At 60.1% G+C, this 54376-nt stretch carries 61 protein-coding genes and 2 tRNA genes (2 of these 63 only partly in view); 34 read left to right on the top strand and 29 right to left on the bottom strand.

Features of this window, described 5'->3' with window-relative positions; translation table 11 throughout:
* Window positions 1-369 carry the 5' portion of a chloramphenicol phosphotransferase CPT family protein gene (locus tag PH552_RS22860; RefSeq protein WP_112341194.1) on the bottom strand. 282 nt of this gene lie to the left of the window's left edge, so only the first 369 of its 651 coding nucleotides appear in the window; the start codon lies at window positions 367-369; its stop codon lies beyond the left edge, outside the window.
* A 149-nt stretch (window positions 370-518) separates the two neighbouring features.
* Here PH552_RS22860 and PH552_RS22855 point away from each other — a divergent pair, with 149 nt between their 5' ends.
* The 5 genes from PH552_RS22855 to rnhA all read left to right on the top strand — a co-directional run bounded on the left by PH552_RS22855 (window position 519) and on the right by rnhA (window position 4297).
* On the top strand, window positions 519-938 hold the full coding sequence (locus PH552_RS22855; protein WP_112341195.1) for a DUF983 domain-containing protein: 420 nt from the start codon (window positions 519-521) through the stop codon (window positions 936-938).
* Window positions 931-1692: an SURF1 family protein gene (locus PH552_RS22850; RefSeq protein WP_181592299.1), complete on the top strand. Its 762-nt coding sequence runs from the start codon at window positions 931-933 to the stop codon at window positions 1690-1692. Before PH552_RS22855 ends, PH552_RS22850 begins: the two co-directional genes overlap by 8 nt.
* Window positions 1693-1853: 161 nt before the next feature.
* Complete coding sequence (gene ispH / locus PH552_RS22845) at window positions 1854-2861, top strand: 4-hydroxy-3-methylbut-2-enyl diphosphate reductase (protein WP_112341249.1); 1008 nt, start codon at window positions 1854-1856, stop codon at window positions 2859-2861.
* A 33-nt stretch (window positions 2862-2894) separates the two neighbouring features.
* Window positions 2895-3860: a homoserine kinase gene (locus tag PH552_RS22840; RefSeq protein ID WP_113250070.1), complete on the top strand. Its 966-nt coding sequence runs from the start codon at window positions 2895-2897 to the stop codon at window positions 3858-3860.
* Entirely contained in the window at window positions 3857-4297 is a 441-nt protein-coding gene (rnhA, locus tag PH552_RS22835; RefSeq protein WP_112341197.1) for a ribonuclease HI, read from the top strand. Before PH552_RS22840 ends, rnhA begins: the two co-directional genes overlap by 4 nt.
* A gap of 86 nt (window positions 4298-4383) precedes the next feature.
* Here rnhA and PH552_RS22830 read toward each other — a convergent pair whose 3' ends face one another.
* The 3 genes from PH552_RS22830 to PH552_RS22820 all read right to left on the bottom strand — a co-directional run bounded on the left by PH552_RS22830 (window position 4384) and on the right by PH552_RS22820 (window position 6825).
* Window positions 4384-5049: a YiiX/YebB-like N1pC/P60 family cysteine hydrolase gene (locus tag PH552_RS22830; RefSeq protein ID WP_112341198.1), complete on the bottom strand. Its 666-nt coding sequence runs from the start codon at window positions 5047-5049 to the stop codon at window positions 4384-4386.
* 195 nt (window positions 5050-5244) lie between these two features.
* Window positions 5245-6135 (bottom strand): dihydrodipicolinate synthase family protein, encoded by an 891-nt coding sequence (locus PH552_RS22825; protein WP_113250076.1) that lies wholly within the window; start codon window positions 6133-6135, stop codon window positions 5245-5247.
* Window positions 6136-6216: 81 nt separating this feature from the next.
* Entirely contained in the window at window positions 6217-6825 is a 609-nt protein-coding gene (locus tag PH552_RS22820) for a LysE/ArgO family amino acid transporter (RefSeq protein WP_112341199.1), read from the bottom strand.
* Between the two features lie 163 nt (window positions 6826-6988).
* On the opposite strand from PH552_RS22820, the gene PH552_RS22815 reads away from it, so the two are divergent.
* On the top strand, window positions 6989-7888 hold the full coding sequence (locus PH552_RS22815) for a LysR family transcriptional regulator ArgP (protein ID WP_113250069.1): 900 nt from the start codon (window positions 6989-6991) through the stop codon (window positions 7886-7888).
* Between the two features lie 125 nt (window positions 7889-8013).
* Window positions 8014-8322, top strand: coding sequence for a Dabb family protein (locus PH552_RS22810; RefSeq protein ID WP_112341201.1), 309 nt, complete (start codon window positions 8014-8016; stop codon window positions 8320-8322).
* A gap of 34 nt (window positions 8323-8356) precedes the next feature.
* On the opposite strand, the gene PH552_RS22805 is transcribed toward PH552_RS22810, so the two are convergent.
* The 6 genes from PH552_RS22805 to PH552_RS22780 form a co-directional block, all read right to left on the bottom strand.
* Window positions 8357-9043 (bottom strand): GNAT family N-acetyltransferase, encoded by a 687-nt coding sequence (locus PH552_RS22805; protein WP_112341202.1) that lies wholly within the window; start codon window positions 9041-9043, stop codon window positions 8357-8359.
* The gene (locus tag PH552_RS22800; protein WP_112341203.1) at window positions 9040-9534 is read right to left on the bottom strand and encodes a MarR family winged helix-turn-helix transcriptional regulator; all 495 of its coding nucleotides are present in this window, start codon (window positions 9532-9534) and stop codon (window positions 9040-9042) included. The genes PH552_RS22805 and PH552_RS22800 overlap by 4 nt, the downstream gene beginning before the upstream one ends.
* Window positions 9535-9682: 148 nt before the next feature.
* Complete coding sequence (locus PH552_RS22795; RefSeq protein ID WP_113250068.1) at window positions 9683-10585, bottom strand: metal ABC transporter solute-binding protein, Zn/Mn family; 903 nt, start codon at window positions 10583-10585, stop codon at window positions 9683-9685.
* A gap of 19 nt (window positions 10586-10604) precedes the next feature.
* A complete protein-coding gene (locus PH552_RS22790; RefSeq protein WP_112341205.1) occupies window positions 10605-11477 on the bottom strand; it encodes a metal ABC transporter permease in 873 nt (290 codons plus the stop codon).
* Window positions 11474-12256, bottom strand: coding sequence for a metal ABC transporter ATP-binding protein (locus tag PH552_RS22785; RefSeq protein ID WP_112341206.1), 783 nt, complete (start codon window positions 12254-12256; stop codon window positions 11474-11476). Before PH552_RS22785 ends, PH552_RS22790 begins: the two co-directional genes overlap by 4 nt.
* Complete coding sequence (locus PH552_RS22780; RefSeq protein ID WP_281023982.1) at window positions 12253-12381, bottom strand: hypothetical protein; 129 nt, start codon at window positions 12379-12381, stop codon at window positions 12253-12255. Before PH552_RS22780 ends, PH552_RS22785 begins: the two co-directional genes overlap by 4 nt.
* A 178-nt stretch (window positions 12382-12559) precedes the next feature.
* Here PH552_RS22780 and PH552_RS22775 point away from each other — a divergent pair, with 178 nt between their 5' ends.
* The gene (locus tag PH552_RS22775; RefSeq protein ID WP_112341207.1) at window positions 12560-12805 is read left to right on the top strand and encodes a type II toxin-antitoxin system ParD family antitoxin; all 246 of its coding nucleotides are present in this window, start codon (window positions 12560-12562) and stop codon (window positions 12803-12805) included.
* Window positions 12806-13114 (top strand): type II toxin-antitoxin system RelE/ParE family toxin, encoded by a 309-nt coding sequence (locus tag PH552_RS22770; RefSeq protein ID WP_112341208.1) that lies wholly within the window; start codon window positions 12806-12808, stop codon window positions 13112-13114.
* Window positions 13115-13160: 46 nt separating this feature from the next.
* Here PH552_RS22770 and PH552_RS22765 read toward each other — a convergent pair whose 3' ends face one another.
* Window positions 13161-13646 carry a peroxiredoxin gene (locus tag PH552_RS22765; protein WP_112341209.1) on the bottom strand — a complete coding sequence of 162 codons (486 nt, stop codon included), beginning with the start codon at window positions 13644-13646 and terminating at the stop codon, window positions 13161-13163.
* 144 nt (window positions 13647-13790) lie between these two features.
* A complete protein-coding gene (locus PH552_RS22760; RefSeq protein ID WP_112341251.1) occupies window positions 13791-14618 on the bottom strand; it encodes a protein-disulfide reductase DsbD domain-containing protein in 828 nt (275 codons plus the stop codon).
* Between the two features lie 140 nt (window positions 14619-14758).
* On the opposite strand from PH552_RS22760, the gene PH552_RS22755 reads away from it, so the two are divergent.
* The 3 genes from PH552_RS22755 to PH552_RS22745 all read left to right on the top strand — a co-directional run bounded on the left by PH552_RS22755 (window position 14759) and on the right by PH552_RS22745 (window position 16844).
* A complete protein-coding gene (locus PH552_RS22755; RefSeq protein ID WP_112341210.1) occupies window positions 14759-15364 on the top strand; it encodes a YqgE/AlgH family protein in 606 nt (201 codons plus the stop codon).
* 95 nt (window positions 15365-15459) lie between these two features.
* The gene (locus PH552_RS22750; RefSeq protein ID WP_112341211.1) at window positions 15460-15651 is read left to right on the top strand and encodes a CsbD family protein; all 192 of its coding nucleotides are present in this window, start codon (window positions 15460-15462) and stop codon (window positions 15649-15651) included.
* 137 nt (window positions 15652-15788) lie between these two features.
* Window positions 15789-16844 (top strand): zinc-binding metallopeptidase family protein, encoded by a 1056-nt coding sequence (locus tag PH552_RS22745; protein WP_112341212.1) that lies wholly within the window; start codon window positions 15789-15791, stop codon window positions 16842-16844.
* A 39-nt stretch (window positions 16845-16883) separates the two neighbouring features.
* Here PH552_RS22745 and PH552_RS22740 read toward each other — a convergent pair whose 3' ends face one another.
* The 4 genes from PH552_RS22740 to thrC are packed head-to-tail and all read right to left on the bottom strand — an operon-like array spanning window position 16884 to window position 23174.
* The gene (locus PH552_RS22740; RefSeq protein WP_112341213.1) at window positions 16884-19796 is read right to left on the bottom strand and encodes an EAL domain-containing protein; all 2913 of its coding nucleotides are present in this window, start codon (window positions 19794-19796) and stop codon (window positions 16884-16886) included.
* On the bottom strand, window positions 19793-20407 hold the full coding sequence (locus PH552_RS22735) for a GNAT family N-acetyltransferase (RefSeq protein WP_112341214.1): 615 nt from the start codon (window positions 20405-20407) through the stop codon (window positions 19793-19795). Before PH552_RS22735 ends, PH552_RS22740 begins: the two co-directional genes overlap by 4 nt.
* Window positions 20408-20457: 50 nt before the next feature.
* Window positions 20458-21756, bottom strand: a complete 1299-nt coding sequence (locus PH552_RS22730) for a M16 family metallopeptidase (protein WP_112341215.1) — start codon at window positions 21754-21756, stop codon at window positions 20458-20460.
* 20 nt (window positions 21757-21776) lie between these two features.
* On the bottom strand, window positions 21777-23174 hold the full coding sequence (gene thrC / locus PH552_RS22725) for a threonine synthase (protein ID WP_112341216.1): 1398 nt from the start codon (window positions 23172-23174) through the stop codon (window positions 21777-21779).
* 314 nt (window positions 23175-23488) lie between these two features.
* On the opposite strand from thrC, the gene PH552_RS22720 reads away from it, so the two are divergent.
* Window positions 23489-24109 (top strand): hypothetical protein, encoded by a 621-nt coding sequence (locus PH552_RS22720; RefSeq protein ID WP_112341217.1) that lies wholly within the window; start codon window positions 23489-23491, stop codon window positions 24107-24109.
* A 131-nt stretch (window positions 24110-24240) separates the two neighbouring features.
* Here the strand turns inward: PH552_RS22720 and PH552_RS22715 are convergent, their stop codons facing one another.
* Window positions 24241-24933 (bottom strand): HAD family hydrolase, encoded by a 693-nt coding sequence (locus PH552_RS22715; RefSeq protein WP_112341218.1) that lies wholly within the window; start codon window positions 24931-24933, stop codon window positions 24241-24243.
* Between the two features lie 260 nt (window positions 24934-25193).
* Here PH552_RS22715 and PH552_RS22710 point away from each other — a divergent pair, with 260 nt between their 5' ends.
* The 3 genes from PH552_RS22710 (at window position 25194) to PH552_RS22700 (ending at window position 27138) form a co-directional block, all read left to right on the top strand.
* Window positions 25194-25862: a GntR family transcriptional regulator gene (locus PH552_RS22710; RefSeq protein ID WP_112341219.1), complete on the top strand. Its 669-nt coding sequence runs from the start codon at window positions 25194-25196 to the stop codon at window positions 25860-25862.
* Window positions 25863-26125: 263 nt separating this feature from the next.
* Window positions 26126-26716 (top strand): biotin transporter BioY, encoded by a 591-nt coding sequence (locus PH552_RS22705; RefSeq protein WP_113250066.1) that lies wholly within the window; start codon window positions 26126-26128, stop codon window positions 26714-26716.
* Window positions 26713-27138 (top strand): DUF1284 domain-containing protein, encoded by a 426-nt coding sequence (locus tag PH552_RS22700; protein ID WP_112341221.1) that lies wholly within the window; start codon window positions 26713-26715, stop codon window positions 27136-27138. The genes PH552_RS22705 and PH552_RS22700 overlap by 4 nt, the downstream gene beginning before the upstream one ends.
* On the opposite strand, the gene PH552_RS22695 is transcribed toward PH552_RS22700, so the two are convergent.
* Window positions 27135-27875: an ArsR/SmtB family transcription factor gene (locus PH552_RS22695; protein WP_112341222.1), complete on the bottom strand. Its 741-nt coding sequence runs from the start codon at window positions 27873-27875 to the stop codon at window positions 27135-27137. The two genes, PH552_RS22700 and PH552_RS22695, sit on opposite strands and share 4 nt — an antisense overlap.
* A gap of 72 nt (window positions 27876-27947) precedes the next feature.
* Between PH552_RS22695 and PH552_RS22690 the strand changes: the two genes are divergently transcribed.
* From PH552_RS22690 to PH552_RS22680, 3 genes are all read left to right on the top strand, one after another.
* Window positions 27948-28277 carry an NIPSNAP family protein gene (locus PH552_RS22690; RefSeq protein WP_112341223.1) on the top strand — a complete coding sequence of 110 codons (330 nt, stop codon included), beginning with the start codon at window positions 27948-27950 and terminating at the stop codon, window positions 28275-28277.
* Window positions 28274-28621 (top strand): antibiotic biosynthesis monooxygenase family protein, encoded by a 348-nt coding sequence (locus PH552_RS22685; protein ID WP_112341224.1) that lies wholly within the window; start codon window positions 28274-28276, stop codon window positions 28619-28621. The genes PH552_RS22690 and PH552_RS22685 overlap by 4 nt, the downstream gene beginning before the upstream one ends.
* Window positions 28622-28778: 157 nt before the next feature.
* A complete protein-coding gene (locus tag PH552_RS22680) occupies window positions 28779-29909 on the top strand; it encodes a site-specific DNA-methyltransferase (protein ID WP_112341225.1) in 1131 nt (376 codons plus the stop codon).
* Window positions 29910-30040: 131 nt separating this feature from the next.
* Here PH552_RS22680 and PH552_RS22675 read toward each other — a convergent pair whose 3' ends face one another.
* Genes PH552_RS22675 through mutY form a run of 3 tightly spaced genes read right to left on the bottom strand, consistent with a single transcriptional unit; the run spans window position 30041 to window position 32135 of the window.
* The gene (locus PH552_RS22675) at window positions 30041-30406 is read right to left on the bottom strand and encodes a nuclear transport factor 2 family protein (RefSeq protein ID WP_112341226.1); all 366 of its coding nucleotides are present in this window, start codon (window positions 30404-30406) and stop codon (window positions 30041-30043) included.
* Between the two features lie 4 nt (window positions 30407-30410).
* On the bottom strand, window positions 30411-31025 hold the full coding sequence (locus PH552_RS22670) for an HAD family hydrolase (protein ID WP_112341227.1): 615 nt from the start codon (window positions 31023-31025) through the stop codon (window positions 30411-30413).
* Window positions 31026-31046: 21 nt separating this feature from the next.
* The gene (gene mutY / locus PH552_RS22665) at window positions 31047-32135 is read right to left on the bottom strand and encodes an A/G-specific adenine glycosylase (RefSeq protein ID WP_113250065.1); all 1089 of its coding nucleotides are present in this window, start codon (window positions 32133-32135) and stop codon (window positions 31047-31049) included.
* Window positions 32136-32230: 95 nt separating this feature from the next.
* Between mutY and PH552_RS22660 the strand changes: the two genes are divergently transcribed.
* The 7 genes from PH552_RS22660 to ppdK all read left to right on the top strand — a co-directional run bounded on the left by PH552_RS22660 (window position 32231) and on the right by ppdK (window position 42168).
* The gene (locus tag PH552_RS22660; RefSeq protein ID WP_113250064.1) at window positions 32231-32725 is read left to right on the top strand and encodes a DUF721 domain-containing protein; all 495 of its coding nucleotides are present in this window, start codon (window positions 32231-32233) and stop codon (window positions 32723-32725) included.
* 73 nt (window positions 32726-32798) lie between these two features.
* Complete coding sequence (locus PH552_RS22655; protein ID WP_112341230.1) at window positions 32799-33074, top strand: type II toxin-antitoxin system ParD family antitoxin; 276 nt, start codon at window positions 32799-32801, stop codon at window positions 33072-33074.
* Window positions 33064-33369, top strand: coding sequence for a type II toxin-antitoxin system RelE/ParE family toxin (locus PH552_RS22650; protein ID WP_112341231.1), 306 nt, complete (start codon window positions 33064-33066; stop codon window positions 33367-33369). Before PH552_RS22655 ends, PH552_RS22650 begins: the two co-directional genes overlap by 11 nt.
* 161 nt (window positions 33370-33530) lie before the next feature.
* Entirely contained in the window at window positions 33531-34220 is a 690-nt protein-coding gene (locus PH552_RS22645; protein WP_112341232.1) for a DsbA family protein, read from the top strand.
* A 186-nt stretch (window positions 34221-34406) separates the two neighbouring features.
* Window positions 34407-37868 carry a chromosome segregation SMC family protein gene (locus tag PH552_RS22640; protein WP_113250063.1) on the top strand — a complete coding sequence of 1154 codons (3462 nt, stop codon included), beginning with the start codon at window positions 34407-34409 and terminating at the stop codon, window positions 37866-37868.
* A 139-nt stretch (window positions 37869-38007) separates the two neighbouring features.
* The gene (locus tag PH552_RS22635; RefSeq protein WP_113250062.1) at window positions 38008-39333 is read left to right on the top strand and encodes a hemolysin family protein; all 1326 of its coding nucleotides are present in this window, start codon (window positions 38008-38010) and stop codon (window positions 39331-39333) included.
* Window positions 39334-39501: 168 nt separating this feature from the next.
* On the top strand, window positions 39502-42168 hold the full coding sequence (ppdK, locus tag PH552_RS22630; protein ID WP_113250061.1) for a pyruvate, phosphate dikinase: 2667 nt from the start codon (window positions 39502-39504) through the stop codon (window positions 42166-42168).
* A gap of 11 nt (window positions 42169-42179) precedes the next feature.
* Here the strand turns inward: ppdK and PH552_RS22625 are convergent, their stop codons facing one another.
* Together PH552_RS22625 and PH552_RS22620 are read right to left on the bottom strand one after the other, a co-directional pair.
* Window positions 42180-42455 (bottom strand): hypothetical protein, encoded by a 276-nt coding sequence (locus PH552_RS22625; protein ID WP_112341236.1) that lies wholly within the window; start codon window positions 42453-42455, stop codon window positions 42180-42182.
* 91 nt (window positions 42456-42546) lie between these two features.
* Window positions 42547-42963, bottom strand: coding sequence for a hypothetical protein (locus PH552_RS22620; protein WP_183763329.1), 417 nt, complete (start codon window positions 42961-42963; stop codon window positions 42547-42549).
* 241 nt (window positions 42964-43204) lie between these two features.
* On the opposite strand from PH552_RS22620, the gene PH552_RS22615 reads away from it, so the two are divergent.
* On the top strand, window positions 43205-44137 hold the full coding sequence (locus PH552_RS22615) for a DUF1499 domain-containing protein (protein WP_113250059.1): 933 nt from the start codon (window positions 43205-43207) through the stop codon (window positions 44135-44137).
* A 300-nt stretch (window positions 44138-44437) separates the two neighbouring features.
* On the opposite strand, the gene PH552_RS22610 is transcribed toward PH552_RS22615, so the two are convergent.
* Complete coding sequence (locus PH552_RS22610; protein WP_112341238.1) at window positions 44438-45346, bottom strand: MBL fold metallo-hydrolase; 909 nt, start codon at window positions 45344-45346, stop codon at window positions 44438-44440.
* Complete coding sequence (locus PH552_RS22605; protein ID WP_112341239.1) at window positions 45343-45645, bottom strand: cupin domain-containing protein; 303 nt, start codon at window positions 45643-45645, stop codon at window positions 45343-45345. The genes PH552_RS22610 and PH552_RS22605 overlap by 4 nt, the downstream gene beginning before the upstream one ends.
* Window positions 45646-45803: 158 nt before the next feature.
* Here PH552_RS22605 and PH552_RS22600 point away from each other — a divergent pair.
* Window positions 45804-45878 (top strand) — tRNA-Gln (locus PH552_RS22600).
* 38 nt (window positions 45879-45916) lie between these two features.
* Here PH552_RS22600 and PH552_RS22595 read toward each other — a convergent pair.
* The 3 genes from PH552_RS22595 to PH552_RS22585 form a co-directional block, all read right to left on the bottom strand.
* Window positions 45917-47104, bottom strand: coding sequence for an integrase core domain-containing protein (locus tag PH552_RS22595; protein ID WP_483315501.1), 1188 nt, complete (start codon window positions 47102-47104; stop codon window positions 45917-45919).
* Between the two features lie 219 nt (window positions 47105-47323).
* Window positions 47324-48082 (bottom strand): DUF4393 domain-containing protein, encoded by a 759-nt coding sequence (locus tag PH552_RS22590; protein WP_112340249.1) that lies wholly within the window; start codon window positions 48080-48082, stop codon window positions 47324-47326.
* A 73-nt stretch (window positions 48083-48155) separates the two neighbouring features.
* Complete coding sequence (locus PH552_RS22585; RefSeq protein ID WP_113250057.1) at window positions 48156-48458, bottom strand: hypothetical protein; 303 nt, start codon at window positions 48456-48458, stop codon at window positions 48156-48158.
* Between the two features lie 138 nt (window positions 48459-48596).
* Here PH552_RS22585 and PH552_RS22580 point away from each other — a divergent pair, with 138 nt between their 5' ends.
* The 3 genes from PH552_RS22580 to PH552_RS22570 all read left to right on the top strand — a co-directional run bounded on the left by PH552_RS22580 (window position 48597) and on the right by PH552_RS22570 (window position 52157).
* Window positions 48597-49190: a hypothetical protein gene (locus PH552_RS22580; RefSeq protein ID WP_112340251.1), complete on the top strand. Its 594-nt coding sequence runs from the start codon at window positions 48597-48599 to the stop codon at window positions 49188-49190.
* Window positions 49191-49380: 190 nt separating this feature from the next.
* Entirely contained in the window at window positions 49381-50454 is a 1074-nt protein-coding gene (locus PH552_RS22575) for a glycosyltransferase (RefSeq protein ID WP_112340252.1), read from the top strand.
* Window positions 50454-52157 carry a hypothetical protein gene (locus PH552_RS22570; RefSeq protein ID WP_432421977.1) on the top strand — a complete coding sequence of 568 codons (1704 nt, stop codon included), beginning with the start codon at window positions 50454-50456 and terminating at the stop codon, window positions 52155-52157. Before PH552_RS22575 ends, PH552_RS22570 begins: the two co-directional genes overlap by 1 nt.
* Window positions 52158-52328: 171 nt before the next feature.
* On the opposite strand, the gene PH552_RS22565 is transcribed toward PH552_RS22570, so the two are convergent.
* Window positions 52329-52748: a hypothetical protein gene (locus PH552_RS22565; RefSeq protein ID WP_112340253.1), complete on the bottom strand. Its 420-nt coding sequence runs from the start codon at window positions 52746-52748 to the stop codon at window positions 52329-52331.
* Between the two features lie 303 nt (window positions 52749-53051).
* Here PH552_RS22565 and PH552_RS22560 point away from each other — a divergent pair.
* From PH552_RS22560 to PH552_RS22550, 3 genes are all read left to right on the top strand, one after another.
* Window positions 53052-53128, top strand: a tRNA-Pro gene (locus tag PH552_RS22560).
* 441 nt (window positions 53129-53569) lie between these two features.
* A complete protein-coding gene (locus PH552_RS22555; protein WP_245430239.1) occupies window positions 53570-54280 on the top strand; it encodes a pentapeptide repeat-containing protein in 711 nt (236 codons plus the stop codon).
* Window positions 54281-54315: 35 nt separating this feature from the next.
* A protein-coding gene (locus tag PH552_RS22550; RefSeq protein ID WP_112340255.1) for a GAF domain-containing protein crosses the window boundary here: on the top strand, window positions 54316-54376 show its start. It continues 437 nt past the right edge of the window; the window shows 61 of its 498 coding nt (coding positions 1-61); it begins with the start codon at window positions 54316-54318; its stop codon lies beyond the right edge, outside the window.

The raw sequence follows: 54376 nt of genomic DNA, 5'->3' as shown, positions 1-54376 counted from the left end.
AGGCAATCCTGCCAGCCATCGGGCGCAATCGGCAAGAATGCCGAGCGGCTGCGAATAGGCATCGTGATGGCCGAATTCGGCGACGACATTCAGCCCCATGCGGCTATGTGCGGCGATCGAGGCATAGAGTGCGGCATAAAGGCGCTGGACCAGCGGTTCGAGATCGGGCCGCTCACCGCCGGGGCGCAAGCCGATGCCCGGGCGATAGCGCGGGGGCGTCACATGTCGCACATAAGCGTCGACACCGAGATTGACCCATACGCCTTCGAATTCAGCCTGAATCACCTCGACGATGCTGCTTTTTCCGGATCGCGGCGCACCGTTCAGAATGACGATCTGGCCTGGCTGCAAGGCTTCGCTGAATGCCATAAATCCAATCCTTTTGTATGCTTTACAGGCGGATGGCGGTGATATCCGAGCTTTTCGATTGGACGGATACGCGCATCGCGGTTACTGATGGTGCTAAGGGGCGAAATCCATGTGTTCGCCCGCAATGGCAGACTGACAGAGACAGAACTTTGAACTCAGAGCAAGACAAGACGCCGGACGGGGTATCCCATAGCGACAGCGCTCTCTTCGCGCCCGTCGATCCCTTCAAGGTTGGCATACAGGGATGTTGCCCGCGTTGCGGCCAAGGCAAGCTCTTCGATGGCTTATTGTCGCTGAAACCGCGCTGTGCCGCCTGTGATCTCGACTATGCCTTCGCCGATGCCGGTGATGGTCCGGCTGTCTTCGTCATCCTGATTGTCGGTTTCATCATCATCGGTTCGGTCTTGTGGATGCAGATCAATTATGCGCCGCCGATCTGGGTCTACATAGTGCTGTTCGCGCCGTTGACGATCATTCTGTCGCTTCTGTCCCTGCGCTGGTGCAAGGGCATTCTGATTGCCCTGCAATATCGCAACAACGCCGCCGAAGGGCGCGTCCACCGTGACTGAGTCTGCAGTGCCTGTGCGCCGTGCCAATCCCTTATGGCAAATCGCCAAGGCGCTGCTTCTGCTCGTCGCGCTCGTCATTCTGCTGGGCCTTGGTACATGGCAGGTCGAGAGGCTGCAGTGGAAGGAAGGCCTGTTGGCCGATATCGCCGCCCGCAAGGATGCGCCGGCCGTACCCTTGTCGGCGATCGAAACTATGGCGGCCTCCGGCGGCGACATTGAGTATCGCGTGGTGACCGCCACCGGCCACTACCTCAACGACAAGGAGCGGCATTTCCTCGCCACCCATGACGGCGATCCCGGCTTTCATGTCTATACGCCATTGCAGCTGGTCGATGGCCGCTACCTCTTTGTCAATCGAGGCTTCGTGCCCTCCGAGGCAAAAGAGCCCGAAAAGCGCAAGCAGGGTGAAGTGACTGGCGAACAGACGATCATCGGCCTTGCCCGCGCCAAACTCGCCGAGCGGCCCGGCGGCATGCCGGACAATGATCTCGCCAAGAATATTTTCTACTGGAAAGATCTGGATGTCATGGCTGCCAGTGTCGGCCTGCCGAAGGACAAGGTGCTGCCCTTCTTCATCGATGCCGACAAGACGCCCAATCCAGGGGGCTTGCCGATCGGCGGCGTCACGATCATCGATCTGCCGAACAATCACCTGCAATATGCGGTGACCTGGTATGGCTTGGCGGTGGCGCTGGCAGCGATCGTCGCCATATCCTGGTGGCGTAAACGCCATCCGGACGCGCCCTCACAATAGAGACATGCAATAGAATAGCTTCATTTCGATGGAATATTCCGCTAGAGCATGATCCCAAAAAGTGCGCAGCGGTTTTTGGATAAGATCATGCGGACTGAATGGAGCAGGCGGCAGGGCAGCCCTATCTATGGCTCAAGCCACTGTCGCATTTCGGAAGAGATATGAACATAGCCATTTCCAAACCTGACCTGACCATCCGGCTTTGCGGGCCGCGCGGCTTCTGCGCCGGCGTCGATCGCGCTATCCAGATCGTCGTTCTGGCGCTGAAGGCCTATGGCGCACCCGTCTATGTCCGCCATGAGATCGTGCACAATCGCTATGTCGTCGAAGGGCTGGAGGCCAAGGGTGCCATCTTCGTCGAGGAGCTGGATGAAATCCCGGCCGAGCATCGCGCCCAGCCCGTCGTCTTCTCGGCGCATGGCGTGCCGAAATCCGTGCCGGCGGATGCCGATGCGCGCAATCTCTTCTATCTCGATGCCACCTGTCCGCTGGTCTCCAAGGTGCACAAGCAGGCCATGCGCCATAATCGCCTCGGCCGCCATGTCGTCCTGATCGGCCATGCCGGCCATCCGGAAGTGATCGGCACCATGGGCCAGCTGCCTGAGGGTGCCGTGTCGCTGATCGAAACCGTGGAGGACGCCGACGTCTACCAGCCTGATGATCCGGACAATCTCGGCTTCGTCACGCAGACGACGCTCTCTGTTGACGATACCGCCGGCGTCATCGCGCGGCTGCAGGAGCGCTTCCCAAATCTTACTGCACCAGCGGCAGACTCGATCTGCTACGCCACGACCAACCGCCAGGAAGTCGTGAAGGAGGCGGCGCCGGGCTGCGATCTCTTCATCGTCGTCGGTGCGCCGAACTCGTCGAATTCCAAGCGCCTCGTGGAAGTGGCGCTGAGGGCAGGGGCGAAGAAATCCGTCCTCGTGCAGCGCGCCGCCGAGATCGATTGGGACGATATCGGCGATATCAAGACGGTCGGTTTGTCGGCTGGTGCATCTGCGCCAGAAGTCATCGTCAACGAGATCATCGAAGCCTTCCGCGCCCGCTATAATGCTGTGGTGGAACTTGCCGAAACTGTGAAGGAAACCGAGAATTTCCTCGTCAATCGCGAGCTTCGCAGTATAGAGCTGACGACAGCAGACATGGCTTTCGTCAACGGCGAATAGCCGACCTAAGGCGCTCAAGTTCGGGACTGTTTCGTGGCCGTTTATACCGATATTACCGAAGACGATTTGAAGTGGTTCCTGACCGAATATGATGTCGGCGAATTGCTCTCTTATAAGGGCATTGCCGAAGGCGTCGAGAACTCGAACTTCCTCTTACATACGAGCCGCGATCCGCTGATTCTGACGCTTTACGAGAAGCGCGTCGACAAGGGCGATCTGCCGTTCTTCCTGGGGCTGATGCAGCATCTGGCGAGCCGCGGCCTATCCTGTCCACTGCCTTTGCCGCGCCGTGACGGCGCCTTGCTCGGTCATCTCTCCGGCCGCCCTGCCGCCCTGATCTCCTTCCTCGAGGGCATGTGGCTGCGCAAGCCCGAGGCGCATCACTGCCGCGAGGTCGGCAAGGCGCTGGCCGCCATGCATATTGCCGGTGAAGGCTTCGCCATCCGCCGCACGAACGCGCTGTCGCTTGAGGGCTGGCAAGCGCTCTGGGAGAAATCCGAAGCACGCGCCGACGAAGTCGAAACCGGCCTGCAGGACGAAATCTGCGGCGAACTCGATTTCCTCGCAAAGCATTGGCCGAAGAATCTGCCGGAAGGCGTCATCCATGCCGATCTCTTTCCGGACAATGTCTTCTTCCTCGGGGACAAACTCTCCGGTCTGATCGATTTCTATTTCGCCTGCAACGATCAGCTCGCCTACGACGTCTCGATCTGCCTCAATGCCTGGTGCTTCGAAAAGGACCATGCCTATAACATCACCAAGGGCATGGCGCTGCTAGAGGGTTATCAGAGCGTGCGACCGCTGAGCGAGGCTGAAATCGCCGCTCTGCCGACGCTTGCCCGTGGCTCGGCGCTGCGCTTCTTCCTGACGCGGCTTTACGACTGGCTGACGACGCCGGCAGGCGCCATGGTCACCAAGAAAGACCCGATCGAATATCTGCGCAAGCTGCGCTTCCATCGCCAGATCGCCTCTGCGGCCGAATATGGGCTGAAGGCATGAAGCACGTCGATATTTTTACCGACGGCGCCTGCTCGGGCAACCCCGGTCCCGGCGGCTGGGGGGCGGTGCTTCGCTATGGCGAGGTGGAAAAGGAACTCTCCGGCGGCGAAGCAGATACGACCAACAACCGCATGGAGCTGATGGCGGCGATCTCGGCGCTTGGCGCTCTGAAAAGCCCCTGCGAAGTCGATCTCTATACCGACAGCGTCTACGTCAAGGACGGCATCACCAAATGGATCTTCGGCTGGAAGAAGAACGGCTGGAAGACCGCCGACAAGAAGCCGGTGAAGAATGCCGAGCTGTGGCAGGCGCTGGACGAGGCCTATAACAGGCACCAGGTGACGCTGCACTGGGTCAAGGGGCATGCGGGACACCCGGAGAACGAGCGGGCCGACGAGTTGGCGCGCAAGGGCATGGAGCCTTTCAAGCGGAGGTAAGAGCGAAGATCCTTCGTTCTCGGCACAGACTTTTCACCAAAGGCTATTCCGGTTTCGGACTCTTATCGATGCTTTGCGCCGCACGATCAGAGCGGATAGTTCGAGTAGATCATCTTGAGATTTGGATCGTTGGCGATGCTGACGGGAGTCACGAGGCTCTGGTTGAGGATGTATCGATAGCACTGGTCGAAATCGTAGCCGCGTTCCGTGCATTCGCTGTCGCGCTTCCAGCGTGACTGAACGAGCTTTCTGACAAGGATATTGTCGATGTTTAGCTCCGATATTTTTTGCACCTTGCCAATCTCCAGACCTACCGCTTTGTAAGCGAGATAGGGCAGCTCGCTGCAATAGATCGCATCGTTGTTGAAGGAGAAGAAAAGATCGTAGGGTTTGCCGTAGAATGTGCGGGAATGCGATATGAGCTGTCGCGCCGTTTCAGGTGTGAGACGCTGATCGCGATAGATCGTAACCCGCTTCAGCAAGCCGCGATTGACCCAGGTTTCTAGCGGCGTTTCCTTGACCTTCTCTGCGGCCTCTATGACAGTGATGGTCCCGTGATCATTCTTGATGATGCCCATATGCGAAAAGGTGGAGCTGGTCGCGAATATGATGGCGCTTGATTGGTTGCTGGTCGATGTCTGAAAAATCAGGTCACCATCGTTAAGCGGAGGATAATCGCCACCAGCAGTGGCATAGAGTGTTCCTGCAACAAGGCAGGCCAATAGGATCGCGGCGGCTATCAGTTTCTTCATGCCATCCCCGGAACCAATTGAAAGTTCTTGATCAATTTATCTTCTTGAAAACACTTTTCGCGCTGAAAGATGGCATCTGGAAGGCTGGGCAACAAAACAGATGACGATGTGGCGGCAATTCCAGCGGGAGTCATCGAGCGGATACTTCCCGAAGGCAGGGATAAGGCAGGACTTGCCGCGCCGTACAAGGCGCGATCACCTCAGGATGTGATCGAGCGCGCTTCTTACACGCGGCCTTTCGGTTACGGAGAGCGGCAGGATCGGGCGCGGTGGATCAATCCGGCAAAGGTCGAGCGCTTCGGCAATCGCGTACATGACACGGAAGCTGCCGAACTCCTTGAACAGGCTCCATAGCGGCTGGAATTTTTGATCGAGCCGTTCCGTTTCGGCGGTGTCGCCGGCTTGGGCAGCCCGTGTGAGGGCCAGCGCTTCGGCGGGCAGGAGACCGGCGATCACGCTGTACCAGGCGTCACAACCCGCCAGTAGCCCGGCCGCGGCTCCCCAATCGCCGCTATAGCCGATGGAGAAATCCTTTGGCGTTTCCTGGCGCAGAAGTCCCATCTCTCCCTTGAAATCGCTCTCCGGCGGCAATGGCATCTTCACCGCCACGATGTTCGCCACCTTTGCCAGCCGGGCAATCAGCGCGTGGCTGAAGGTAAATCTCGTCGTGCCGGGATTGTTATAGATGCAGAGCGGCAGCTCGCCGGCCTCCGCGACGGCTGCGAAATGCTGGTAGACCTCTTCCTCCGTGAGTGGAGTATAGGACATGGGGGCAAGCAATAGCCCGTCCGCGCCGGCAGCCCTGGCGTCGCGCGCCAATGCCTGAGCCTCGTCGGTTCGCAGCGCTCCGACGCCGACGATGACGGGGATCTTGCCGCCGACACCTGTCATCGCGGCCTCAACGGCGCGCCGCCGCTCGTCGCGTGACAGAAAGGCGTAGCCGCCGGTGCTGCCGAGCAATCCAATGGAATCGGCGCCGGCCAGATGGATGCGTTCAAGCAGGCGTGTGAGCACTGCAATATCAACGTGTCCGGAAGCATCGGCCGGGGTAATGGGGAAGGCCGAAAGACCAGTAAAGAGCGTCATGATCGTCTTCATCCTTCCTTGAGCTCCGGACAACCGCGGCGATCGAAAACAGGCTGTTTGCCCATGAATACGCCGCGCAAGTCATATCCCGCTCAACAACTTGGTGGCAATCATCCACATGGTAAAAGCAATGAGCGTTTCCAGAATGCGCCAGGATGCGGGCTTCGCAAAGATCGGTCTCAGCCATCTCGCGCCAAAGCCAAGCGAAAAGAAGAACAGGAAGGAACCCGTCATGGCACCCGCCGCAAATGAAGCCTCGTTTCCCGGAAACCGGGTCGAGATCGTGCCAAGCAGCGCGACGGTATCGAGATAGACATGCGGGTTGAGCCAGGTGAGCGCCAGGCACATGGCGAGCGTCTGCCGGAAGCTCGCTGATTTCGCTTCTCCGGCGGCCAGCACCGCCGACGAACGCAAGGCGGAATAGAGGCTCCTTGCCCCATACCAGATGAGGAAGGCCGCTCCCGCATAGCGCATGACCGGATCGAGCCAGGGAAGCAGGGCGGCGATCTGGCGAAAGCTCGTCACCCCGAGCACGATGAGCGCGGCATCGGAGAGGGCGCAGGCGAGGCAGACGGCGAATACATGTTCGTTGCGAAGGCCCTGGCGCAGGACGAAGGCGTTTTGCGCACCGATCGCGACAATCAGGCTGAGGCCCATCGTGAGGCCTGTCAGGTAAATCGAAAAATTCATGCTCGAAGCAATTCCGGTAAAAGTGCGAAGCGGTTTTCGTCCGGAATTGCGCAAAAAAGAAAAGTTTTAGCGAAATGCTCCGAAATGAATGAGCCTTTCAGTATCGCCATATGTGGGTTTAGGCTAATTAATGTTGCTAACCCGGATTAAGAAAAACTAAGCTATGCTCGACTATTCAGCTCTCCGTGCCGTCTCAATGGTCGTGCAGACCGGCAGCTTCGAAAAGGCTGCGGGCATTCTGAACGTAACGCCGTCGGCCGTCTCGCAGCGGGTGAAACAGCTTGAGGAGCGCCTCGGCGTGGTTCTGATCGCCAGGAGCAACCCGTGCACCGCGACGGAAAAGGGCGAATGGCTCTGCCGCCATATGGAGAATGTCGGCATGCTCGAAGACGAGCTGTTCGGGCGCCTGCCGGCCCTCGCCGATCCGGGCGAGCCCCAGCAAAAGGTAATGCTTCGCATTGCCACGAATGCCGATAGCCTCGGGACGTGGTTCGTAGAGGCCATATCCGGCTTTGCCAAGCGCTCTCCCTATCTGCTGAATATCGCCATCGATGACCAGGATCATACCGCCGAATGGCTGCAGCGCGGGCGGGTGATCGCGGCCGTCACCAGCCTGGAAAAGCCGATCCAGGGATGCCGGCGCACATCCCTCGGTGCGCTCCGCTATCATGCGACTGCAAGCCCCGATTTCATGGCCCGGTATTTTAAAGCGGGCGTGACCCCGGAAGCGATCGTGAATGCGCCGGCCTTGACCTTTAACCAGAAGGACAGGCTTCAAAGCCAGTGGATACGCCAGACATTCGGAAAGGATTTTACCTATCCGAGCCACTGGCTGCCGTCGACACAGGGCTTCGTCGATGCCAGCCTCTCAGGCATGGGATGGGGCATGAATCCCATCCAGCTCGTACGGGAACATCTGCAGGCCGGGCGCTTGGTCGAGCTGATTCCCGATACCCCGCTGAACATCCCATTATATTGGCAGGTGAGCCGCCTCGCGGCCGATCGGCTTGCCGAATTAACGCGTGAGATCATCGCAACAGCCAAATACCATCTGTCGGCGTGAGCTGTGCTTCGAGCTGAGCAGTTTACAATTGGCTCCGCTGCCTGGAACGGAATGTTCGCGAATCGGCGCCTTGCCCCGCTGCCCTTTACCTCTATGCTGCTCCCGATTTCCAGGGAGACTGACTTATGATCCTGCATTGCGTTTTTCTTAGACTCAAATCCGCCCTGACACAGGAGGAGAAGAGGGCGCTCTTCGAATCCGTCGCCGCCTTGCAGAAGGTCATTCCGGGTATTGTCGACGTGAAATATGGGCCAAACGTCTCGCCCGAGGGCCTGCATGGCGGCTTCGCCGATGGATTTGTCGTCACTTTTGAAAGTGCCGAAGCGCGCGATGCCTATCTAGTGCATCCTGATCACGTCGCTGTCGGCGAACGGATCGTTTCGTCCACGGATGGCGGCCTGGCCGGCCTGATGATCTTCGATTTCAATCTTTAATGGAACGGGCGGCAGGCGCAGGCTTCGACCATGCTCATGCCGGCCGCCTGGGCGCGACGACCCGGAGGTTCATCTCGGAGCGCAAGCGGAAGCCCATTGCCCTGTAAAGCGAGATCGCAGGCGTGTTCGTGGCACGGGCGTGCAGGTAGACGGTTTCGTCTCTCGCCGAGATTTCGCCGGCAACGAAGCGGAAGAGCAGGGTGCCGAGGCCCCGTCCCTGAAAATCTGGATGGGTGCAAAGGCCGCTGAGTTCGGTAAAGCCAGGCTGGCGCATGCGCTGGCCGGCCATGGCAACGAGGCGGCCATCGATCTTCACACCCCAAAATGGGCCGAGACTTTGGGCGCGCAGCGTAAACGGGCCGGGTTCGGTCAGCGTGGCCAGGGCAAGCATCTCCGTTGCATCGGCTTCCGTCAGCGCTTCGATCCGGCTGTCGGAAATCCGCTGATAGGGCCGTTCCGCGATCATCTGCACCAACTTGCTTTCGGAGACGATCGTCAAGCCCTGGGGGAGTGGGAGAGGGTTGGCTTCCACGAGCGCCATGATCTCGCCGGCTGCCGGCAGACTCTGCAAAGCCTCCAGGCTTTCCGACGTATCATCGGCAGGCGCGGCGAAAGGCACGATGGAAGGTGGATAGCGGAGGGCATGCTCGCTGCCTTCGGCCAAGGTCGCGTGGGCGGTACGAAGCGCGCTCCAGGCCGGCCGGTCGAGAATATGGCTCATGGTTTCTGCTCCTTGTCGGGATTGCCCCGACGGGCAAGCGGCGCTTCGGCAAGCCCGTCCTCGATTGCGGCGAGTTGTTGCAGGATCGGCCTGGAACTCTCGCCGCAGAGCTCCGTTACCGCCTGTTCGATACGCGGCCAGACGAATCGTTTCGAATAATCGACGAGTTCCTGTCCTTGCGGGGTCAGCGAGACCAATCTTCGGCGCTGGTCTTCGGGCGAGGCCTGCATGTCGACATAACCCAATTCCAAAAGCTGAGAGATGGTGCGCGTGGCTCCCGGCTGGGTGATGCCGACAGCTTGCGCAAGTTCACCGATGGTAAGCGGACCAGCCCGATCGATTGCGGCCAGGAAGGGATATTGGGCAGATTGTAGCGAAACGCCAAGCTCCTCCATAATCTGCTGGGTGTCTGCCTGAAGTCGTTCGCCGATGCGACGAAAGCGGCTGCCGAGACAAAGGAATCCCAGCGATTTCACGATATCCTCGACCATGGCGATCCTCAACTCAATTTCATAACTAGTTATATAAATTGTTATGCAATTGCCGTCAAGTCATGAGTGCTGCAGCATGCTTGGGTTGGATATTGAGGTATGGGAGAAGCCGCGGGCATATGCCCGCGGCCATGCTTGTTCGGCTGCTTCAGCTCGACTTCGCCATCGCTGCAGCGAGTTGATCAACGTTATAACGGAACATTTTTTCATAAGTCGAAGCTGGCCCGTTGGCCTTTGACAGCGATTCGACATAGAGCTCACCGCCGGGTTCGGCGCCGGTTGCCTTGGCAACCTGCTTGACGAGGCGCGGGTCGTTTGAGTTTTCGAAGAAGTAAGTCTTCACATGCTCGGTCTTGATCTGCTCGATCAGCTGGGCGACCTTGGCAGCCGAGGCTTCCGTCTCTGTCGAAAAGCCAATCGGAGCAAGGAAGTTCACCTTATATTCGCGGCCGAAGTAGCCGAAGGCATCATGGCTCGTCAGCACTTTGCGGCGATCGTCCGGAATCTTGTCAAACTTGCTGTGCGCATAGGTGTCAAGCTCAGTCAGAACCTTCGTGTAGCGCTCGGCATTGGCCTTGAAATCGGCGGCGTCGGCCGGATCGGCGGCGGAAAGAGCCTTTTCGATATTGGCGACCCAGATCTTCACATTGATCGGGCTGTTCCAGACATGCGGATCGGTGACGGTCTTACCGTCATCCACCATGGTGCGGGTGTTGATGCCTTCGGAAGCGACAACAGGCGTTCCCTTGTAGCCGGATGCGCTGATCAGCCGGTCCATCCAGCCTTCCAGGCCTTCGCCGCTGACGAAGACGACCTTGGCAGCGTTCAGCGTCTTGGCATCGGCCGGAGACGGCTCGAATTCATGGGGGTCGCCGTTCGCGCCGACGAGGCTCGATACCTTCACGTGGTCACCGCCGACATGCTTGACGACATCGGCGAGCACGGTGAAGGACGCCACGACATTGAGCGTTTCGGCAGAAGCGGGTGCAGCGACGCCGAAGGCGACGAAGGCTGTTGCAGCCGCAGAGAGAAGCAGTCTCTGTTTGTTCATGCGAGTCTCCTTGTTCGGATTAGCCCCGGAGATGGGGACGGGGGAAGAACCGCCGGGCAAGGCCCGAGGGTGCGAAGAGAATGGAGAAGCCGTAGATCAGGCTGGCGGTGATGATGATCGTGGGGCCTGAAGCAAATTCGAGATGGTAGGAGGCAATAAGGCCGAGATAGCCTGAAGCCATCGCCGTGCCCGTTGCGATCGCCATCATGGCAGGCAGGCTGCGCGACCAGAGCTGCGCCACGGCGGCCGGCAGCATCATCAGCCCGACGGCCATCAGCGTGCCGAGCGCCTGGAAGCTTGCCACGAGATTAAGCACGACCAACAGCAGGAACAGGAAGTGATAGAGCGGTCCGCGTCCGCCGACCGCACGCAGGAAACCGGGATCGAAGCATTCCATCACAAGCGGCCGGTAGATGACGGCGAGCGCCAACAGCGTCACTGTGGTGATCGCGCCGATCTGGTAGAGGGCAGGCGCATCGATTGCAAGAATGGTGCCGAAGAGCACATGCAGAAGATCGATATTGGAGCCGCGCAGCGATACGATGAGAACGCCCAGCGCCAGCGAGGTCAGATAGAAGCTGGCAAAACTCGCATCCTCCTGCAGCACGGTCGTGCGGCTGACGAGGCCGGAGAGCAGCGCCACCGAAAGGCCGGCCACGAGCCCGCCAAGCCCCATGGCCGTCAGCGACAGCGAGCCGGCAATGAGATAGCCGATAGCAGCACCAGGCAGGACGGCGTGGCTCATCGCATCGCCCATCAGGCTCATGCGCCTGAGCATCAGGAAAACGCCGATAGGCCCGGAGCCGAGGCCGAGGCAGACGCAGGCAATCAGCGCGCGCCGCATGAAGCCGTAATCCGCGAAGGGCGCGAGGAAGATGTCGTAGACGGTCATTCGGCCGGCTCCCGCTTCGCGAGTTCGCCACTGTCATGCTCCTCTTCCGGCAGGCATGCTTCGGCCTCCTCGTCCCAGCTTTCGGCCATGGCGCGCGCCTTGATGAGGTTCGTTGGGCTCATGACATCTTCCGTCCTGCCCCATCCTACGAGTTCGCGGGCGATCAGCAGCGTTTCGGGGAAATAGCTTTGCACCTGCTCGAAATCGTGCAGCACAGCGATGACCGTGCGTCCCTCCCGGTTCCATCTCAGCACGAGGTCGAGAAGATCGCGTGTCGTGCGCTGGTCGATCGCGGTGAAAGGTTCATCCAGGAGAATGACACGGGCATCCTGCAGCAGCAGCCGCGCAAACAGTACCCGCTGGAACTGCCCGGCTGAAAGCGAGCCGATATGTCGGCTTTCGAAGCCTGACAGACCGACGATGCCGAGCGCATCGCGCGCCCGTTCGGCATCTTTGCGTGAAAATCGGCCGAAAGCACCGGCATTCTTCCAGGCGCCGAGCATGACAGTATCGGCGACCGAGATCGGGAAGAGGCGGTTCATATCGGCCGCTTGCGGCAGATAGCCGAAGTCGTTGCGCGTCAGCGGGCCGCGATCGACCGAGCCTTCCGCCGGCCGCAATTCGCCGACGATCGCTTTCAGCAGCGTCGACTTGCCGGCCCCGTTCGGCCCGGCAATCGCCGTCAGGCTGCCGGCGGCAAAGCCGCCCGAGATGTGGTGGACGGCCGGATGGCGCTCATAGGTGACGGTGAGATTGCTGAGGCGGATCAGATCGTTCATGCCAGCGCCACCGCCCAACCGATGGCGGCCCAGAGCACCGCAATGCCGATCGCCACATAGGCAAGGCGCATCAAGGCCGAGCGCCCCATGAGGGACGCTGCGAAAGGATCACGGTCAAAAGGCATTCCGGCGCTTTCAATTATGTAATAACATTACATGTTGTAGCCGATGAAATACGGCGAAAAAGAGGCGGAGAGTAGATTGGCAGTGGCCGAGCACCGGTAATTGGCGGCCTGCGTCAATAATGCTATAGATAGAGCATTATCTGTCATTCACTGGCCTGACGTTACGGGAGAGATGCTTATGAATGTTTCTATCGGTGAACGCTGGGAAAAATTCGTTGAGAAAACAGTGGAAGAGGGGCGTTACAGCTCCGCCAGTGAAGTTGTGCGCGAAGGTCTCCGGCTCGTAGAGGAGCGGGAGGCGAAAATAGCAGCGCTACGGCGTACTCTGGAGGCATCGATCGATCGCGGAGGCGATGTATCTGACGAGGAGCTTGGCGCCGCTTTGGAAGCCAAGGCGGCCGAACTGCCAAAAGAAAGCCGTTGAGTGCCTCGGCTTCGTTATACAGCCACAGCCCAGGATAACATCCTGGATATTCTTGTATTTATAACGCGTCAAAGCGGCAGCCCAAAAGTCGCTTTGGAATTTACTGGGCAATTACGCCGCAAGTGCGCAAATCTCGCCGCTTTGCCAGGTCACATGGGCCGCCTGCGGCCGGAGTTGAGAAACGACATGCGTAGCTTTGCATTTCGCGGATATGTGATCTTCTTCCGCTATATCGATGATGTTTTCGAGGTTGTGAATGTGCTCGAAGGACATCGCGATTTCGATGCCCATTTCCACGAGGACAAATAAAGAAAGAGCGCCTCTGAGGCGCTCTGCATTTTCCATCTGAATGATCTTAAAGCTGCTCGATCATCGCAGCCGCACCCGAAACCGTTGCCTGGCCGGGACTTTCCTCGATGTTCAGTGTCTTCACTACGCCGTCTTCCACCAGCATGGAATAACGCTTCGAGCGGATGCCGAGGCCGCCGGCGGAGAGGTCGACATCGAGGCCGAGCGCCTTGGTGAAGGAACCGTCCCAATCGGCAAGGAAATGAATCTTGCCCAGGCCGCCCGATGATTGTGCCCAGGCGCCCATGACATGCCAGTCATTGATGGCGACCACGGCGATGTCATCGACGCCCTTGGCGAGAATCGCGTCGCGGTTCTCGAGAAAGCCCGGCAGATGATTGAGCGAGCAGGTGGGCGTAAACGCGCCGGGAACGGCAAAGAGCACGACGCGCTTGCCGGCAAACAGCTGCTCGGTGGTGATCTCGACCGGGCCGTCGGCGGTCTTTTCCTTGAAGGTGGCGGCAGGCAGCGTGTCGCCGATGGCGATAGACATGGTTCTCTCCTCGGGTCGTGAATTCGGGGCGCTGCTGCGCCGCCGATGGTTTGAAGCGGGTGCAGGAAACTATAGAGCAATTCCAGGAAAAGTGCGCAGCGGTTTTCCGCCCGGATGCATAGATACAAATACTCCAGGTCCGGCCTATTCAAGCACAAGGCTGGTTTCCATCGCCCGATCGCCGTCGACGATCAGAATGCCCCAGCTCTTGCCTTTCGGATCATAATTCTTCGGCAGCTTGCCGATCTCAATATCGGTCGAGAAGGTGCTCCCATCCCGTTTTGCGTTCATTTGCTGGAAGAACACATAGCCCGATGGTCCCGTCACATAGATCGTTGGCGCATCGCCGGTTGCCTCCGGCAATGCCAGCTGCAGCGAAAGCGTCTTGGCATCGGCGGAGATTTTGTGGCTCTGAACAGCGAAATGGGATGAAGGGGCTTCCGGCAGCAGTGCTCTGGCAGCATCCAGCAGGGCGAGTTCATGTGTCGTCGGCTGCTCGCCGGCCGGCAGCGGCAACGAATAATCAGCTTGGAAGGGGATGCAGATCTCCTTGCACAGGCCTACGAAAGCGGTCAGCTTGAGTTCCGCCGGCGTCTTGCCGGTCACGCGAAAATCGAGCGGCAAGATCACCGGCGCATCATAGCCGATCTCCTTGATATTGCCGACCGTGATCTGCTTCGGCACAGGATAGCCGGCCTTTTCCAGCGTCACGCCGCTATCGGGTGCCGGCGTCACCTGAGGCGGAATTCCGCCCTGGCCCGGTTCGCGCCAATAGGTGATCCAGCCGGGCGCCGGTTCGATCTGCAGGGCGGCGCGGATATGTCCTTCCGCGCCAGGCGCAAGCGCTATCAGGCGCATGCGTCCACCTTGATTGTCCATCCATTCGCTCATGGCGGCATGGGCCGTTGCGGCGGTGAATAGAGAGGCGGCGAACAATGCCGAGAGGCGTATCGGAGTGCTTATTCCAATCATGAAACAAGGATTTAACGGATCGAATTGCCGGGGGCCAGCATGACGGAAGAGGGAAATGATCATTTTCAGTTGATTGATTTATGACATTGCCCCATCTTGATTAAAGGCGGTGCAGTTGGAGACTGCGGTCAGGAGGCACGATGTCCCTATCGACGCTGAAGAATAGACGCGAAAGAGGTTTTCTCGACGGTCAGTTCCTGATCGCCATGCCGGGCATGGAGGATCGGAACTTTCACCGGACGGTGGTTTATATCTGTGCCCATTCCGACGCAGGTGCCATGGGTTTCGTCATCAATCGGGCCCAGAAGCTGACATTCACCGATGTCCTCTTGCATCTCGAAATGATCAAGGACGACGATGCCATCGTGCTTCCGCAAGGCGCACGGGATTTTCCCATCCAGACCGGCGGTCCGGTTGAAAGCGGGCGCGGCTTCGTCTTGCATTCCGACGATTACATCAGCGACAGCAGCATTCCGGTCAGTGACGATATAAGCCTGACGGCGACGCTCGATATCGTCCGGGCTATTTCCAAGGGAAGCGGTCCGAAACGTGCGACGATGCTGCTCGGTTATGCCGGCTGGGGTGCCGGTCAGCTCGAGGCGGAGATCGGCAATAATGGCTGGCTGAACTGCCCGGCGAACGAAGAACTGATCTTCGACCGCAGCCTCGATAACAAATATGATCGGGCCTTGGCCCTCATGGGCATCAACGCCGCAATGCTGTCGCCGCACGCTGGCCACAGTTGAGCTGATTTGCGTTGTTTCGGAACGAAATAGCCGATGTGACGTTTCCCCGGCAGCGCAACGGCAATTCCGCCGTGCCAGCCAGGGAGGCGTCAGACATGAGCAGCACGACCGACAAGGTATCCGGTAAGGTGAACGAAATCGCCGGCAAGGCCAAGCAGATGACCGGCAAGGCGACCAACAACAAGGACATGCGCGCCAAGGGCGCTACGCAGGAAGCCAAGGGCAAGATGCAGACCGCCGTTGGCAAGGCCAAGGACAAGGTCAAAGGCGCGGTCGACCGGATGTGACCGGCTGTTGTATATTCCAATCCGTGCTCGCTGTTCCGTCTGAATTGACGTCGTAGCAGCGATGTTGGGAGGAAGAGCCTGTTACGGAAACGTGGCAGGCTCTTTGTTCTCGCCAATCTTGCATTTCCGAGGGGAGCATGCGGCTTTTCACCTGCGACCATTGCGGCCAGCCCGTCCATTTCGACAATAGGCAGTGCGTCCGCTGCGGCCATCAGCTCGGCTTCGTTCCCGATCGCCTGGCGATCTATGCACTCGACGCCGTCGACGATGTGACATGGCATCCTGTTTCCGAGCCTGAGAGGCCTGTGCGCTTCTGCGCCAATGCCGAGCTCGACATCTGCAACTGGCTCGTCGATACTGGCGATCCGCAGCCCTTTTGCGTCGCTTGCCGTCATAATCGGCTGGTACCGAATACCGATACGCAGCAGGGTATAGATCGCTGGCGGCGTATCGGTCAGGCGCAGAGGCATCTGTTCTATTCCTTGCTCCGCTGGAATTTGCCGCATCCCGATCGGCAGCAGGATCCGGATGGTGGCCTGGTTTTCGATTTCCTCGAGGATGAAGTGCAGGGCGGTACCGTCGTCCCGGCCATGACTGGCCACGAGGAAGGGTTGATCGCCATTCGCGCCGCCGAGGCGGATGATGTCACGCGAGAGCAGACGCGCGCCTCCATGAACGAGCCCTATCGCACCTTGCTCGGTCACTTCCGCCACGAGACGGGTCATTTCATCTGGAACAAGCTTGTTCGCGACCGCGGACGGTTCGACGGCTTCCGCGCTGTCTTCGGCGATGAGCGCGCCGATTATGGTGCGGCGCTTCAGGCCCATTACGACAATGGCCCTCCCGCGAACTGGCAGGAGAGTTTCATCAGCGCCTATGCTAGTGCGCATCCGTGGGAGGATTTTGCCGAGTGCTTCGCCCATTATCTGCATATCGTCGATACGCTGGAAACGGCGCGTTCCTTCGGACTGGCGATCGACCCCTATCGCTATCACGACATGGCCGCGGAGGTGGATTTCAATCCCTATGAGGCTGAAAGCGCCGAACAGCTCGTCAATGCCTGGATCCCGTTGAGCGTGGCGATCAATTCCATCCAGCGCAGCATGGGACAGCCGGATTCCTATCCCTTCATCCTCTCGCCGCCGGTGGTTGCGAAGCTCGACTATGTAAGGGAACTGATCGCCAGTGCCTGAGCGGCGCTGCGATCCATCGGCGCCGAGTAGGGGGAGGGACTAGGCGCGTTTCGTCAGCGGAAACCGTTCCTTCAACAGACGGAGCACCGAATCCGATCCCATCGGCGGGCCGAAGATGAAGCTCTGGCCGTAGGTGCAGCCGATCTTGGCCAGTTCCAGCGCATCCTCTTCGGATTCGATGCCTTCGGCGACCACGCGCATGTTGAGTTCGCGCGCCATGGAAATAACCGAACGCAGAAGAACAGCCTTCTTGTCGCTGTCGTCGCGGACCATCGCCTTGTCGAGCTTGATCGTGTCGAAGGGGAAGCGGGTGAGATAGGCGAGCGACGAATAGCCCGTGCCGAAATCGTCGAGCGCCAGACCGATGCCTGCGTCGCGCAGCTTGTCGAGCACGAGCCGCGCCTGTTCCGGATTCTCCATCACCTGCGATTCCGTCAGCTCCAGCTTGATACGGTTTGGGTCGCAATGGGTTTTGGCAAGCAGGGCACGGATATCGTCGTAAAGCTCGTTGTTGAGCAGCTGCACGCTGGAAAGGTTGATGGAGACGAACAGCGGCAGGTCGCCGGTCTGTCGCTGCCATGCCTTCAGGTCGTTGGTCGCCTGTTCGAGCGCGAACATGCCGAGCGGGCCGATGATGTCGGAAGCCTCCGCGATCGGAATGAATTCCGTTGGCGGAATATTGCCGCGCTTGGGATGCTCCCAGCGCATCAGCGCCTCGAAGCCTGCGACCTCGGCATCTTCCAGGCGGACGATCGGCTGATAGACCAGCGAAAGTTCCTTGCGCTCGACGGCGCGGCGCAGATCGGTTTCGAGCTGCAGCCGGTCGGTGCCGAAGCTGCGGAAAGCCGGCTGGAAAGGCTCGACGCGATTGCCGCCGGCGCGCTTGGCGCGATACATGGCGAGTTCCGCATCGCTCAGCATGCCGGCCGCATTTTCCTGCTGGTCGACCCACGACGTCAGCCCGACCGATGCCGTCAGGATGATTTCACGATTGGCGAAATTGATCGGCACCATGATCGCCTTGCTGATCGCGTCGGCAAAGTCGGCGACCTTGGCTGGATCGCGTTCGGAAACGAGGATGAGGCCGAACTGGTCACCGGAAAGACGCGCCAGCGTATCCTGCGGCTTCATCAGGCGGCGAAGGCGACGGGTCAGCGCGATCAGGATATTGTCGCCTGCGGCAAAGCCCAGCGTATCGTTGACGAGCTTGTAGCGATCGATGTCGATGACCATGACCGTCGGCCGCAATTGATTTCCATCGGAAGCCAGCGTCAGAACGGCCTGCAGGCGGTCGAGAAAGACCTGGCGGTTCGGCAATCCGGTGAGATTATCGTGGACGGCATCGTGCAGCAGCCGTTCGACTGAATTCTTCTGTTCGGTAATGTCGACGATCGTGCCGACGCAGCGGATGATCTCGCCGTTCGACCCCAGCACAGGCCGGGCGCGGATTGACAGCCAGTGGAAATGCCCGTCTTCGGCACGAATTCGGAATTCATGGTTCAGCCGGCCGCGCCGATGTTCCAGAAGCACGTCGAGTGTGGCGCGGAACCGATCGCGATCGTCGGGATGCAGCCGCGGCAGCCAGTTGCGCGCCGCGCCATGCATGGTGCCGGGCGAAAGGCCGAGCTTCATCGAGATATCGGGCGTCGTCACGACGCGGTCACGGGCGACGTCCCAGTCCCATACTGTATCGCCGGAGCCCGTCAGCGCCAGGGATTGCCGTTCCAGATCCGAGAACAGGCCCTGCTGGAAGGCGCCGCCGGCAAAGGCGTGCTGCATGACTGTGAAGCCGATCAGCAGAACGATGAGGACGAGGCCGCCGCCGAGCGCAGGCTGGATGATGTCGTTGTCGAGCTTGCCCATGACCGTCATCCAGGCTCCGAACAGCCAGACGAGGATCAGCGCCCAGGCGGGCACGAGCAGGATGGCACGATCATAGCGGCTGAAGCCGAGATAGATGATGAGCAGCAGACCCGCCGTTGCGGTCAGCGCCAGCGACAGCCGTGCAATGCCGGCCGCGATCGATGGATCGTAGATCGCCACGCCGAAGAGCAGGGCGAGGCCGAGAACCCAGGCGAGCGTCACGTAGCCGAGATGGGCATGCCAGCGATTGAGATTGAGATAGGTGAACAGGAAGATCACCAGGCTCGATGCAAGCGCCACCTCCGCACAGGCGCGCCATATTCGCTGGTCGCCGGAGGTTATGGTGATGAGCTTGCCGAGGAAGCCGAAATCCACGCAGATATAGCCGAGCACGGCCCAGGCGAGAGCCGCCGTCGCCGGCAGCATCGACGTGCCCTTGACCACGAAAAGGATGGTCAGGAACACCGCCAGCAGGCCGGCAATGCCGAGCACGATGCCGCGATAGAGCGTGAAGGCGTTGACTGTATCCTTGTAGGCGTTCGGTTCCCAGAGATAGAGCTGCGGCAGGTTCGGCGACGAAAGCTCGGCAACGAAGGTGACGACGGCACCAGGGTTCAGCGTGATGCGGAAGACATCGGCCTCGTCGCTCGGCTGTCGGTCGAGCGCGAAACCTTCGCTCGGCGTGATCGCGACGATGCGCTGCGAGCCGAGATCGGGCCAGAAGACCTTCGAATTCACCAGGCGGAAATGCGGAGCAACGATGACGCGCTCCAACTGCTCTTCGGAGACATTGGCGAGCGCGAAGACCGCCCAGTCGCCCTGGTGGTTCGGCGAGGAGGAGCGGACCTCGATGCGGCGCCGGATGCCATCGGCGCCGGCCGCCGTCGAAACCTGGAAGGCTTCACCTTGATTTCTGTAGATCTCCGTCGTCGCCGTCAGATCGAGAGCGGTATCGTCGCGCGAAATTTTTACGGGCTCTGCCGCATGCGCCATTCCGGCGATCAACAGCATCACGGTGGCCGCAAGCGTCGCGATAACAGCACATAGCCGCCGGGCCATCGTTCCCGTCTGCGTGAATCCGGCGATCATCGCTTGTCGAGGTTTCGGTTCGGGTTGGCGTCGGATGCCAACCTTGAAAACATCACATGGTCGCGCCACTGACCGTTGATTTTAAGATAACCGCGCAAATGACCTTCCCGCTGGAAACCGGCTTTTTGCAAAAGCCGCATGCTACGCTCATTGTCCGGAATACAGGCTGCTTCAATTCGGTGCAACTCAAGTCCGGAAAAGATATAGGGTATAACCAATTGAAGTGCGGCGAACATATGGCCCTGACCGGAATAACGCTCGCCCATCCAATATCCGATCATGCAGCTCTGCGCGGCACCGCGGCGAATATAGCCGATCGTAATCCCGCCAACCAGGGTCATGTTTTCCCGCAGGAAGATGAACAGCGGTATCGCCTGGCCGGAACTATATTCCTGCTTGCCGCGGATGATGCGGGCCCGATAGGCGCCCTCCGTCAGCTCGTCATGCCGCCAGGTCGGCTCCCAGGGTTCCAGGAAGCGGCGGCTCTCCGCCCGGAGCCTATGCCATTGGTTGAAATCGGAGTAGCGCGGCAGGCGCAGCAAATATGTATCGTTTTCGAGTTCAACCGCGTCCGAATGACGTGAGAGAAACCGAAAGACAGATTTTTGCATGCCGCCAAGCACTCCCCCGAGAATTGAACCCATAGGCTCGCGGCATGCCCTTAGCCGCTTGCGCTTTTGGAAGCAGGGGCCGGTGACGACAGTGACGTGACGATGTCTTCCATCGGCGCGAGCTGCTCCAGCGGCCCGATCGCCGAAAGCGTCGGTACTGTATCGAAGAACAGACGGCCGGCAAGATCCGTCAAACGATCGATGGTGATGCCTTCCAGGCGTTCCAGCATCTCCTGGTTCGGGATGGGGCGGCCGTAAAGCATCATCTGCCGGGCGACCTGACCGGCGCGGGCGGCCGGGCTTTCCTGGCCCATCAGCAGCTGAGCCCGGATCTGGGCGCGGGCGCGCTCGATTTCCTGCTGCTGGATATCATGAGACGACTTGTGCAGCTCGTCGATGATGACGGGCAGCAGTTCCGGCAGGTTCTCGCCGCCGGTCGCGGCATGGATGCCGAAGATGCCCGTGTCGGAGAAGCCCCAATGAAAGGCATAGACCGAATAACAGAGGCCGCGGAATTCGCGCACTTCCTGGAACAGGCGCGAGGACATGCCGCCGCCGAGGATGTTGGCGAGGATTTGCGAACAATAGAAATCGCGGGTGTGATAGGCGCGTCCCTCGAAGCCGAGCAGGATCTGCGCATCCATCAGGTCACGCGTTTCCCGGATATTGCCGCCGATATAGCGGGCAGGCTCGATAACGGGCGGAGCGGACGGTTTCGTCGGCAGGCTGGAGAAGCGTTCCTCGACCTGACGTACGAAGCTTTCATGATCCACAGCGCCGGCCGCCACGACGAACATGCGATCGGTCGTATAGTTGCGGCCGAGGTAATGGCGGATCTGTTCCGGCGAGAAGGAGACGACCGTCTCCGGCGTGCCGAGAATGGCGCGCCCGAGTGTCTGGCCGCGATAGGCGACTTCGGAAAACTTGTCGAAGACGACATCGTCGGGCGTGTCGTTCGCCGCATTGATTTCCTGCAGGATGACTTGCTTTTCGCGCGCCAGCTCTTCCTCGTCGAAGGCGGACTCCGTCAGGATATCGGCAAGGATATCGACGGCCAGCGGCACGTGATCCTTTAAAACGCGGGCATAATAGGATGTGGTTTCGGTCGAAGTGGCAGCGTTGACTTCGCCACCGACATTCTCGATTTCCTCGGCGATCTGCCGGGCGGAGCGCCGTCCCGTGCCCTTGAACGCCATGTGCTCGAGCAGATGCGCGATACCGTGTTCTGCTTCCGTCTCGTTACGCGAGCCCGATTTGATCCAAACGCCGAGTGCCACGCTTTCAAGGTGTGGCATCGATTGGGTTGCTACTGTCAGCCCGGACGCAAGCCGGGTGCACTCCACTGTCATCGCTTGTCTTTCCGCGTCTGTTACTCCCCGGCCCGGGCGTGCTTGCCGATAAAGCCTTCAACGGCTTTAAGTTCCGGATCGAGAATGTCGAAACGCTCCTCCCTGGTCATCAGACCAGCAAGCCACGTCGGAAGCGCCGGGTCAATACCGGATGCGGATTTTACTGCGGCGGGGAATTTTGCAGGATGCGCGGTGGCGAGCGTTACCATCGGGCTGCTGGGACGCTCGTTCTTCGCGGCGACGAAGGCTCCGATCGCCGTATGCGGATCGAGCAGATAGCCCGTGTCGGCAAGGGTTTTGCGGATCGTTTCGGCCACCTGCTTCTCGCTGGCGCGACCGGCGCGGAAGTCCTTCTTGATGAACTTCAGGACCTCTTCGCTGATCGAAAAGCCGTTCGACTGCTTCAGGCTCTCCATGGCGGCGCGCACCTTGGATGCATCGCGGCCGTTGGCTTCGAACAGCAGCCGTTCGAAGTTGGAGGAAATCTGGATATCCATCGACGGAGAGGTGGTTGCCTTGACGGAACGCATCTCGTAGCGGCCTGTCTTCAGCGTGCGTGCCAGGATATCGTTCTCGTTGGTGGCGATGACCAGGCGCTCGATTGGAAGGCCCATGCGCTTAGCGACATAGCCGGCGAAAATATCGCCGAAATTGCCTGTCGGCACGGTGAAGGAAATCTTCCTGTCCGGGCCGCCAAGAGCGACCGCGGTGGTGAAATAATAGACCACCTGCGCCATGATTCGCGCCCAGTTGATGGAATTGACGCCGGAAAGCTTGACCTTGTCGCGGAAGGCGGCGTCGTTGAACATGGCTTTGACGAGGTTCTGGCAATCGTCGAAATTGCCCTTGATCGCCAATGCATGCACATTCGCCGCCGTCGAGGTGGTCATCTGCCGCTGCTGCACCGGCGAGACCTTCCCATGCGGAAAGAGGATGAAGATGTCGGTACGCTCGCGCCCGGCAAAGGCGTCGATCGCCGCACCACCGGTATCGCCCGAGGTGGCGCCGACGATGGTCGCCCGCTGGCCCCGCTTCTCCAGCGCGTAATCCATCAGCCGCGCCAGCAGCTGCATGGCGACATCCTTGAAGGCGAGTGTGGTGCCGTGGAAGAGTTCCATGACGAAGCTGTTTGGCCCGGTCTGGACGAGCGGCGCCACCGCGGGATGCCGGAAAGTGGCGTAGGCATCGTCGATCATGCCGCGAAAGACGTCGGCGGGGATCTCGCCGTTGGTGAAGGGCGAGAGGACCGCGAAAGCGACCTCCTGATAGCTCTTGCCGCGAAAGGCGCGGATTTCCTTCTTCGTCAGGACAGGCCACTCACGGGGAACGTAAAGCCCGCCGTCACGGGCAAGGCCGGCCAGAAGAGCGTCACAGAAGCCAAGGGCAGGGGCTTCTCCCCGCGTTGAGATGTAATCCACGGTCTTAGAATTCCTTTGGTCGCAAAATTGCCTGAGTGATCGATTGAGAGGGTAATGGAACGAAGCGACGGCGGCCTGTCTTTTTGCGTCGGATCAGCCGCGTGGTTTTCGCGTTTGCGCAAGGCGCGTGAGAACGGCGCCATGCGGCGGCTGTCTATGGCAATGTGTCGATCTCGAAAAGTGAGCCAAAACGGTGTCTACCCAATCGATTTTTCGCTGCGTCGCTGGTATAGACCATCGCCAAGTGTCATAAAAGGCCCGTTTGACAGGCTGCAGGCCGATAATGTGAAATATATGGAGAGGGTGGAATAATAGTGTTTGGCAAGGTTTCGCGTCGTCTTTTCTCCGCTTCGCTTCTGACATTGCTGACGGGTTGCAGCACTCTCGGTATTGGCGGCAATAGTGAAAAACAGCCGGCAACGGACGTCACGGTGGCACCGCAAGCGAGTGCCGCGACGGCGGCTCCGACCGGTGGTCAGACCTATGTTGCCGGCAAATGCCCGCAGGCCGTCATCCGCGACGAGGATTCGGTCTATCGCACCTACGCCAAGGGCGCCAAGGACGATCCGAACCAGCTAGTCTATCAGGCTTCGCTGGCGCAGGCGACCCGCCAGTGCACCAGCGACGGCGCCAGCCTCGGCATTCATGTCGTCGCGCAAGGGCGCCTGGTTGCCGGGCCGATGGGCAGCTCCGGCAAGGTCACCTTGCCGATCCATGTCGCCGTCATGGACAATGACAATGCGCTCTATAGCAAGACCATCATGTATACTGCGGAGATTCCGCCGGGCGAAACCACGGCGCAGTTCCTCTTCACCGACGACGATATCCAGGTTGCCGGCGGTTCCGGCGGCTTCACCATCGTCCAGATCGGTTTCGATCAAGGCCCGCAGAAGCCGGCAAAGGGCGAGAAGCCAGCGCGCAAGAAGCGTCACTAAGGTTGGAGTCAAGCGGTAGGCAGTAGGCAGTAGGCAGTAGGCAGTAGGCAGTAGGCAGTAGGCAGTAGGAAAAGATCACCTTGTCCTTGCTGCCGCCGGCACTATAGCCGCAACATTTATTGCCTATTGCCTCAGAGCACGCCGTCCCATTCGGCGAGCGCCATGACGACGCCCGGCAAGTCGGCCATGCGGCTGACGACGGTTTCGGCGCCGGCGTCGGTCAGCCGATCGGCGTGAGACGGATAGGTGTGCGATGCGCCGGTGAAGCCGATGACGCGCATGCCGGCGGCACGCGCCGCCTGAACGCCGTGAACCGAATCCTCGACGACGATCGTATTGGCCGGGCTGACATTCATCTGCTTGGCGCCATGCAGGAAGATGTCCGGCTTGGGCTTGACGCGGTCGGCGCCGAGATCCTTGGCGGAAAAGATATTAGGAGCAAACAGCTTGAAGTAGCCGACCTTCGTCAGCATCATCTCAAGCCGTTCGGAGCTGGAATTCGAGCAGATGCAGCGCGGCATCGGCAGGCGCGACAGCGCCAGCGGAACGCCAGGGATAGGCTGAACGTCGCTGGCAAGCGCCAGGTCGAGCAGCTTTTCCGATTTGTCGAGCAGCGAAGCGGAGAGGGGGATGCTGGCCTCGCGCTCGACTTCGAACAGGATGTTGCGCCAGGTCATGCCGGCGAAGCGCTCGCCCATTTCCTCGGTGCTGATCGGATAGCCCGCATCGGTCAGCAGTTTGGATTCGACTTGTGCCGCGATGATTTCCGAATCGACCAGAACGCCGTCGCAGTCGAAGATGATGAGGTCGAAGCCGTTGCTCATGAGAGGTACTGCCTTTGATATGGGCTGGATTCGGCATGCTTCAGGGAAGGCCGTCGATGGTTCGGAGCATGCTCTGGAAAATGACGGTCGGGCTTTACACGATCTGCCCGCAAAGCTCAACCAATTGGCGGGCATGGCTGCGCTGCAGTGAGCGAAAGGGTCGAAATGCGCAAAAGAGGTGATGACGATTTCTTGTCGCTCGACATCGGCACTCGACATCGGCCCTCGACATCGGATTGACCCGCCTTTAAGGATCGGCCATGGCCAAGGAGCGCGACGACACCATTGCCAGCCGCATCAGCCGGGTGCTTGCCGACCGCATCATCCGCGGTGAGATCGCGCCCGATGCCCGCCTGCGGCAGGATCACATCGCCGAGGAGTTCGGCACCAGTCATGTGCCCGTGCGCGAAGCGTTCCGGCGGCTCGAGGCGCAAGGACTGGCGATCAGCCTTCCGCGTCGCGGCGTGCGCGTCGCCTCCTTCGATCTCAAGGAAGTCCGCGAGGTCGCGGAGATGCGGGCGGCCCTTGAAGGCCTTGCACTCAGGCATGCGGCCCCGCATCTGACGCCTGCCATTTTGGACGAGGCCGAGCAGGCGACGCGTGACGGCGATGCCGCCGGCGATGTCCACGCCTGGGAGGAGGCCAATCGCCGCTTCCACCGGCTGATCCTGGCACCCTGCGGCATGGCGCGCCTGCTGGCTGCCATCGATGACCTGCATGCCGCCAGCGCTCGCTTTCTCTTCTCAGCCTGGCAATCCGGCTGGGAAAAACGCACCGATCACGACCATCGCGCCATTCTAGCCGTGCTTCGCCAGGGGCGGGCCGACGAGGCTGCCGCAATCCTCCAGAAGCATGTGCAGTGGATCGGCCGCGCGCCGGTCCGCACGCCTTCCGGATCGACGCGCGAAGCTTTCGCAATCGTTGGCTGAAAATTATAGATAATTTTAAGGCGGAGGGTCGAAGCTTCTTGGACGACGACTCTCACAGAGAATGTCCGCCATCCTGGCATCGCTGCATTTCGTTCGACGCCCGGCTGTGGTCCCCTGTGCTTTCTGATTTTTATTCGCCTTATTTTTCAACGCACTCCCGAGCTTTACCGGAATTTGGTGTCGCTGCCACTTGCCTGATTTCGCGATCTCTCTCATAAAATAGATGAGACTAAAAATTATCTATAATTTTGAAAGGAGAGCCTATGTCCCTGTTGCAGCATCAAGATGAAGTCGCTTTCGATCCGCTTCGCCTTGGTCAGCGTTCGCTTGTTACCAAGGCTGTGTTCGTTCTCGCCGGAACGTTGATCCTGGCTTTGGCATCGCAAATCGCAGTGCCGATGGTGCCGGTGCCGATCACCATGCAGACATTCGCGATTACCATGATCGGTGCGCTTTATGGCTGGCGTCTTGGTGCGGTCACCGTTCTCGCGTGGCTGGGCGAAGCTGCGATCGGCTTTCCGGTGCTCGCCGGCGGGGCAGGCGGCATTGCGTCCTTCATGGGTCCGACGGCGGGTTATCTCGCATCCTTCCCGATCATTGCCGCCCTCGTCGGCTGGCTTGCCGAGCGAGGTTGGAGCGGCAATCGCGTCGTGCGTAGCTTCCTTGCGCATCTCTCGGCCAACATTCTCTGCCTCGCGATCGGCGGCGCATGGCTTGCAACGCTGATCGGTGCGGAAAAAGGCTGGCTGCTTGGCGTCGCGCCCTTTGTCCTCGGCGCCGTTCTCAAGTCCGCGCTTGCAGCGACGGTGCTGAAGACCATCCAGGTCTATAGCGGCAAGGCGCGTCTGAATTGACCGTCAGGCTTCGCGCCCACCATCTGCTCTGCATGCTGACCTTCGTCGGTGAAGGCTATACCTCGGCCTTCACCGACAATTATCGCCGCATCGCCGAGCGGCTGTCGGAAGGGGAGGAGATCAAACTCGTCTCCGGCCCCGATGACATCTGCGCTCCGCTCCTGAACGGGGAGGAGCCGCACTGCTTCAAGGCTTCCGTCGTCGAGCGGGATACGGCTGCCCTTGCCGATGTCGCGGCCTTGTTAGGCGAAGAGATCGGTATAGGCGCGGTGCTGGTGCCTGATGCCGTCCTGCTTTCTAAGCTCCGTCGCAATTTCGCCAGCGGTGAAATCCGCCATGCCTGCATCGGCTGTGAATGGGGTGAGCTCTGCAGCCGCATTGCTGCAAGCAATTTCAGCGGTGTCCTGATCAAGGCAGCCTAAGGCGTGTTAGTCAGCCCTGGCTGCGAGGCCTCTGGCTGCCGGGCGCCATCGCTCAACTCAAGTGGAAAGAGCGCCAGAAAGCGGCGCTCGCCCTCGGGCGTGAAGAAGATCGAGCGGCTGTTTTCGGTGCGCCGCGCCCATCCCTTGTCCAGGAAATTCGAAAGCAGCGCCTTCCCAAGGCTGCCGGCGAGATGCGCGCGCCGCTCGCTCCAGTCCAGGCAGGATCGGCAAAGCGGGCGGCGGCTTGAGCGCAATCCGGAAACGTCGATGCCGATCGATCCCAAATGCTTCTCGCCGATGGCTGTCAGGCTCAGACCTTCGCCCACGGCGAAGATCGACCCTGCCTCGATCAGGCTGTCGAGCATGCGTACGCCGTAGTCGCCGGCCAGATGGTCGTAGCAGATGCGCGCCTTGCGCAGCGCCGGCTCCTTCGGGCCGGGACGATGGCGCAAATGGCCGCGGCTGGCTGCAAAACCCATGATGCCCTCGAGCAGCTTGCCGACCCGATCATCCGCTAGCGTGAAATAGCGATGACGGCCCTGCTTGCGCTGTGCCAGCAGGCCGCCCGCTTCGAGCTTGGAAAGATGGGCGCTGGCGGTCTGCAACGTCACGCCGGCAGCCGCCGCCAGTTCCGTTGCCGTCAACGCCCGGCCGCCCATCAGCGCCGTCAGTATATTCGCTCGCGCGGGATCGCCGATCAGCGAGCCGATCTGTGCTATGTCTGGACCTTCCTTCATACTTCGATCGTAACCGAACCATCTCCGTCCTGCAATGTGCGAGAACAGTGCCATCAGCAAAGGAGAAAGCCAATGATCACTTGTTTCATCCGCTATCAGATCGATCCGTTCAAGCAGGACGCCTTCGCAGAGTATGGCAAAGCCTGGGGCCAGGTCATCCCGCGCAACGGCGCGGACCTGATCGGCTATTTCGCCCCGCATGAGGGGTCACTGACGACCGCCTACGGCATCTACAACATCGAAAATCTCGCCGCCTACGAGGCCTATCGCAAGAGCCTCGCCACCGATCCGCTGGCGCAGGCAAATTTCGATTTTGCCCGACGCGAGCGCTTCATCTTGCAGGAAGACCGCATTTTCGTGAAGAATGTCTCGCTGCCGCATGCTCCGAGGATATCGCCATGATCGCAGTTATTTTCGAAGTCGTTCCCCATCCCGACGAACGTCAGCACTACCTCGACATCGCGGCAAGGCTGCGCTCCGAACTCGAAACCATCGAAGGCTTCGTCTCCATCGAGCGCTTCGAAAGCCTCACTCAACCGGGTAAGATCCTGTCGCTGTCCTTCTGGCGCGACGAGGCGGCCGTTCGTGAATGGCGAAACCGCGAGGCCCATCGCGCCGCCCAGAAAGCGGGGCGCAAGACGGTCTTTGCCGATTATCGCTTGCGTGTCGCGCAGGTGCTTCGCGATTACGGTATGACGGAACGAGCAGAAGCACCCGACGACAGTCACGCAGTCCACGATATTTAGGGCTTTCAACGCGATAGCGCCTTTCGACAAGGCCTGCATACCCGGCGGTTTCGTCGGGAATGCAGAAAATATGACGCCGCTTTAGCCTTTGGTAACCAAGTTAGGTAACCATAACACTCAGTTAAGAGCACCGAGTAAGTGTAACAGCGAGTATCACATGGCGTCAGTTTTCCCGCTTGCCGACCTCAGGACTTCAGCCGTTCCGGGGTCCTGGATCGACACGATCATCAAGGGCGATTGCGTGGCCGCTCTTGAGGCACTGCCCAATCAATCCGTCGACGTCATCTTCGCCGACCCGCCGTACAATCTCCAGCTTGGCGGCACGCTGCATCGTCCGGACCAGTCGCTGGTCGACGCCGTCGATGACGAGTGGGACCAGTTCGCCTCCTTCGAAGCTTATGACGCCTTCACCCGCGCCTGGCTGCTCGCCTGCCGCCGCGTGTTGAAGCCGACGGGCACGATCTGGGTCATCGGCTCCTATCACAATATCTTCCGCGTCGGCGCGACATTGCAGGATCTGAACTTCTGGATCCTCAACGACATCGTCTGGCGCAAGACCAATCCGATGCCGAATTTCAAGGGCCGCCGCTTCCAGAACGCGCATGAGACGATGATCTGGGCAAGCCCGAACGCCAAGGCGAAGGGTTATACCTTCAATTACGACGCAATGAAGGCCGCCAACGACGACGTGCAGATGCGCTCCGACTGGCTGTTTCCGATCTGCAGCGGCAACGAGCGGCTGAAGGGTGACGACGGCAAGAAGGTTCATCCGACACAGAAGCCGGAAGCGCTGCTTGCCCGGGTCATCATGGCCTCGTCTAAGCCCGGCGACATCATTCTCGATCCCTTCTTCGGATCGGGCACGACCGGCGCCGTTGCCAAGCGCCTCGGCCGCCACTTCGTCGGCATCGAGCGCGAGCAGGATTATATCGATGCGGCCAGCGCCCGTATCGCCGCCGTCGAGCCGCTCGGCAAGGCGGAACTGACCGTCATGACCGGCAAGAAGGCGGAAGTGCGGGTTGCCTTCAATACGCTCATCGAAAGCGGCCTCGTCAAGCCCGGCCAGGTGCTGACCGATGCGAAGCGCCGCTATAGCGCCATCGTGCGGGCCGACGGCACGGTTGCTTCCGGCGGTGAGGCCGGTTCCATTCATCGCCTCGGCGCGAAGGTCCAGGGCCTTGATGCCTGCAACGGGTGGATGTTCTGGCATTTCGACGACGGCCGTTCCCTGCGTCCGATCGACGAACTCAGAGCCATCATCCGCAGTGACCTGGCGAAGGTGGAGTAGCCTCAGCCATCTCCGGCAAACATATCCGCCTTCTTCCGCCGTGTACCTCCAGTCAGGGAAGAAGGTGAAATGCGCAGGGCCTTGCCGGACGATCTATCCGGCAAGGCCTTGCGCGTCTTTAGCTTCAGATTTTAGAAGTCCTGGTAATCCGTGACATCGACGCGCACGACGCGGCCGTCCTCATCGAAGGTGATCGTTTCCTCGCCCTCGCGGATCAGCGGCTTGCCCGTCTTGCTGTTGGTGGCGCGAACCGACCAGACCGCACGGCCCGAAAGCGGCGTCAACGTCTCCACCAGGGAATTGGACGCGGTCTGGTCCGGATAAGTATCGAAATAGCCGCGGAAGGCTTCCATGATCGCAGCGCGGCCGGCGAGGCTGCCGACGCCGTTCGAAACATAGGTGGCATCCTCTGCGAAGAAATTCTCGATCGCCTCATAGTCGAGGCGATTGATTGCGTCATGGAACAGATCGATACGTTCTGCAGGGTCAAAGATCATCGGCTCAAACCTTTATGCCATGGGCGGCGAGATCGCTATGCAGCTTCTCGGCACCGGTGAAGTGAACTGCATGCCAGCCGGCAGCCCGCGCACCTTCGACGTTCGGATAGGAATCATCGATGAAGATCGTTGAGGCCGGGTCGAGACCGAAGCTCTTGGCGTGGGTATCATAGATCGCGACATCCGGCTTGATCAGGCCTATATCGCCGGAAACCGTCACGCCGCGCGGCTTCTTGAGGAAGGGATAGCGCTCCTGCGCCTCGCGAAAGGTGTCGGAGGCAAAATTGGTCAGCATGGTGACGTCGCGACCTTCCGCGATCAACTGTTCCAGAATGGAAACGCTGTCGTCATAGGCATGCGGAACCATCTCATGCCAATATTTACGGAAGCTGCGGATTTGTTCTTCCCGTTCGGGATGATCGGCGATCAGCAGGGCCTCGGCGTCTGCCCAGGTGCGGCCGCGATCCTGCTCGAGGTTCCATTCATGAGTGCAGAGATTGGCGAAAAACCATTCGCGCTCGGCATCGTCCGGAATGATCCGGCTGTAGGGAAGGTTTGGATCATAGTGGATGAGAACCTTGCCGATATCGAAAACGATATGCCGTATTTCCGTCGTCATAAATGAATTCCTGCATCTGATTTAAAGGCTTTTTGCGAACGCATTGGGAATAGCCTGCGCGATCGCTTTTTTCATGACTGTTGGCAGTGCCTGGTCTTCAAGATTTGTAACCGGCGCCCACCATCCGTCATGGTTGTCACTCTGCGACACCGACTTGGCACGCCAGATCGACAATCTCAGTTCGAAATGCGTGAAGACATGTGTCACCATGCCCGCGGGCTGCCAATCGGCGGGGAAGGGGGCGGCCCCGATGCCGGTCTCGCCGTCGATCCGCGCCGTCCATCCCGTTGTCGGAACCTCGGTCATCCCTCCGAGCAACCCGCTTTCAATGCGACGGCGCAGGAAGATCTCACCCTCGTCATTGACGGCGACGAAGGCCGCGCCCTGGCGCACCGGCTTTTCCTTCTTGGCCGCCTTGACCGGGAAACGTTCGGGATCATGCCCGGCCAGCGCCTGACAAGCGCCGTTGAAGGGACAGAGCGAACAGACCGGGCGTTTGGGCGTGCAAATCGTCGCGCCGAGATCCATCATCGCCTGAGCAAAATCGCCCGGCCGGTCGGCGGGCGTCAGCAGCGCTACCTTCTGCTTCATCATCGGCTTGGCGCCCGGCAGCGGCGCCGAAATCGCGTAGAGACGGGAAATTACCCGCTCGACATTGCCGTCCATCACGGCTGCCTGGCGATTGAACGCGATCGCGGCGACGGCGGCAGCGGTGTAGTCGCCGATGCCGGGAAGCGCGCGCAAGCCATCCTCGGTATCGGGAAAGCGGCCACCATGATCGGCGGAAACGGCTTCGGCACATTTCTTCAGGTTGCGGGCGCGCGCGTAGTAGCCGAGCCCGGCCCAGGCGGCCATCACGTCGTCGTTCGCGGCGGCTGCGAGATCATCAACCGTCGGCCAGCGCTCGAGGAACTTCGCGAAATAGGCTTTGACCGCCGGCACGGTCGTCTGCTGCAGCATCACTTCCGACAACCAGATGCGATAGGGGTCCGGCTTGACGCCGCGCGCGGCCATCGGCGGCGAGACCCGCCAGGGCAGGTCACGGTGGTGTCGGTCGTACCAGGCAAGCAGCGATGCGGCCGTGGGGGATTCTAAAGTCGTGGTCATGATTTGCCGCGTCGAGGGGAAGTGCTCTATACTTGGCCAAGCTGCGTCGGGCGATCAAGGTGCCTGACGCATAAAGCCTGTGTAGAGACCCGGTTGAAATGAGTTATCCCCGAAAAGGCGAAAAGCAGATTTCCGAGCTGACCAACGGCATCGTCGATCCGGTGCTGGCAAAGCGCGCGGGCATCAACACGACGCTGCTTGGCTGTTGGGACGAGATCGCCGGCGAGGATTTTGCCGACTGCACGCGGCCGGAAAAGATCGCCTGGGCAAAGCGAACAGGCCCCGGCATAGATGACCGGTTTCAGCCAGGTGTCTTGACGATCGCCTGCGAAGGCGCCCGCGCGCTCTTCCTGACCCATGCGCAAGGCGAACTCATCCAGCGCATCAACAGCTTCTTCGGCTTCTATGCCGTCAATCAGATCCGCATCGTGCAGAAGCCGGTCTCAGTCGCATCCAAGCGTTCGCGCACACCGCCGCCGCTGAAGGGCGAGGCGGCCCGCAAGCTGGCTGACATGATGGACGGCATCGAGGATGAGAAGATCAGAGCTGCCGTTCAGCGCCTGGGCACGGCGATGGCCTGGAAGCGGCGATAGGGGATAATCCGGGCTTGCCTTTCTGGTAATGACACTGTCATACTCAAGGCGAAATGTCTACGAGGAGCTGGATATGCGAAGAAGCAAGCCGATCACGGTTACACTGGGTAACCAGCAGCGTAGTGTGGATGCCCGGCTGGAATCGGGCGCTTACGATTCCGCCAGTGAAGTTCTACGCGCTGCTTTGAGGGCATTGGACCGTGAAGAAGAAGTCATCAATCAACTAATGCGTGCAAAGATCCGGGAGGCGCTCGATGACCCGAGACCTGGCAGAGATGCGGATGAGGTTTTTGATAAAGTTGAAAGAATTCATGCCGAGCGAATGAAAGCCGCCGGTCGTGACATATAAGGTCTCTTTCAGTGCTCTTGCCGAAGAAGACGTTATTGGCATCTATGAGTTCATTGCGAAAGATAGTCCGAGCCGCGCGTTGTCATTTATCCGAAGGCTTCGGGAGCAGTGCGAAACACTTAAGACAATGGCGGCCCGAGGGCCTCAACGCGAGGGTTTAGGTCCAGGTGTTCGTATTATGGTATTTGAGCGGCGGGTTACCGCCGCTTATCACATAAAGAACGAGCAGGTCGTTATTCTACGTCTCTTTTATGCTGGGCAAAATATCCCATCGATCTTGCTCGACGAACACTGAATTCTCATACATCCGCATCGATTCCGAAGGCAATTTCAGCTTTTTGTCTTTCCCAGGTCACAATTCTTTGAAGAAAGTTGGCCAACCGTGCCTTGTTAGCGGCAAGCTGCCGTTATATCGCATGAAACATTCGAAGACCTCTTTCAACGACGGGTGACTCTATGCCGATGTCCGACATGCTCTTGACCAAACGCCACCTGCTGGGCGGCTCTGCCGTTGCAGCCCTCTCCGTGGCGTTTTCTGCCGTTGCAGGCACCGCATCCGCCGCAACTGCAGAAGATGAAGTGCCGCCTTCGGATGGCAATGTCGACATGAACGAAGTGCTGAAACCCGGCCCGCTGCCGGAGATCGCACTCGGCAAGGAAGATGCGCCCGTCAAGATCGTCGAATATATGTCGCTGACCTGCCCGCACTGCGCGCATTTTGCCGTCACGACCTTCGACACGATCAAGCAGAAATACGTCGATACGGGCAAGGTTCGCTTCATCATCCGCGAATTCCCGTTCGATCCGCGCGCTGCCGCAGCCTTCATGCTGGCCCGCTGCGCCCCGCAGGAACAGTACATGCCGATGGTCGAAATGCTGTTCAAGCAGCAGATCGCCTGGGCCTCGCCTGACGTCGATGGCCGCGCTGCACTGCTGCAGATGTCGAAACTCGCTGGTTTTACTGAGGATAGCTTCACGAAATGCTTGACGAACCAGAAGCTTCTGGATGATGTCAACTCAGTACGGGAACGCGCAGCCAAGGATTTCGGCGTCAATGCCACGCCGACCTTCCTGATCAATGGCAAGCGCTACGCAGGGGACATGTCTGTTGGTGCCATGTCGAAGCTTATCGACAGCCTGCTCTGATCCGCGCCTTTTTCGATCACAGGCGGGCGGCCGAGGTCGCGCGCCTGCTTTCTATTACCTCCCCCTTGAGGAGGGAGGTCGCGCGGAACGCGCGGGTGGGGGTGATTTCTGGGGTGAACGCATGATCACTCCACTCCGGACCTTAGGTCCGACCCTCCTCTTCGTGAGGAGGGTGGAGATCAGTCCATGAAATTCAACAGACTGAGACTTGTCGGCTTCAAATCCTTCGTCGAACCGGCAGAATTCGTCATCGAGCGCGGCCTGACCGGCGTCGTCGGCCCCAACGGCTGCGGCAAGTCCAATCTTGTCGAAGCGCTGCGCTGGGTGATGGGCGAGAATTCCTACAAGAACATGCGCGCTTCCGGCATGGATGACGTGATCTTCTCCGGCTCCGGCAACCGCCCGGCCCGCAACACCGCCGAAGTGGGTCTCTACCTCGACAATAGCGATCGCACCGCCCCCGCCGGCTTCAACGATAGCGACGAAATCCAGGTGACGCGCCGCATCGAGCGTGAGCAGGGCTCCGTCTATCGCATCAACGGCAAGGAAGCGCGCGCCAAGGATGTGCAGCTGCTGTTTGCCGATGCCTCCACCGGCGCCCGCTCGCCGTCCATGGTTGGGCAGGGCCGTATCGGCGAGCTGATTCAGGCAAAGCCCCAGGCGAGACGCCAGCTGCTCGAAGAGGCGGCGGGCATTTCCGGCCTGCATTCGCGCCGGCATGAAGCCGAGCTGCGCCTGCGCGCTGCCGAAAGCAACCTCGAGCGGCTTGACGATGTGACGTCGCAGCTCGAAAGCCAGATCGAAAGCCTGAAGCGTCAGGCGCGGCAGGCCAACCGCTTCAAGATGCTCTCGGCCGATATTCGCGCCCGCGAAGCCATGCTGCTGCATATCCGCTGGGTGCAGGCCAAGGAAGCCGAAGCCGAGGCCGAAAGCGCGCTCAACCAGGCAACCGCGCTCGTCGCCGAAAAGGCGCAGATCCAGATGGAGGCGGCAAAGGCGCAGGGCATCGCCAGCTTCAAGCTGCCGGAACTGCGCGACGATGAGGCGAAGGCCGCCGCTGCTCTTCAGCGCCTGCAGATCGCCCGCTCGCAGCTGGAAGAGGATGTCAACCGCATCCTGCGGCGGCGCGACGAATTGATCCGTCGCCTGGCACAATTGGCTGAGGATATCAGCCGCGAGCAGCGGCTTGTCTCTGATAATGCCGCGATCCTGGCAAAGCTCGATGCCGAAGAGGCCGATCTCGCCGATATTCTCGCTGATTCCGGCAGGCTTGCCGAGGAAACGCGCGTCGCTTTCGAAGAGGCGGCCGCCAAGCTCGCCGACAGCGAGCGCATCTTTACCGCTCTGACCGCGGAACGCGCCGAAGCCGCGGCCGCCCGTAACCAGCTGGAGCGCGCCATCCGCGATCTGGCCGATCGCAAGATGCGGCTTGAGCGCCAGGCTGACGAAGCGAACGGCGAGCTTGCCGCCATTGACGAAAAGATGGCTGATCTCCCCGACCCCAGCGAAAAACGCGATATGGTCGAGGCGGCAGAAAACGTCGTTGCGGATGCGGAAAGCGAGATCCAGCGCGTTGAAGCTGTTCTTGCCAAGGCGCGTGAAACCGAGGCGCTGTCGCGTGGCCCTGTCGAGCAGGCGCGGGCGCGTCTGAATGCGCTCGAAACCGAGGCGCGGACCATTTCCAAGATGCTGGCGGCGGGTGATACGTCCGGCGCCTTTTCGCCGGTTGCCGAAGAGCTGCGCGTCGACCGCGGTTTTGAGACGGCACTGGGCGCAGCGCTCGGGGATGACCTGGAATCCTCGCTCGATTCCGAGGCCCCAGTCTATTGGTCCGATAATGGCAGCGGCGCCACCGATCCGGCTCTGCCGGAAGGCGTCGCGCCCCTGATCACCCATGTCGGCGCGCCGGCGGCACTGACGCGGCGCCTGCGCCAGATCGGCATCGTTTCGGCCGAAGATGCCTTGCGGCTCATGCCGGACCTGAAGCCGGGACAGCGGCTGGTCACCAAGGACGGTGCGGTTTTCCGCTGGGATGGCCATGTGACCGGCGCCGATGCACCGAGTGCCGCTGCGTTGCGGCTGGCGCAGAAGAACCGTCTCTCCGAGCTGGAAGCGGAATCCGAGCTTGCGCGTGATGTGCTTGCCGAGGCCGAAAAGCGTCTGTCGGCCGCAGCCGAGGCAATCCAGGCCGAAGAGGGACAGCTGGCGACCGCCCGGGACGCCAGCCGGCTTGCGGCCCGGCATCTGGCCGAAGCGCGTGAAGCGCTCGCTGCCGCCGAGCGAGCCTCCGGCGATCTCATTCGCCGCCGCGACGTCATCGCCGAGGCGGTCAGCCGGTTGCGGGAGCAGCTGGAAGACGTGGCCATGCAGGATGAAAATGCTCGCATCGAACTGGAAGACGCACCGGATCTCGACGCTATCGATCTGAAGCTGCGCAACCAGCAGGCGGAGGTCGCGACGGATCGCGGCGCCCTTGCGGAAGCGCGTGCTCGCCATGAAGGCCTGAACCGGGAAAACGAGGCGCGGCAACGTCGTATCCTCGCGATCCGCCAGGAGCGCGATACCTGGCGCCAGCGCGCTGCCAGTGCCGAGGAACACATTCAGACGCTGCGCGACCGTGAAGAGGAAGCGCGCGAAGAGGCGGCCGAACTTGATCTCGCCCCCGATGAATTCGACGACAAGCGCCGCGCCTTGATGAATGAGCTGCAGAAGGCCGAGGAGGCACGCCGACAGGCCGCCGACCGTCTCGCCGAAGCGGAGGTCGTTCAGCGCGAGGCCGATCGCCATGCGACGACGGCCCTCTCGCAACTGGCAGAAAGCCGGGAAAAGCGCGGCCGCGTCGAGGAGCGGCTGGTGTCTGCTCGTGAACGCCGGCAGGAGAGCGAACTGCGCATTCGTCAGGCGCTCAATGTCGAGCCGCACGAGGCCATGCGCCTGACCGGCGTTTCGGCAGTGCAGACCATACCCGACCTCCGCGAGGTCGAACGCGAGCTGGAACGGCTCAAGATCGAACGCGAGCGCCTTGGTGCCGTCAATCTGCGCGCCGAGGAGGAGAGCAAAGAGCTGACGGAGCGGCTGCAGGCACTGATCAAGGAGCGCGATGATGTCATCGACGCCATCCGGAAGCTGCGCGGCGCGATCCAGAGCCTCAACCGCGAGGGCCGAGAACGTCTGATCGTCGCCTTCGATATCGTCAATGCGCAGTTTCAGCGCCTGTTCACCCATCTTTTCGGCGGCGGCACCGCCGAGCTGCAGCTCATCGAGTCGGACGATCCGCTGGAGGCGGGCCTCGAAATTCTCGCCCGCCCGCCGGGCAAGAAGCCGCAGACCATGACCCTGCTTTCCGGCGGCGAGCAGGCACTGACGGCCATGGCGCTGATCTTCGCCGTGTTCCTCACCAATCCCGCGCCGATCTGCGTTCTGGACGAAGTGGACGCGCCGCTCGATGACCACAATGTCGAGCGCTACTGCAACCTCATGGACGAGATGGCGGCCTCCACAGAGACTCGCTTCGTGGTCATCACCCATAATCCGATCACCATGGCCCGCATGAACCGGCTCTTCGGCGTGACCATGGCGGAGCAGGGCGTCTCCCAGCTCGTGTCCGTCGATCTGCAGACCGCCGAACGGCTGCGCGAAATCGCTTGAGCACTGTCCCCCGTCAGGATTGAGAAAACTGTTCCCGTTTCGACAAGAAATTGCTGCGTCGGCTGCCGTGCGTCATGAAAGCGTGCTAGTTTCGTTTTTCGATCAACAACATGGGCGCTGATCCGCCCGGAAGGGAAGTATGTCTGGTTCGACTGGCGGTATTTTCGACATCCTCGGAATACTTGCCGTATTGCTGCTCGTCGCCGCCAACGGCTTTTTCGTTGCCGCCGAGTTCTCTCTGGTTTCCGTCCGCCGCAGCCGTGTGACGGAACTCGTTGCCGAAGGGCGCATGAACGCCAAGGCGCTGCAGAAGGCAGTCGATAATCTCGATGCCAATCTGGCGGCGACACAGCTCGGCATCACCATTTCGTCGCTCGCCCTTGGTTGGGTCGGCGAACCCGCTCTTGCTCATCTGCTGGAGCCTCTGCTCGATTTTCTTCCCGGAACATGGGCCGCAGCTGGATCGCATGCGATCGCCGTCGCCATTTCCTTCATCATCATCACCGCGCTTCATATCGTCCTTGGCGAGCTTGCGCCGAAGAGCCTGGCCTTGCAGCGCAGCGAGGGCACTGCGCTCGGTGTCGTGCGGCCGCTCGGCCTGTTCCTCTTCCTGTTGCGCCCGGCCATCACCGTGCTTAACGGCCTCGGCAATCTCGTCCTTCGCCTCTTCGGGCTGCGCCCGGGGGCGGGCGAGGGCTCGCTGCATTCGCCGGCCGAGATCAAGCTCCTGATCGCCGAAAGCCAGGAGGCCGGCCTGCTGGAACAAGCGCAGCAGGATCTGGTCGAGCGCGTCTTCAATATCGGCGACCGCGATGTCTCCGATATCATGACGCCGCGGCTGGAGGTCGAATGGATCGATGCCGACGACCCGCCGGAGGAAATGCAGAAAACCATTCGCGAAAGCCGGTTCGAGCAGCTTCTCGTCGGACGCGGATCGATCGATGAGCCGATCGGCATGATCCTGAAGAAGGATCTGCTTGACCAGCTTCTGAACGGCGAACCGCTGAACCCGATGGCCGTCATCCGCCAGCCGCTGGTCGTTCACGAGTCCACAGCCGTCTTCAAGGTGCTTGAAAACTTCAAGCGCGCCCCCGTCCGCCTCGCCATGGTCATCGACGAGTATGGCAGTCTGGAAGGCATCGTCACGCAGACGGATCTGCTGGAGGCGATCGCCGGCGATCTGCCTGATATGGACAATGACACGCCCGACGTCATCGAGCGAGCCGATGGATCGTTGCTGATGGAAGGCATGATGCCGGTCTACGACGCCTTTGCGCGGCTGGGGCTGCGCTTCGGCGAAGAGGACGTCAATTTCCATACGCTTGCGGGCTTCGCCCTCTACCAGCTCGGCCATCTGCCCGAAGTGGGCGAAAGCTTTACCTTCGGCGGCTGGCATTTCGAGATCGTCGATCTCGACGGCATGCGGATCGACAAGATTCTGGCACAGCGTGAGCCGCAGGCTTAGCCGTTAGGAGCGCTGAAGTGATCCGGAGGCTCCCGGTTTTCGATCAATCGATTGAAATCGGGAGGTTCCGGATCATATTTATTGTGCAGCGCAACATTTTGCCGCATTTGTCGATTTTCATTTGTGGCTCAATGAATTAAGTTCAACCGGAGGAGTTGGACGGAGACGATGACGAAGTGGGTCTATACATTCGGCGGCGGCAAGGCCGAGGGGGGCGCCGGTGATTTTGAACGGCTCGGCGGCAAGGGCGCTAACCTTGCTGAAATGTGCAATCTCGGCCTGCCAGTTCCGCCGGGGCTGACGATCGTCAGCGACGTCTGCGCTTTCTACTACAAGAATGGCCGTAACATCCCCGAAGAGCTGAAGCCGCAGGTCATGCAGGGCTTGCAGCGGATGGAGGCCATTACCGGGCGCAAGTTCGGCGATACCGTGCGGCCGTTGCTGGTTTCCGTGCGTTCGGGCGGCCGTGCATCCATGCCGGGCATGATGGACACCGTCCTCAATCTCGGCCTCAACGATGCCACGGTGCAGGCGCTCGGCCATGATGCCGGTGACGCCCGCTTCGCCTGGGACAGCTATCGCCGCTTCATCCAGATGTATGCCGATGTTGTCATGGGCCTGGACAACGAGGTCTTCGAAGAGATTCTGGAGGATGAGAAGGCGCGGTTCGGCCACGAGTTCGATACTGACCTTACCGCCGTCGAATGGCAGCATGTCGTCTCGATCTACAAGACAGTCATCGAGGAAGAATTGGGCGAAGCCTTCCCGCAGGAGCCGGAAGTGCAGCTCTGGGGTGCCGTCGGCGCGGTCTTTGCCAGCTGGATGAACGCCCGCGCCGTCACCTACCGGCAATTGCACAATATTCCCGAGGGTTGGGGAACCGCCGTCAACATTCAGGCGATGGTGTTCGGCAATCTCGGCAATTCTTCCGCTACCGGCGTCGCCTTCACCCGCAATCCGTCGACCGGCGAGAAGGAGCTTTATGGCGAATTCCTTGTCAATGCGCAAGGAGAGGATGTCGTTGCCGGCATCCGCACGCCCCAGAGCATCACGGAAGTCGCCCGCATCGCGTCGGGCTATGACAAGCCGTCGATGGAAAAGCTGATGCCTGAGGCCTTTGCCGAGTTTCGGAGCATCTGCGCGCAGCTGGAATCGCACTACCGCGAGGTCCAGGATCTGGAATTCACCATCGAGCGCGGCAAGCTCTGGATGCTGCAGACCCGAAATGCCAAGCGAACTACCAAGGCGGCGATGAAGATCGCCGTCGACATGGTCGATGAAGGGCTGATCTCGGAAGACGAAGCGGTTTCCCGCATCGAGCCGACGACGCTGGACCAGCTGCTGCACCCGACGATCGACCCGCGCGTCCACCGCGAGGTTATCGGCTCCGGTCTCCCTGCATCGCCTGGTGCTGCCACCGGCGAGATCGTCTTCACCGCAGAAGAGGCAATTATCGCTGAAGAGGAGGGCCGCAAAGCCATCCTCGTGCGCATCGAAACGAGCCCGGAAGACATTCACGGCATGCATGCCGCCGAGGCGATCCTGACCACACGCGGCGGCATGACCAGCCATGCGGCGGTGGTTGCCCGCGGCATGGGCATTCCCTGCGTCGTCGGCGCCGGCACCATGCGCATCGATATGCGCAATGAGAAGCTGATCGGCATCGGCGTCACCTTGAAGAAGGGCGATATCGTCACGATCGATGGATCCACCGGTCAGGTCCTGAAGGGCGAAGTGCCGATGATCCAGCCGGAACTGTCGGGCGATTTCGGGCGAATCATGGCCTGGGCGGACCGCTCGCGGCGTATGACGGTGCGCACCAATGCCGACACACCTGCCGATGCGCGCGCCGCCCGTTCCTTCGGCGCCGAGGGCATCGGCCTTTGCCGTACTGAGCACATGTTCTTCGAGGGCGATCGCATCCATGTCATGCGCGAGATGATCCTCGCCGAAGACGAAAAGGGGCGCCGGGCCGCCCTTGCCAAGCTCATGCCGATGCAACGCCTTGATTTCACCGGCCTCTTCACCATCATGCATGGCCTGCCGGTGACCATCCGCCTGCTCGATCCGCCGCTGCACGAATTCCTGCCGAAAACGGATGAGGAGATCGTCGAAGTGGCCGGGATCATGGGCATGGAGTCAGCCGCGCTGCGCCAGCGGGTCGATGCGCTGCACGAGTTTAATCCCATGCTCGGCCATCGTGGCTGCCGCTTGGCGATTTCCTATCCGGAGATCGTCGAAATGCAGGCACGCGCAATTTTCGAGGCGGCGGTTCTGGCCGCGCGCGAGACGGGGGCTGCCGTCGTGCCGGAAATCATGGTGCCGCTGGTCGGCTTGCGCTCGGAGCTTGATTACGTCAAGGCCTGCATCGATGAGGTGGCGCGTGCCGTCATGACCGAAGCGAAGATGAAGATCGACTATCTCGTCGGCACGATGATCGAGCTGCCGCGCGCAGCCTTGCGTGCCCATATCATCGCCGAAGCGGCCGAGTTCTTCTCCTTCGGCACGAACGACCTGACGCAGACGACATTCGGCATGTCGCGCGATGACGCCGCCGCCTTCATCCCGACATACCAGCGCAAGGGCATCATCGAGCATGATCCTTTCATATCGCTCGATTTCGACGGGGTCGGCGAGCTCATTCGCATCGCGTCGGAGCGTGGCCGCCGTACCCGCAACGACATGAAGCTCGGCATTTGCGGTGAGCATGGTGGCGATCCCGCGTCCATCCACTTCTGCGAGGATATTGGGTTGGACTACGTATCCTGCTCACCGTTCCGCGTGCCGATCGCGCGGCTTGCGGCGGCGCAGGCGGCGATCAAAGGGCGAGCTTGATTTCCTTAAGGTCAGCGGCGCCAGTAGCCACGGTGATATACCGGGCCACCGACCACGATCGTCGGCCCCCAGAAGAAATCATCATTGCTTTCCATGAAGGCTCTTTGATCTGCTCGCCGGCTAAGATCCTGGTTCATCAGGCAGTTGGCAAAATTCTCCGACCCACGCCTGAAGCCGTAGCCGCTGCACCTCGCCTCGTCGGCCGCCCGGATTTCCTCGGCCGTCTGGCAGGAGGAAAGCACGAGGGTGATGGTGAGGAAGGAAAGGAGGGAAGCGGCTATACGCATGACTTTGTGTCCTGAATGCTGATGTGCAGACACGAACTATAGCGCCGCGCGGCATGGCGCGAAAGGCACATCGGACCGTAGGCGGGATCGCCTATGCGGCTTCCTTCGGCTTTGCCGGCAATCGCCGCAGCACATCGACGAAGGCATCGGCAAACTGCAAAAGGTGCTCGGTTTCACTATCCGGTTGCAGCAACCGGATTTCCGTGCCGTCTTCGTCGAGCGCGGCAAAGAGAGTGCGCATCGTCGCATCGCCTTCGGGAATGCGGATGACCGCCAGCCTGCGGCAATCGGGGATCAAGCCCGCGGCCGGAAGGTCGAACAGGAAGTCGCCGCGCGCCGCCGAAGCGGCGTTTCGCACGGCTTCGCAGAAGCCAGGCTCTCCGCCGGAAAAGCCTTCGAGCGAAAGCTCCAGTTCCAGGAGTTCCAGCGGCAGGATCGGATCGGCCGCGTCGCCCCGGGCAATGGCCGCTGCCGGCAACGGTTTGGCGGCGGCGTCTTGAGAAACTATCGGTTCCATCTCACCAAGTCCTTTCACAGCCTCGATAAAACGCTGAAGAATGGCCTTTTTTGGGAATTTAAGCAAGCGCTCACGTTTTTGGTCTAGGCGTTACTGGTTTCTGCCTTGACGAAACATGGGGCGTTGATGTCGTGACATTCGATTTATTTTCGCCGTTTCTTGATCTAAACATAAGTCGCTTTCCGGGATTCGGTGCATCCGCCTTCCGATCCGACGCGCCGACGAGCCCTTGATGACCATCCGCTTCGACCGTCCCGTTTCACATGCCGCCCGCGCCGCGCGTTTGATCGCTTCATTTGCCCTGGTGCTCTGCGGGGTGACGCTGATCGGCTATCGTTTCGGGCCTCTGGAAACGCCTTATTTCGTGCTGCTGCTGCTGATTTCGGCCGGCTGCGCCGTGCTATCGGTGTTGCTGGCGCTGGTCGGCCTTGCCCAGCTTTGGCAGAACGCCGCCATCGGCGGCGTCTCCGCCGTCAAGGCGCTCGTCTATGCCGCCTTGCCGCTTGCCATTTTCGGCTTCGGCGCCGAGCGCTATTGGAGCCGGCCGCCGATCTACGAGATTTCGACCGATCTCAACGAGCCGCCGGAATGGCTGGCAGCGCCGGACGCCAGGCAGCTGTGGCTGCCGCCGCGCCATCTGGTGACGCAGCAGGAGCGTGAGGCGCAGTTCGATGCCTATCCTGCTTTGATCAGCCGGCGCTACGAGGGGGCTTCCGACCGCGTGCTGGAAGCGGTGCGCAAGGTCGCTCGTGACCGTCACATTACCATCGTCAAGGCGGATGGCGCCGACGTGGCCGACCCGAACGGCAATGCGAAGCCGAAGCGCCGCACCCGCCCGCAGACCGTCAATCCCGCGCAGAATGACAGTGCGGCGGGCGACGTGCCCGATATCGTCCCGGTGCCGACGCCGCGTCCCTTCCGTGATGGTGTGGCGGAACTCATCCGCCAGAATACCGACGTCGTCCTGCAGGGAGAAACCCGCACCCGCATCTTCGGCCTGCCATGCGACATGTTGATCCGCATCCGCGAGGAGGCGGAAACCACGCTGGTCGATATCCGGGTCGCCTCCCGCTACGGCCAGAGCGATCTCGGCGTCAGCGCCGACCTGGCTGATGGCTATCTGAAGGCGCTGGATGCCGAGTTGCTCGGCATCGCCGGAAGCTGAGCCTCGCCAGCCCTTCTTGGGGCGGGCAATCGTATGTGCGGCATGTCGGCGCCGTAAGCTCCTTCTCCCCTTGGGGAGAAGGTGGACCGAAGGGTCGGATGAGGGGGTTATCTATTTGAATTCATGGATTTTGATGGTCTTGGCGGGCACCCCCTCATCCGCCTGGCGGCACCTTCTCCCGCTGGGGAGAAGGGGGACAGCGGCAATCTCCGCTCATATGCGATACCCCTCTCCCCGACGGGAGAGGGGACCGTGCCTGCCATCAAACTTCTGAAATCGCCGATAGTCACCCGTCTCAGCTCAAGCCGGGCGATAGGCCCCGAAAAGCGCCGGCGGTCCATCGGTTTCCACCTGGCCTTTCTCGACCAGATCTTCCAGATGCGCCAGCACCGAAAGGGCGGCAGCTCCATGTAGGCGCGGGTCCGTATCGCGATAGATGGCCTTCACCATGTCGGGGATCAGCCGGTCCCCGGCCTTGATGCGTTCCAGCACGGCGCGCTCGCGCATCCGCCGGTGGGTCCGCAATCCTCGCATGAAGGAGGCTGGCTCCTTCACCGGCCCGCCGTGTCCGGGCAGAAACAGCCGGTCTTCCCGGGCAAGAAGCCGCTCCAGCGAAGCCATGTAATCCGCCATGGAGCCGTCAGGCGGCGCCACGATCGAGGTCGCCCAGGCCATGACGTGGTCGGCCGAGAAGACGATGCCCGTGCCCTCGAGCGCGAAGCAGGCGTGATTGGCCGTATGCCCCGGCGTTAGCAGTGCCGTCATCGTCCAACCGTCTCCGGAGACGCTTTCGCCATCACCAAGCACGATATCCGGCTGAAACTCCATGTCGGAGCTTTCGGCAAAAGGATTGACCTCGCCCTGATGGAGCGGCCGCGCGGCCCGATGCGGCCCTTCGCCGACAGTCAGCGCTCCCGTCGCCTCCTTCAGCCTTTTCGCCAGCGGCGAGTGATCGCGGTGGGTATGGCTGACGAAGATATGCGTGACCTCGCGCCCTTTGAGCGCCGCCATCAGGGCAGCGAAATGTTCGTCATTCTCCGGACCGGGATCGATGACCGCGACCGATGAGCTGCCGACGATATAGCTGTTGGTGCCGTGAAACGTGAAGGCGCTGGGATTGTTGACCGTCATCCGCTCGATGCCGGGCGCGACTGGTACGGCGCGGCCATAGGCGGGTTCGAATGCAAGGTCGAAGTCAGGCGTGCTCATGATTGCTTGTATTCGATTTCGATGAATGACATCGGCTCGGAGCCGGCATTGACGACATTGTGTTCGACGCCGGCCTCGCGTCGATAGGCGGCGCCCTTGGCGATATCGACACGCCTGATGCCGCCGGGCTCCTCCAGCAGAAACTGGCAATCCGTCATCGGCACCACGACATAACCGAGACCATGAACATGATGGCCGGTATCGGCGCCGGGCTCGAAATCCCAACGCGTGATGCGGCAGACGGCATCATCGAGAAGCACGGTGGGCACGGCCGGTGGACGGGCGCGAAACTGGCTCATCGGATCTCCTCATGCACAATGCAGTGCAGCAAGACCTACCATAGCCGCCCGAAAAGCACACAGAAATATGCGTCCGCGCATCACTTAGTCATTGTAGCGCGATGCGACCTTTGCTAATCAGACGCCGATTTGGCTGGTATGACAGCCATTTCCTCTGTTGGGGCGTCGCCAAGCGGTAAGGCACCGGTTTTTGGTACCGGCATTCCCAGGTTCGAATCCTGGCGCCCCAGCCAAGCAATTATGGGTCCGTTCTGGACACATAGGTTACGGTTTATTCCTGAGACATAGGTAACACCTTTGGGCCGAAGGGGTTCGGCAGTGGTTCGAGCCTGCATGTCTCGTCATCGAAATATCCCAGATCGTAATCCATGAAGCTTGCGAGCCAGATATGGTCTTCGACCTGTTTGATTCCAACGGCCTGTCCGGCAAAAACCAGACTGAAATTGATCTTCTTTCGTTTGTAACAGATGCGGCCGCATGTTGTGACGGTCACGGTCTGGTCGTGGAACGGATAGTCGAGCTCCGGCAGGCCGTGATAAGGTCGTGATGAAGCGTGGTAGCGCTCTGCCGGGCAAGCCATATTGAGGGCCTGGTGTGGCCGCTCGGTGTTAAATTCTTCGACGAAGTCGTCAAAGCGGGCCTGCTGCTGCAGGAAATTGGCGCCGGCCGGCTTGGTGGTTTCCAGCTTGAGTGTGAGATGCATGCGTTCGTGGCGGCCGTTCTGCTGCGGATTGCCTGGCTTGATGCGTTCGATGTCGATACCGAGCCGGAGCCACCAGACCGCCAGTCGCGACAGATTGAACAAGCCGTTGGGACTGGCGAAGGGGACGCCATTGTCGGTTCTGATCGCTCCGGGCAGGCCGAACTCCTTGAAGACGCTCTCGAACACGGTGAAGGCGTAAACTTCCTTCGTCGTGTGCAGCGCTTCGCAAGCCAGGAGATAGCGGCTAGCGAAGTCGGTGATCGTCAAGGGATAGCAGTAGCGCTTGTCGGCGAGCATGAACTCGCCCTTGTAATCGGCGCACCACAGGTCGTTGGCCTGGCGGGGTTGGGAGAGCGGCGTGCCTTCCGCCCTGTTGCGCCGTCGCTTGCGGTGCTGGACCAGCCCGTTGCGGTCGAGCACCGCATGCACGGTCGAGATCGCCGGCGTTTGCACGTCCGGATAAAGCCGCGCCAGTCGTTCCCTGATCTTCGGTGCGCCCCAGTTCGGCTTCTCCTGCTTGGCACGCACAATCAGCTTCTCGATTTGGAAAGGAAGCTGATTGGCGTGCCGGTAGGGACGCCGCGAGCGATCCGTCAGTCCTTCCAGCCCGCAGGCATTATAGCGGCTGATGATCTTGTGGCCGGTCTTGCGGGAGATGCCGAACTCGCGGCATAGCGCCGCGATCTTCTCGCCATCCAGAACCCGCGCAACGAATTTGAGACGCTCGTCCATGCGGTTACACTCCTGCCAAGGCACCTTCGCTCTCCTCGCAAAGGCCAAAAGTGTAACCCATGTCTCCGGTATGAACTGTCACCCTTCTCTCGGGAAGGACATATTGCGCAATGAAATCAAGCGGTTAGCACATCAGAGAATTCGAAAACGGAACACTTTTTCGGTGCATAATTCCGGATCAGCGGCTGGGCGTCCCATCAGCACGCGGTTGCTTTCCTTGTTGCCGCACTCGCATCGGACTTGCTACGGGCTTACAGCCATCATGAATTTCCGCCCCACATCAGTGAACCGCAGTTCCTTAAACATACGAATGCCCGTCTGAATGCTGTTGCCGTGCTCATCTTTGTCAAAGATCGGCTCTTGATTTGTGGCGTCATAGAATGCGGTGACACCCAGTGCATACAAGTGTTGCCCGTAAAACTCGATATTCTCCGGGAAGACGAGACCGTCGCGCGGTATCTCATCAATCTCCATCGCGACGGGACCAAAGCGGTTCGATTTCCGGTCGTAGTCTTGAGTGAATTGCTGGCGGAAAGAACGCCCCTCCCTCTTCTGAAGCGCCCACATGGCATTGAGCAAGGCCGCTTCGTCCGGCGATAGCTGCTTTATGATCTGCGAAAAGGCGGGGTGCGCATCATGAGCGCGCGTCTGATCCATGCTCGTGCTTAAAAGCTGCGAGAACATTTCAGATATCGGGCTGTCCTCTGGTTCATACCGTATGCCTTCAAGGATCGGCCCTAAGATCTGCGGGGGAGGAGGAAGCCGGTTATCTTCCGCAACGCGACCAACAGACTTGTCGAGGAAAGGGCGGAGCTTATCTTGTAGCGCCGCCGCGATCTGAAACGGCGCAAAGACAAGCCGAATGGTTTTCGCGATATCTTCCGCAAGCATTCCAATTTGCCGGGCGGCGGGCTTTGCTAGGTCGTCGTAGGTATCTCTAACTGGGATTTGCTTAGCAACTTCAATGGCTATCGCTGTCGCAAGGTCTATCTCTTCTGCCATCGCCGTCTATCCTGATTCGCGGATGAAGCTACTGTAGCAATAAGCCCGTCTATCTTCACCGGCGAGATCATGTTCATGCCTCCCGCTGGAACTTCGGTTTCCAGCCACGCACTAGGCCGTTACCTATGAGCAGGGAGGCTGTCTCAAGCTGATCATGAAGGAAGGCGGCATCGGCGATCACACTGCGCAGCGCAGCCAGGGCATCCCCGCCGTGAGCATCGAGAATGGCTTGTACGAAGTCTTCTTGGCCGGATGTTATTTCGATGCGCTGGGCCGTTGGTATAGGGGCACTCCTGAGGATAGAATAAGTTCCTATTTTGTTCTCGTTGCCGGGCGAGTCAAGCCCGTCGCATAAAAGTCGTTTGATAGCCGCCATTTGCTCGCGCCATCATCCAAAATCGCAGATGGAGGTGATTCGATGAAGCAAAATTACAGTCTAAAGCATGAACCATTTGCTTTGAAAATGTGAGCGGCGATACCCTTGCAGACGCGCGTAAATCGAACGAAGGATGCCATGGAAAATAGCCAAGATAACAAGGGTCAACGCGTGAACAGAGTTATTCCACTGATATCACTCATACTTATCCCGTTCTTGACGATATTTTTTTCTCACTTCCTTGAGACAGGTAAAGATGACTTCGAACGCTTTCGATATGCTAGCGAAATATTATCAAATGACAAATCTACGACAGAGTTGAAGAATTGGGCGTTGTCCGAGGTATTATCTTATATGGAGAAAAATAACTCCCCTAAGGCAGACATGGATGCCGAGAAGGCAAAGCTATATGCATTAATTGTTGGCCCTATCTTAAACAAAAATAAGGGGATGTATTGCTATAATATTAGCTCTGCGCTTGATCAGATGAAAACCGAAAATCCCAATTTAGCGAATAAGCGAAAAGATTTCATAGATACAGTAAAGTTAGATAATATTAACGTTAAGCAGTCGGACGCGTTGAGAAAATACATAAAAGATTCTATTCAACAAACCAATGATCAAGTTGATTTTGTGATTTCTTCTGTTAAATTGTCATGCGAACAGGTCGATCAAGGTATTGATGATCTAGCAAAGAGACCACCCAATCCGGACAAAAATCACGGAAGATGATGACTGTTTATCTGTTTGAGGTATGTAAACGCCCGCCGATCTCCCCTGGCGGGCATTGTGCCGTTAAGTGACTGGCTTCCTCCAAGTATTGTCTGAGAAAACTCTGCCGCGGCGATTGTTATTCCAACACTTAAATATTGTTTGACCTTTTTCCTCCATCTTGTTCGCCATCATCTCGATACAGGCGATCATGAACCACGCTTCCCAGGAACTGCTGCTTTCCATCGTTGCCCCCTGCCACAATGAGGAGGAGGGGCTCGGGGAATTTTGCCGACGGGCGGTGGCGACGGCGCGGGGGATTGCCGGTGAGGCCTTTGAGATCATCCTGGTGGATGACGGATCGACCGACGGCACCTGGGAGGTGATTGCCTCGGCCGCGGCTGAGACGCCGCAGGTGCTGGGCGTGCGCCTGATGCGCAATCACGGTCATCAGCTTGCGGCGACCGCCGGTCTTGCCGCCTCGCGCGGCGAGCGGGTGCTGTTGATCGATGCCGATCTGCAGGATCCGCCGGAACTGTTGCTGATGATGATGCCGATCATGGATCGCGACGCGGATGTCGTCTATGGCCAGCGTGTGCGCCGGCAGGGGGAGAGCTGGTTCAAGCTCGCTTCGGCTTCGCTCTTTTATCGGCTGCTGTCGCGGCTCGCCTCGGTGGCGATCCCGCGCGATGTCGGTGATTTCAGGCTGATGCGCCGCCGCGTCGTCGATATTCTGCTCGCGATGCCGGAGCGGGATCGCTTCATCCGCGGCATGGTAAGCTGGATCGGCGGCAAGCAGGTGGCACTGCCCTATGAGCGCGATGCGCGCTTTGCCGGCACGACCAAATATCCGCTGCGCAAGATGATCAATTTCGCGCTCGACGCCATCACCAGCTTCTCCACCGTACCCCTGCGCATCAGCACCTGGCTCGGCCTTGCCAGCGCCGGCTGCGCGGCCCTGCTGCTCGTCTATACGCTTATCCGCTGGTTCGCCGGCGAGACGATCGTCGGCTGGTCGAGCATCATGGCGGCAATCACGGCCTTCAGCGCCATCCAGCTCATCTGTATCGGTATCATCGGCGAATATGTCGGCCGCCTGGTGCAGGAAAACAAGCGGCGCCCAATGTTCATGATCGAAAGCCTGCTGCAGGGTGGCCGCTCGCTTGAAATCCCCAGCGACTTCTCCGATCTGGACGCAGCGGGCAAGCGGCGCGCGCTTGACCGTGCCTTGAGCGGCTCCGGCGAGATGGCTGACAATGCGGAGCAGGTGAGGGCGGTCCGCTGATGCCGCAGCCACCGGAAAATGCGGCTGTTTCCGCGACCATGCGCGAAACAGCCGATACGGATGCCGCCATCGTCAGGCAGAGGCCGGGTCTGGCGATTTCAGCCTTTCTGATTCTGGTCGCGATTTTCGTCACCGTTTTCAAATTCCCGCCGATCCTCGATTATCCCAATCATTATGCTCGCATGTGGCTGCTCGCCGGCGGCATCGACACGCCGCCATTTCATCAGATCTATGCGCTCGATTGGAACAGGACCTTCACCAATGTCGGCATCGATCTCGCCGCCTATTGGCTGGGGCCGCTGATCGGCGTTTCGCTGCTGGCGCGCAGCCTTCTTTTCCTGGCGATCGTTCTGCCGCCGCTCGGCGCGATCGCCCTGCACCGGCGCCTGCATGGCGGCGGCTATTATTGGCAGATCGGCATATTATATTTCGCCTGGTGCGCGACGCTGATCGGCGGCTTCATCAATTTCCAGATCGGACTCGGCATGGCGCTGCTTTTCGCAAACGCCGACCACGCCCTGCAATCGCGCAATCCGGCCGTGCTGTTCGTTTGGCGCCTGTTCGCCGGCCTGCTGCTGACGGTCATGCATATCTTTTCGCTGGGCTTCTACATGGCGCTCGTCTGCGGTCTCGAATTCTCGCCGACGGCGGCGGCCTTGAGATCACCCGGTACATTCCTGCGCCTGGGGGGCAGGCTTCTGATCGCGATGCTCGCCTGCACGCTGCCGGCGATCTGCCTGTTTCTCTACCAGCCCGTCTTGCCGGATGGCGGCGGCGGCCTGGATGCCTCCTGGAACGATTCACTCGTGCTGATCCTGGCCAACCTGATGTCCGCGCTGTGGAGCTATGCGCTGCTGGCCGACATGCTGCTCCTGATACCGCTGATCCTCCTCTGCACCTATGCGATGCGCACGCGCCGTCTGACTATTCATGTTGGCATGGCGATCGCCGCCGCCGGCCTGCTGCTTCTGTCCTGCATCGCGCCGCGCCACATGCTCGGCACCGGCTGGATCAGCTGGCGCTTCCCGATCATGACGGCGCTTGCGGCCATGGTGATGATCTGCCCCTTGCCGCGTCTGCCGCGCCGCCAGGCTTTGATCGTCATGCTCGTGCTCTCGACGGTCGTGCTCGGCCGAACCGCCTGGATCGGCTTCAACTGGTGGCAGGGGGATGCAGATGCGGCCGCCGTTCGGGCTGTGCTGGCGTCGGTGCCGGAAGGCGCGGCGGTCCTGCCGGTCATGCGGCAGCCGGATGGGCACGGTTTTGCGGATCATCGCTACTTCGCCTGGAATCAGGATACGTTCCGGCATCTGCCGACGCTTGCCGTCCCCTACGCCCATGCCTTCGTGCCGACGGTCTTCACTGCTAAAGGCAAGCAGCCGTTGACGGTCTTGCCGCCCTGGAGCGGCATCGCCGTACCGGAAGGCAATCTATTCTCCATAGGCCTGCTGGATTGCCCCGATGAAGTCAGGGCCGTCAGCGCCATCGCGCCCTATCTCGGCGATTGGCGGCAGCATTTCGATTTCATTCTGCTCGTCAATGCGGATGTTAGGGATCGCTTCGGCGGTGCCGTGCCGCAAGGCGTGAAGCTCGCCGCCGAAACGCCCTTTGCGAAACTCTATGCCATCGATAGGGCCTTCACGCCGGTGGCAGATGCACCACCGCGCAAAAGCTGCGCCGAGCTTGCCGCAGCACACGGATAAAGCCTCAAAACGCAGACGGGCGGCCCTCTCAGGGCCGCCCGCTGGCATCGTCTCGTGATGAAGCTTTACAGCACCGCGCGTTTCAAGACGCGCCGAGATCGCTGTAATACTTTGAAATGCTGCATAATTGTCCCTTAAATCGATTCCGGTTCAAGGAGTTATGCGGCAGCCTCAGCTTTCCGCTGCTTCTGCCTTTTCCGGCGGAGCCAGAAGCTCGGTGCAATAGGACGAGCCGTTGACACCCGGCTGGTCGCCGAGAATCTTGACCGAGCGGATCTCGTAGCTCTGGTTGGTGACGATATCGGCCTTGCAGCTGAGGGAGCGCTTGCCGGCCTTCTTGCCATCCTTGTTGACGATAGTCACGTTCTTGTAGCCGCCGCGCCAGGTGTAGACGCGGTTGCCGCCTTCGTCGCGGTCGGAGATCGGCGGGCCATAGGCCGCGAAGAAGCGGCCTGCGGATTGGCCCTGCCAGCGATCCTGAACGGGGTTCTTCGCAAGCAGCGGAAGGGCTGCCGTCGTTGTCGTCGTCGTGGTGCTGCAACCGGCGAGCGCCAGCAACAGTCCAGCCGCGGTGATCATGCGGATATTCATCGTGTCGTCCTTGAGCTTCTGTCACGCATAAGGTTGCGGAAAGGCCGCTGTCCCACGGCATTTTCCACCTGTCCCGCTTAGGGCTTTAGCGCCAAAGCCGGCAAAAGAAAATTCCCATCCGCGTGTACAAGCGGGATTTTACTTGATCTGTTGCGTCTTTTGCACGCCGGCAATTCCGTGCCTCGTTTCCTGCCGATTTTCTAGGCAGACGCAGCTGTAATTTTTTCGTCAAAAATCAAAAGGTTTTTTGAGATTGGTGCTTGTGCATCAAAAATGGCTGGTCTATAGAAGCGCCGCTGGTCACGGAGTGTAGCGCAGTCTGGTAGCGCACCACGTTCGGGACGTGGGGGTCGAGTGTTCGAATCACTCCACTCCGACCAGCTTAAAACACTGATCTTCCTCCCGAAAAAATCTCCCACAAAAATGTAATCTGAAATCTTGCCCGAAGGCCGCGTGGCTATCGTCTGATATAGACTTGCTCCTTCTGTTCCGCGACATGCGGCCTGGAGATCGGCTTGCCTGAGATCATCTTCAGCCGCCGCACGGCTGGCTTGGAGCCTGGACATGCGCCTCCGTCTGCATTGCGGCTAACATCAATCCACGCATCAGGCCTGCTTTTGTAAAACCGGCTCTTTTTGTCGCCCGAAGCACTATATACAAGGAAGAGGGACGTGCATCCGACTCGGGCAAGAGTTCGGCTGGCGGTGCTGAAGCGGAGTGACGGAATGGATCTTGTTGACGGGGCGGCCCGAGTGGCCGGGGAGAAATTTGCAGGTAAGCAAAGGCGCCGTGCCGTGGGCTCGGGCGCCATGGGGCGGAGAATGGGGATAGCTACGGGCCTCGGCGTATTGGCGCTGAGCGCGGTGTTTCTCCTCGGCCCCAGCACCAATTCGCTGCGTGCCGCCGATTGCGGGAATGTCGCAGCACCGGGCCTTGATTGGAGCGGCTGCAGCAAGACCAACATCATGCTGCCGAGCAGCGATCTGCATGGCGCCAATCTCGCGGGCGCCCATTTCGACAGCACCGATCTGAGCGATGCCAACCTGACTTCCGCCAATCTCGAAAAGGCGACGCTGGTGCGCGCCTGGCTGAAGAATGCCAAGGCCGACGGCGCGAACTTCGCGAAGATCGAAGCCTATCGCTCCGATTTCACCAACGCCTCCGCCAGTGGCGCTTCCTTTGCCAATGCCGAATTGCAGCGAGCCGAATTTGCCGGTGCGCAGCTCAACAATGCCGATTTTCAGAAGGCCGAGCTCGGACGCGCCGATTTCGACAAGGCTGTGCTGACGGGCGCGAATTTCTCTTTCGCCAATCTATCCCGGGCGACGCTGAACGGCGCCGTGATTGATGGCGCGACCTCCTTCAGCGGAGCCTTCATGTATCTCACCCGCGTTGAGGGGCTCGATCTGTCGAAGGCAAGCGGCTTGCAGCAGGCGCAGATCAATCTGGCCTGCGGGAACAATACGACCATATTGCCCTCATGGCTGAAGGCGCCGTCCAGCTGGCCTTGCCCGCCGGACGAGAAGGACTGACATTTCTCCAAACGGCATCTTCGAAAGGCCAGTTCATGTTCGTGGAAAAAGCGATCCGAAACGACAGCAAGACCGAATTCTATCGCGAGCTTGCCG

The organism is Rhizobium aureum, from assembly GCF_030182495.1.
Taxonomy (GTDB): Bacteria; Pseudomonadota; Alphaproteobacteria; order Rhizobiales; family Rhizobiaceae; genus Rhizobium; species Rhizobium tropici_C.
The sequence above is the reverse complement of the archived record's forward strand: the minus strand, read 5'-3'. Positions and strand labels throughout refer to the sequence as shown.

Bases quoted from the DNA above. Each gene is read 5' to 3' on its own strand.
- ispH (WP_112341249.1), top strand. From the start codon at position 1,854: ATGAACATAGCCATTTCCAAACCTGACCTGACCATCCGGCTTTGCGGG.
- rnhA (WP_112341197.1), top strand. From the start codon at position 3,857: ATGAAGCACGTCGATATTTTTACCGACGGCGCCTGCTCGGGCAACCCC.
- PH552_RS22830 (WP_112341198.1), bottom strand. From the start codon at position 5,049: ATGAAGAAACTGATAGCCGCCGCGATCCTATTGGCCTGCCTTGTTGCA.
- PH552_RS22825 (WP_113250076.1), bottom strand. From the start codon at position 6,135: ATGACGCTCTTTACTGGTCTTTCGGCCTTCCCCATTACCCCGGCCGAT.
- PH552_RS22820 (WP_112341199.1), bottom strand. From the start codon at position 6,825: ATGAATTTTTCGATTTACCTGACAGGCCTCACGATGGGCCTCAGCCTG.
- PH552_RS22815 (WP_113250069.1), top strand. From the start codon at position 6,989: ATGCTCGACTATTCAGCTCTCCGTGCCGTCTCAATGGTCGTGCAGACC.
- PH552_RS22810 (WP_112341201.1), top strand. From the start codon at position 8,014: ATGATCCTGCATTGCGTTTTTCTTAGACTCAAATCCGCCCTGACACAG.
- PH552_RS22805 (WP_112341202.1), bottom strand. From the start codon at position 9,043: ATGAGCCATATTCTCGACCGGCCGGCCTGGAGCGCGCTTCGTACCGCC.
- PH552_RS22800 (WP_112341203.1), bottom strand. From the start codon at position 9,534: ATGGTCGAGGATATCGTGAAATCGCTGGGATTCCTTTGTCTCGGCAGC.
- PH552_RS22795 (WP_113250068.1), bottom strand. From the start codon at position 10,585: ATGAACAAACAGAGACTGCTTCTCTCTGCGGCTGCAACAGCCTTCGTC.
- PH552_RS22790 (WP_112341205.1), bottom strand. From the start codon at position 11,477: ATGACCGTCTACGACATCTTCCTCGCGCCCTTCGCGGATTACGGCTTC.
- PH552_RS22785 (WP_112341206.1), bottom strand. From the start codon at position 12,256: ATGAACGATCTGATCCGCCTCAGCAATCTCACCGTCACCTATGAGCGC.
- PH552_RS22780 (WP_281023982.1), bottom strand. From the start codon at position 12,381: ATGCCTTTTGACCGTGATCCTTTCGCAGCGTCCCTCATGGGGCGCTCG.
- PH552_RS22775 (WP_112341207.1), top strand. From the start codon at position 12,560: ATGAATGTTTCTATCGGTGAACGCTGGGAAAAATTCGTTGAGAAAACA.
- PH552_RS22765 (WP_112341209.1), bottom strand. From the start codon at position 13,646: ATGTCTATCGCCATCGGCGACACGCTGCCTGCCGCCACCTTCAAGGAA.
- PH552_RS22760 (WP_112341251.1), bottom strand. From the start codon at position 14,618: ATGATTGGAATAAGCACTCCGATACGCCTCTCGGCATTGTTCGCCGCC.
- PH552_RS22755 (WP_112341210.1), top strand. From the start codon at position 14,759: ATGTCCCTATCGACGCTGAAGAATAGACGCGAAAGAGGTTTTCTCGAC.
- PH552_RS22750 (WP_112341211.1), top strand. From the start codon at position 15,460: ATGAGCAGCACGACCGACAAGGTATCCGGTAAGGTGAACGAAATCGCC.
- PH552_RS22745 (WP_112341212.1), top strand. From the start codon at position 15,789: ATGCGGCTTTTCACCTGCGACCATTGCGGCCAGCCCGTCCATTTCGAC.
- PH552_RS22740 (WP_112341213.1), bottom strand. From the start codon at position 19,796: ATGATCGCCGGATTCACGCAGACGGGAACGATGGCCCGGCGGCTATGT.
- PH552_RS22735 (WP_112341214.1), bottom strand. From the start codon at position 20,407: ATGCAAAAATCTGTCTTTCGGTTTCTCTCACGTCATTCGGACGCGGTT.
- PH552_RS22730 (WP_112341215.1), bottom strand. From the start codon at position 21,756: ATGACAGTGGAGTGCACCCGGCTTGCGTCCGGGCTGACAGTAGCAACC.
- PH552_RS22715 (WP_112341218.1), bottom strand. From the start codon at position 24,933: ATGAGCAACGGCTTCGACCTCATCATCTTCGACTGCGACGGCGTTCTG.
- PH552_RS22710 (WP_112341219.1), top strand. From the start codon at position 25,194: ATGGCCAAGGAGCGCGACGACACCATTGCCAGCCGCATCAGCCGGGTG.
- PH552_RS22705 (WP_113250066.1), top strand. From the start codon at position 26,126: ATGTCCCTGTTGCAGCATCAAGATGAAGTCGCTTTCGATCCGCTTCGC.
- PH552_RS22695 (WP_112341222.1), bottom strand. From the start codon at position 27,875: ATGAAGGAAGGTCCAGACATAGCACAGATCGGCTCGCTGATCGGCGAT.
- PH552_RS22690 (WP_112341223.1), top strand. From the start codon at position 27,948: ATGATCACTTGTTTCATCCGCTATCAGATCGATCCGTTCAAGCAGGAC.
- PH552_RS22685 (WP_112341224.1), top strand. From the start codon at position 28,274: ATGATCGCAGTTATTTTCGAAGTCGTTCCCCATCCCGACGAACGTCAG.
- PH552_RS22680 (WP_112341225.1), top strand. From the start codon at position 28,779: ATGGCGTCAGTTTTCCCGCTTGCCGACCTCAGGACTTCAGCCGTTCCG.
- PH552_RS22675 (WP_112341226.1), bottom strand. From the start codon at position 30,406: ATGATCTTTGACCCTGCAGAACGTATCGATCTGTTCCATGACGCAATC.
- PH552_RS22670 (WP_112341227.1), bottom strand. From the start codon at position 31,025: ATGACGACGGAAATACGGCATATCGTTTTCGATATCGGCAAGGTTCTC.
- PH552_RS22660 (WP_113250064.1), top strand. From the start codon at position 32,231: ATGAGTTATCCCCGAAAAGGCGAAAAGCAGATTTCCGAGCTGACCAAC.
- PH552_RS22655 (WP_112341230.1), top strand. From the start codon at position 32,799: ATGCGAAGAAGCAAGCCGATCACGGTTACACTGGGTAACCAGCAGCGT.
- PH552_RS22645 (WP_112341232.1), top strand. From the start codon at position 33,531: ATGCCGATGTCCGACATGCTCTTGACCAAACGCCACCTGCTGGGCGGC.
- PH552_RS22640 (WP_113250063.1), top strand. From the start codon at position 34,407: ATGAAATTCAACAGACTGAGACTTGTCGGCTTCAAATCCTTCGTCGAA.
- PH552_RS22635 (WP_113250062.1), top strand. From the start codon at position 38,008: ATGTCTGGTTCGACTGGCGGTATTTTCGACATCCTCGGAATACTTGCC.
- ppdK (WP_113250061.1), top strand. From the start codon at position 39,502: ATGACGAAGTGGGTCTATACATTCGGCGGCGGCAAGGCCGAGGGGGGC.
- PH552_RS22625 (WP_112341236.1), bottom strand. From the start codon at position 42,455: ATGCGTATAGCCGCTTCCCTCCTTTCCTTCCTCACCATCACCCTCGTG.
- PH552_RS22615 (WP_113250059.1), top strand. From the start codon at position 43,205: ATGACCATCCGCTTCGACCGTCCCGTTTCACATGCCGCCCGCGCCGCG.
- PH552_RS22610 (WP_112341238.1), bottom strand. From the start codon at position 45,346: ATGAGCACGCCTGACTTCGACCTTGCATTCGAACCCGCCTATGGCCGC.
- PH552_RS22605 (WP_112341239.1), bottom strand. From the start codon at position 45,645: ATGAGCCAGTTTCGCGCCCGTCCACCGGCCGTGCCCACCGTGCTTCTC.
- PH552_RS22590 (WP_112340249.1), bottom strand. From the start codon at position 48,082: ATGGCAGAAGAGATAGACCTTGCGACAGCGATAGCCATTGAAGTTGCT.
- PH552_RS22585 (WP_113250057.1), bottom strand. From the start codon at position 48,458: ATGGCGGCTATCAAACGACTTTTATGCGACGGGCTTGACTCGCCCGGC.
- PH552_RS22580 (WP_112340251.1), top strand. From the start codon at position 48,597: ATGGAAAATAGCCAAGATAACAAGGGTCAACGCGTGAACAGAGTTATT.
- PH552_RS22575 (WP_112340252.1), top strand. From the start codon at position 49,381: ATGAACCACGCTTCCCAGGAACTGCTGCTTTCCATCGTTGCCCCCTGC.
- PH552_RS22570 (WP_432421977.1), top strand. From the start codon at position 50,454: ATGCCGCAGCCACCGGAAAATGCGGCTGTTTCCGCGACCATGCGCGAA.
- PH552_RS22565 (WP_112340253.1), bottom strand. From the start codon at position 52,748: ATGAATATCCGCATGATCACCGCGGCTGGACTGTTGCTGGCGCTCGCC.
- PH552_RS22555 (WP_245430239.1), top strand. From the start codon at position 53,570: ATGGGGATAGCTACGGGCCTCGGCGTATTGGCGCTGAGCGCGGTGTTT.